Here is a 57,044-nt window from a genome sequence, read left to right as displayed (position 1 = left end):
TGAAAGTGGGTTGCTTGAATTGTCGAGCTGTAACTGCTGCGGTGGGAACTTTATTACCCATGCGCATCAGCCCGTGGGCAGCTTTGCGTGTAGTTTATGCCAGCCGCCATCCCGCGCAGTAAAAAGACGTAAACTTTCCCAAGATGCTGCCGATATTATTCCACAACTGCTGGATGAACAGATCGAACAGGCTGTTTAACCGAAACGGTGTGGACAAACACTCCAGCAGCGGTAAGTCGTTACCGCTGCTTTTTTTTGCCTTGCCTTCGCGTTAATCGCCCGACTGCGCATCCTGTCATAGTCAACAGCGGAAGGATGATGTCGTGCTTATCTTATTAGGTTACCTGGTGGTTATCGGTACAGTTTTCGGCGGTTATGTCATGACCGGCGGACACCTTGGGGCACTCTATCAACCCGCTGAACTGGTCATCATTGGCGGCGCGGGGATAGGGGCGTTCATTGTCGGCAACAACGGGAAGGCCATCAAAGGCACGATGAAAGCGATCCCGTTGTTATTTCGTCGTTCGAAATACACAAAATCTATGTACATGGATTTGCTGGCGTTGCTCTATCGCCTGATGGCCAAATCACGCCAGCAGGGGATGTTCTCCCTTGAACGCGATATTGAAAATCCGAAAGAGAGTGAAATCTTCGCCAGTTATCCGCGTATTCTGGCCGATGCGGTAATGCTTGATTTTATTGTCGATTATCTGCGCCTGATCATCAGCGGCAACATGAATACGTTCGAAATTGAAGCGTTGATGGATGAAGAGATTGAAACCCATGAAAGCGAGGCGGAAGTCCCGGCCAACAGTCTGGCGATGGTGGGGGATTCGCTGCCTGCCTTTGGTATCGTCGCGGCGGTAATGGGGGTGGTTCACGCTCTGGCTTCTGCCGATCGCCCGGCAGCGGAGTTAGGGGCGCTGATTGCCCATGCCATGGTAGGTACGTTCCTCGGTATTTTACTGGCTTATGGATTCATTTCACCGTTAGCGACCGTTTTGCGCCAGAAGAGCGCCGAAACCACCAAGATGATGCAGTGCGTAAAAATTACACTGCTGTCTAATCTGAACGGCTATGCGCCGCCGATTGCCGTGGAATTTGGACGTAAAACGCTTTATTCCAGTGAGCGTCCATCATTTATTGAGTTGGAAGAACACGTTCGCGCAGTGAGAAATCCAAACCAGCAGCAGACGACTGAGGAAGCATGAAAAATCAGGCTCATCCCATTGTCGTCGTAAAACGCCGCAGGCACAAACCGCACGGCGGCGGGGCGCACGGCTCCTGGAAAATTGCCTATGCCGATTTTATGACGGCGATGATGGCTTTTTTTCTGGTGATGTGGCTGATTTCCATCTCCAGCCCTAAAGAATTAATTCAGATTGCCGAATATTTTCGTACGCCGTTGGCCACCGCGGTAACGGGGGGGAACCGGATTGCCAATAGCGAGAGCCCGATACCAGGCGGCGGCGATGATTACACCCAACAGCAGGGTGAAGTGGAAAAGCAGCCGAATATCGACGAGCTGAAAAAACGGATGGAGCAGAGTCGCTTAAACAAACTGCGTGGCGATCTGGATCAACTGATCGAATCCGATCCCAAACTGCGCGCGTTACGTCCGCATCTGAAAATTGATTTAGTTCAGGAGGGGTTGCGCATCCAGATTATCGACAGCCAGAACCGCCCGATGTTTAAAACCGGCAGCGCCGAAGTTGAGCCGTATATGCGCGATATCTTGCGTGCGATTGCGCCAGTGTTAAACGGTATACCTAATCGCATTAGCCTGGCCGGCCATACCGATGACTTTCCCTACGCGAACGGCGAAAAAGGCTATAGCAACTGGGAGTTATCCGCCGATCGCGCCAATGCCTCGCGTCGCGAACTGGTCGCTGGCGGGCTGGATAACGGAAAAGTATTACGAGTGGTTGGCATGGCTGCCACGATGCGGCTGAGCGATCGCGGTCCTGATGACGCCATCAACCGCCGTATAAGCCTGCTGGTGTTAAACAAACAGGCGGAACAGGCCATTTTGCATGAAAACGCTGAAAGCCAGAATGAGCCGGTAAGTGTATTACAACAGCCTGCGGCAGCCCCGCCGGCAAGCGTACCCACATCGCCAAAAGCGGAACCGAGGTGATAGCGTGAGCATGGATATTAGCGATTTTTATCAGACATTTTTTGATGAAGCTGACGAGCTGTTGGCTGATATGGAGCAGCATCTGCTGGATTTGGTGCCGGAAGCCCCGGACGCTGAACAACTGAACGCCATTTTTCGCGCGGCGCACTCCATTAAAGGCGGCGCGGGCACATTCGGCTTCACTATTCTGCAGGAAACCACGCATTTAATGGAAAACCTGCTGGATGAAGCCCGACGCGGTGAAATGCAGCTCAATACCGACATTATCAACCTGTTTTTGGAAACGAAAGATATTATGCAGGAACAGCTCGACGCCTATAAAAACTCCGAAGAGCCGGATGCCGCAAGCTTCGAATATATCTGCAATGCGCTACGCCAGTTGGCGCTGGAGGCGAAAGGCGAAACCACGCCGGCGGTCGTAGAAACCGCGGCACTAAGCGCGGCGATCCAGGAAGAGAGCGTAGCCGAAACCGAATCGCCTCGTGACGAGAGTAAACTGCGCATTGTACTTTCACGGTTGAAAGCCAATGAGGTCGATCTGCTTGAAGAAGAGTTGGGCAATCTGGCTACTCTGACGGATGTCGTTAAGGGGGCGGATTCACTGTCGGCAACTCTGGATGGCAGCGTCGCGGAAGATGACATTGTCGCGGTGCTCTGTTTTGTCATCGAGGCCGATCAGATCGCTTTTGAAAAAGTGGTTGCCGCGCCGGTTGAAAAAGCGCAAGAGAAAACCGAGGTAGCGCCGGTAGCACCTCCGGCAGTCGCTGCGCCAGCCGCCAAAAGCGCGGCCCATGAACATCATGCGGGGCGTGAAAAACCTGCGCGTGAACGCGAGTCCACCAGCATTCGCGTGGCGGTAGAGAAAGTGGATCAGCTCATAAACCTGGTCGGCGAGTTAGTGATTACCCAGTCAATGTTGGCCCAGCGTTCTAACGAGCTGGACCCGGTAAACCACGGCGATCTCATTACCAGTATGGGGCAGTTACAACGTAACGCCCGCGACTTACAAGAGTCGGTGATGTCGATTCGTATGATGCCTATGGAGTACGTCTTCAGCCGTTTCCCGCGTCTGGTACGCGATTTAGCGGGCAAACTGGGCAAGCAGGTAGAGCTGACGCTGGTGGGGAGCTCCACTGAACTTGATAAAAGCCTGATCGAACGCATTATCGACCCGCTGACGCACCTGGTGCGCAACAGTCTCGACCACGGGATTGAAATGCCGGAAAAACGCCTTGAGGCGGGGAAAAATGTTGTCGGCAACCTGATTCTTTCCGCAGAACATCAGGGCGGGAATATTTGTATTGAAGTGACCGATGACGGCGCGGGGCTTAACCGTGAGCGTATCCTGGCGAAGGCCATGTCGCAGGGGATGGCGGTGAATGAAAACATGACCGACGATGAAGTAGGCATGTTGATCTTCGCGCCGGGATTCTCAACTGCGGAACAGGTCACGGATGTCTCCGGTCGCGGCGTTGGCATGGATGTGGTGAAACGTAACATTCAGGAGATGGGCGGTCACGTTGAGATCCAGTCAAAACAAGGCTCCGGCACCACGATTCGTATTCTGCTGCCGCTGACGCTGGCCATCCTTGATGGGATGTCGGTTCGCGTGGCGGGGGAAGTTTTTATCCTGCCGTTAAATGCGGTGATGGAGTCGCTGCAACCGCGTGAAGAGGATCTTCATCCGCTGGCGGGCGGCGAACGGGTTCTGGAAGTTCGCGGCGAGTATTTGCCGCTGGTCGAATTGTGGAAAGTGTTTGACGTGGACGGGGCGAAAACCGAAGCCACGCAGGGCATTGTTGTGATTCTGCAAAGCGCGGGACGCCGTTACGCGCTGCTGGTCGATCAGCTCATCGGTCAGCACCAGGTGGTGGTCAAAAATCTGGAAAGCAATTATCGCAAGGTACCGGGTATTTCCGCCGCGACGATCCTGGGCGACGGCAGCGTCGCGCTGATTGTTGATGTTTCCGCATTGCAGGGTTTAAACCGCGAACAACGTATGGCGATCACAGCCGCCTGATTGAGTGAGAAGGGAATAATATGACCGGTATGAGTAATGTAAGCAAACTGGCCGGCGAGCCGTCAGGTCAGGAATTCCTGGTGTTTACACTGGGAAATGAAGAGTACGGCATCGATATCCTGAAAGTACAGGAGATCCGTGGCTATGACCAGGTGACGCGCATCGCCAATACACCGGCCTTTATAAAAGGGGTGACTAACCTGCGCGGCGTGATTGTACCCATTGTCGATCTGCGCGTGAAATTCTGCGAAGGCGACGTTGAGTATGATGACAATACGGTAGTGATCGTACTGAATCTGGGGCAACGCGTCGTCGGGATAGTGGTAGACGGCGTGTCTGACGTACTGTCGTTAACGGCGGAACAGATCCGTCCGGCGCCAGAATTTGCCGTGACCTTGTCAACAGAATATTTGACGGGATTAGGCGCGCTCGGCGAGCGTATGCTGATTCTGGTGAATATCGAAAAACTGCTTAACAGCGAAGAGATGGCGCTGCTGGATATCGCAGCATCACACGTCGCGTAATAACGTTGCCGGATGGCGTCGCGCCATCCGGCAATCCTAACCGTTATGCTTCCGCCAGCGGTGAGAGTGCCTCTTCATCGCCCGCGCCCAGCCCCTGCATTTTGCGCTGGCATCGCCGCTGCGACACTATTATTGTCAATATCGTCTTCCGGAACAGCGTATTTCCTTTTTGCAAAAGTAAAGTTATCACCGCAGGTGCCGATAACGTTGATAACTCGTTATCAGGAAGGTGCCTTATGTTTAACCGTATCCGCGTTGTCACAATGCTGATGATGGTGCTGGGGGTTTTCGCACTGCTACAGCTTGTTTCCGGTGGTTTGCTGTTTTCTTCATTACAGCATAACCAGCAAGGTTTTGTTATTTCTAACGAATTACGCCAGCAACAAAGCGAACTCACGTCGACATGGGACTTAATGCTGCAAACGCGCATTAACCTGAGCCGCTCCGCCGCACGCATGATGATGGACGCTTCTAACCAGCAGAGCAGCGCCAAAACGGATTTACTCCAGAATGCAAAAACGACCCTCGCACAGGCGGTGGCGCACTACGCCAATTTCAAAAACATGACGCCATTGCCAGCGATGGCGGAGGCCAGCGCGAACGTCGATGAAAAATATCAGCGCTATCAGGCCGCATTAGCCGAACTTATTCAGTTTCTGGACAATGGCAATATGGATGCCTACTTCGCCCAGCCAACCCAGGGAATGCAAAACGCGTTGGGCGAGGCGCTGGGCAATTACGCCCGGGTGAGCGAAAACCTGTACCGCCAGACATTTGATCAAAGCGCTCATGACTACCGTTTTGCGCAATGGCAACTGGGGGTTCTTGCGGTCGTGCTGGTGCTGATTTTGATGGTGGTTTGGTTCGGCATTCGTCATGCCCTGCTTAACCCATTAGCGCGAGTGATTACTCATATCCGTGAAATTGCCAGCGGCGATCTGACGAAAACGCTCACCGTCTCAGGGCGTAATGAAATTGGCGAACTGGCGGGAACAGTTGAACATATGCAACGCTCGCTGATTGACACCGTGACGCAGGTTCGCGAAGGTTCGGATGCGATTTATTCCGGCACCAGTGAAATTGCCGCCGGTAATACCGACCTCTCTTCCCGTACCGAACAGCAGGCCTCCGCTCTGGAGGAGACGGCTGCCAGCATGGAACAACTGACGGCCACCGTGAAGCAAAACGCCGATAACGCCCGTCAGGCTTCGCAACTGGCGCAAAGCGCCTCCGAGACCGCGCGTCATGGCGGCAAAGTGGTTGACGGCGTGGTAAACACCATGCACGAAATTGCCGACAGTTCGAAAAAAATCGCTGACATTATCAGCGTTATCGACGGTATTGCCTTCCAGACTAACATTCTGGCGCTGAACGCGGCGGTAGAAGCGGCGCGCGCGGGAGAGCAGGGGCGCGGTTTTGCGGTCGTGGCAGGCGAGGTGCGTAATCTGGCCAGCCGCAGCGCCCAGGCGGCGAAAGAAATAAAAGCGTTGATTGAAGATTCCGTCTCGCGTGTCGATACCGGTTCTGTGCTGGTGGAAAGCGCCGGGGAAACCATGACTGACATCGTCAATGCCGTTACGCGCGTCACGGATATCATGGGCGAAATCGCCTCCGCCTCGGATGAGCAAAGCCGGGGTATCGATCAGGTCGCTTTGGCCGTTTCCGAAATGGATCGCGTAACGCAACAGAACGCCTCGCTGGTTCAGGAATCCGCAGCGGCCGCTGCCGCGCTGGAAGAGCAGGCCAGCCGTCTGACCCAGGCGGTATCGGCTTTCCGCCTGGCATCGCGACCGCTGGCGGTAAATAAACCTGAGATGCGTTTGTCAGCGGACGCTCAGTCCGGCAATACGCCGCGGCCATTAGCCGCCGGGGATGATGCGAACTGGGAAACCTTTTGATCGACGTGTGCTGTCGGTTATCGATTAATTTGCGAACCTGCCGATCCCTTTCGACTGGTTCGCGATAGATAAAAGTAAAAAATGTGTAATACGGGAAGCATGGCGCTGCCGCAGGGCGCGCCCGTTGTATTTTGAATGTGATTAAGAAGGCGCTATGACATCATCTCTGCCCTCCGGGCAAACGTCAGTATTGTTACAGATGACACAGCGCCTCGCGCTGTCCGACGCGCATTTTCGTCGGATATGTCAATTAATCTACCAGCGCGCAGGGATCGTGCTGGCCGACCATAAGCGGGATATGGTTTATAACCGCCTGGTCCGCCGGCTGCGTACCCTGGGACTGGATGATTTTGGCCGTTATCTCAGTATGCTGGAGGCTAACCAAAACAGCGCTGAGTGGCAGGCTTTTATCAACGCTCTGACCACCAACCTGACCGCCTTTTTTCGCGAGGCGCACCATTTTCCGATCCTTGCGGAACATGCGCGTCGCCGCCACGGCGAGTACCGCGTCTGGAGTGCGGCGGCATCGACGGGAGAAGAACCTTACAGCATCGCCATTACGCTGGCGGATGCGTTGGGGATGGCTCCCGGTCGCTGGAAAGTATTCGCCAGCGATATTGATACTGAAGTGCTGGAAAAAGCGAGAAGCGGTATTTATCGCCTCAGCGAACTGAAAACGTTATCGCCGCAGCAGTTACAGCGTTACTTCATGCGCGGTACGGGGCCGCATGAAGGACTGGTGCGCGTGCGTCAGGAACTGGCCAATTATGTTGAATTTTCCTCCGTTAATTTGTTGGAAAAGCAGTACAACGTACCCGGTCCCTTTGACGCGATTTTTTGCCGTAACGTCATGATCTATTTTGATAAAACGACTCAGGAGGACATTCTGCGCCGTTTTGTTCCACTCCTTAAACCTGACGGACTGTTGTTTGCCGGTCACTCAGAAAACTTTAGCAACCTCGTGCGCGAGTTTAGCTTGCGCGGACAGACGGTGTATGCGCTAAGTAAGGATAAAACATGAGTAAAATCAGGGTATTGTCAGTTGATGATTCCGCGCTAATGCGCCAAATCATGACTGAAATTATTAATAGCCATAGCGATATGGAGATGGTGGCGACTGCGCCGGACCCGTTGGTCGCCAGGGATCTCATCAAAAAATTTAATCCGGACGTATTGACCCTGGACGTTGAGATGCCGCGTATGGACGGCCTCGATTTTCTGGAAAAACTGATGCGCCTGCGACCGATGCCGGTGGTGATGGTCTCTTCGCTGACCGGGAAAGGTTCCGAAGTGACGCTACGGGCGCTGGAGTTGGGGGCCATCGATTTTGTCACTAAACCGCAGCTTGGCATTCGTGAAGGTATGCTGGCGTATAGCGAGATGATCGCCGAAAAAGTGCGTACCGCCGCGCGGGCCCGCATCGCCGCACATAAACCGATGGCGGCCCCGACAACCTTAAAAGCGGGTCCGCTGCTCAGTTCGGAAAAACTGATTGCTATCGGCGCTTCAACGGGCGGTACTGAAGCTATCCGACATGTGCTGCAACCGCTGCCGCTTTCCAGTCCGGCAGTGATTATTACGCAGCATATGCCGCCTGGCTTTACCCGCTCGTTTGCCGAGCGTCTGAATAAACTCTGTCAAATCAGCGTGAAGGAGGCGGAGGACGGCGAACGCGTATTGCCAGGTCATGCCTACATTGCGCCCGGCGACAAGCATATGGAGCTGGCGCGTAGCGGGGCGAATTATCAAATCAAAATTCATGATGGCCCGCCGGTAAACCGGCATCGGCCTTCCGTGGATGTGCTGTTTCATTCGGTGGCGAAACACGCGGGGCGCAACGCCGTAGGCGTCATTCTTACGGGGATGGGCAACGATGGCGCCGCTGGAATGTTAGCGATGTACCAGGCTGGCGCCTGGACCATTGCGCAAAACGAAGCAAGTTGTGTGGTGTTCGGCATGCCGCGCGAGGCCATCAATATGGGTGGCGTAAGCGAAGTGGTCGATCTTAGCCAGGTAAGCCAGCAGATGTTGGCGAAAATCAGTGCCGGACAGGCGATACGTATTTGAACCAGGAGTAGTATTTTATGGCGGATAAAGAGCTTAAATTTTTGGTTGTGGATGACTTTTCGACCATGCGTCGTATCGTGCGCAACCTCTTAAAAGAGCTTGGATTTAACAATGTGGAAGAGGCCGAAGACGGCGTCGACGCACTGAACAAGCTCCAGGCGGGCGGCTTTGGTTTTATTATCTCCGACTGGAATATGCCGAACATGGATGGCCTGGAGCTGCTGAAAACCATTCGCGCCGATAGCGCCATGTCGGCGTTACCCGTGTTGATGGTCACGGCGGAAGCCAAAAAAGAGAATATTATCGCCGCCGCACAGGCTGGCGCCAGCGGTTATGTCGTAAAACCGTTCACCGCAGCGACTCTGGAAGAGAAGCTCAACAAAATCTTTGAGAAACTGGGCATGTGAGGATGCGATGATGATGCAACCATCTATCAAGCCTGCTGATGAAGGCTCAGCAGGAGACATCATTGCGCGCATCGGTAGTCTGACCCGAATGCTGCGCGACAGCCTGCGTGAACTGGGGCTGGACCAGGCGATTGCCGAAGCGGCGGAGGCGATCCCTGATGCGCGCGACCGTCTGGATTATGTCGTCCAGATGACGGCGCAGGCGGCGGAACGCGCGCTAAACAGTGTCGAAGCCTCGCAGCCGCATCAGGATGCGATGGAGAAAGAGGCGAAAGCGCTAACCCAACGTTGGGACGAGTGGTTTGACAATCCGATCGAGCTTTCCGACGCCCGTGAACTGGTGACGGATACGCGCCAGTTTCTCAGGGATGTCCCGGGCCATACCAGCTTTACTAATGCGCAACTGCTGGACATCATGATGGCGCAGGATTTCCAGGATCTGACGGGTCAGGTGATCAAACGCATGATGGACGTGATTCAGGAGATTGAACGCCAGTTGTTAATGGTGCTGCTGGAAAACATCCCGGAACAGAGCGCGCGACCAAAACGCGAGAACGAAAGCTTGCTCAACGGCCCGCAGGTGGATACCTCGAAAGCTGGCGTCGTTGCCAGTCAGGATCAGGTGGACGACCTGCTGGACAGTCTTGGCTTTTAAGCTTTTTTGACCTGATGGCGCGGCGCTTATCGGGTCCGAATCCGTCAACCCGGCCGGATACGAGACTTTCTTATCGTATCCGGCTATCTCTATTAACGCCATAAACCCCGCCTTTTTTACCGCTTACTCTGCCCATTGGCGTAAAGCGGTTCTGGCATCATTCTCGCTTATCAATCTATCCAGGGTTTGCTGCGTGGCAGAAGAGAGCGACGACGACAAAACAGAAGCCCCCACACCCCACCGACTTGAAAAAGCGCGGGAAGAAGGGCAGATCCCCCGTTCCAGAGAACTGACCTCACTGCTGATATTGCTGGTGGGCGTTTGTATTATTTGGTTCGGCGGCGAGTCGTTAGCGCGGCAGCTGGCGGGAATGCTCTCAGCAGGCCTGCACTTCGATCACCGTATGGTGAACGATCCTAACCTGATCCTGGGGCAGATAATTTTGCTGATTAAAGCGGCGATGATGGCACTGCTACCGCTCATCGCGGGCGTGGTGCTGGTGGCGCTTATCTCGCCGGTTATGCTTGGCGGCCTGATTTTTAGCGGTAAGTCGCTACAGCCAAAATTTTCTAAATTAAACCCGCTGCCGGGAATTAAGCGCATGTTTTCGGCGCAGACCGGCGCGGAACTGCTAAAAGCGGTGTTGAAATCCACGCTGGTCGGCTGCGTTACCGGCTTTTATCTCTGGCATCACTGGCCGCAAATGATGCGCCTGATGGCGGAGTCGCCGATCGTCGCAATGGGGAATGCGCTGGATCTGGTTGGACTCTGCGCGTTACTGGTGGTACTGGGCGTGATTCCAATGGTGGGATTTGACGTGTTTTTCCAGATCTTTAGCCACCTGAAAAAATTACGCATGTCGCGGCAGGACATTCGCGACGAATTTAAAGAGAGCGAAGGCGATCCGCATGTTAAGGGTAAAATTCGCCAGATGCAACGCGCCGCCGCGCAGCGCCGCATGATGGAAGATGTGCCGAAAGCGGACGTCATTGTCACCAACCCGACGCACTATTCCGTGGCGCTGCAGTATGACGAAAACAAAATGAGCGCGCCGAAAGTGGTTGCGAAGGGAGCTGGATTAATAGCGCTGCGCATTCGCGAGATCGGCGCTGAACATCGGGTTCCCACTTTAGAAGCGCCGCCGCTGGCGCGGGCACTATATCGCCACGCCGAAATCGGCCAGCAAATTCCCGGGCAGTTATATGCTGCCGTTGCGGAAGTGTTGGCCTGGGTCTGGCAGCTTAAACGCTGGCGGCTTGCGGGCGGGCAACGTCCTCCACAACCTGAGAACCTTCCGGTGCCAGAAGCGCTGGATTTTATGAACGAGAAGAATACTGATGGCTAATCTGGTCGCGATGCTGCGCCTGCCCAGCAACCTGAAATCGACGCAATGGCAAATTCTTGCCGGGCCGATCCTCATTCTGCTGATTTTGTCGATGATGGTGCTGCCGCTACCTGCTTTTATCCTCGACTTATTGTTTACCTTTAATATTGCGCTATCGATCATGGTGCTGCTGGTGGCGATGTTTACCCAGCGTACTCTGGATTTTGCCGCGTTTCCGACCATCCTGCTGTTTACCACGCTACTGCGTCTGGCGCTTAACGTGGCCTCAACGCGTATTATTTTGATGGAGGGGCATACCGGCGCGGCGGCGGCGGGAAAGGTGGTGGAGGCGTTTGGTCATTTCCTGGTCGGCGGTAACTTTGCGATCGGGATTGTGGTTTTTATCATCCTCGTCATTATCAACTTCATGGTCATCACCAAAGGCGCCGGACGTATTGCCGAAGTCGGCGCGCGCTTTGTGCTGGATGGTATGCCCGGTAAGCAAATGGCGATTGACGCCGATCTTAATGCCGGTCTGATTGGTGAAGACGAGGCCAAAAAACGGCGTTCGGAAGTCACTCAGGAAGCCGATTTCTATGGCTCGATGGACGGGGCAAGTAAATTTGTACGCGGTGACGCCATCGCCGGTATTCTCATCATGGTCATTAACGTGGTCGGCGGGCTGCTGGTCGGCGTATTGCAGCACGGAATGAGCATGGGCAGCGCGGCGGAAAGCTACACCCTGCTGACCATTGGCGACGGCCTGGTCGCCCAGATCCCGGCGCTGGTTATCTCCACGGCGGCGGGCGTCATTGTGACCCGCGTCAGTACCGATCAGGATGTAGGCGAGCAGATGGTTGGCCAACTGTTCAGCAATCCAAGGGTGATGCTGCTGGCGGCGGCGGTGCTGGGGCTGCTTGGCATGGTGCCAGGAATGCCTAACCTGGTATTTTTACTCTTTACCGCCGCTTTGCTCGGCCTGGCATGGTGGCTGCGCGGGCGCGAAGAAAAAGCGCCGGAGGAGCCGCAGCCGGTAAAAATGCCGGAAAATAACTCGGTGGTCGAAGCCACCTGGAATGACGTACAGCTTGAGGATTCACTGGGAATGGAAGTGGGCTACCGCCTGATCCCGATGGTGGATTTTCAACAGGATGGTGAATTGCTCGGACGTATTCGCAGCATTCGTAAAAAATTCGCTCAGGATATGGGGTTCCTGCCGCCGGTGGTCCATATTCGCGACAATATGGATTTACAGCCTGCGCGCTACCGTATTTTGATGAAAGGGGTAGAGATCGGCAGCGGGGACGCCTATCCGGGACGCTGGCTGGCTATTAACCCCGGCACGGCGGCGGGAACGCTACCGGGCGAGAAAACCGTCGATCCAGCTTTTGGCCTTGATGCCATCTGGATTGAAAGCGCCCTGAAAGAGCAGGCGCAAATCCAGGGTTTTACCGTCGTGGAAGCCAGTACCGTTGTGGCGACGCACCTTAACCACTTGATTGGCCAATTCTCCGCCGAACTGTTTGGCCGCCAGGAAGCGCAGCAACTGTTGGATCGTGTCTCTCAGGAGATGCCTAAACTCACGGAGGATCTGGTCCCCGGCGTCGTGACCCTCACGACTTTACACAAAGTCCTGCAAAACTTACTGGCGGAAAAAGTCCCGATTCGCGATATGCGCACTATTCTGGAAACGCTGGCGGAACATGCGCCGTTACAAAGCGATCCGCATGAATTAACCGCCGTGGTACGCGTGGCATTAGGACGAGCGATTACGCAACAGTGGTTCCCCGGTAATGAAGAAGTGCAGGTGATTGGCCTGGATACCGCGCTGGAGCGTTTGCTGCTTCAGGCATTGCAGGGCGGCGGCGGTCTTGAGCCGGGTTTGGCAGATCGCCTGCTGGCGCAGACGCAAGAGGCGCTTTCTCGCCAGGAGATGCTTGGCGCGCCGCCGGTATTACTGGTTAACCATGCGCTACGTCCATTATTGTCCCGCTTTTTGCGGCGCAGTTTACCGCAGCTAGTGGTGTTGTCGAACCTTGAGCTTTCCGATAACCGTCATATCCGCATGACGGCGACCATTGGAGGAAAATAATGCGTAAATGGCTGGCGTTGTTGCTCTTTCCCCTGACGGTTCAGGCCGCAGGCGAAGGCGCGTGGCAGGATAGCGGTATGGGCGTAACCTTAAATTACCGGGGCGTTTCCGCATCGTCTTCGCCATTGTCGGCGCGTCAGCCGGTTTCCGGTGTGATGACGCTGGTCGCCTGGCGTTATGAACTGAATGGCCCGACTCCCGCGGGATTACGGGTACGTTTATGTTCCCAGTCCCGTTGCGTAGAACTTGATGGTCAGAGTGGCACGACCCACGGTTTTGCTCATGTTCCCGCAGTCGAGCCGCTCCGCTTTGTCTGGGAGGTCCCCGGCGGCGGCCGACTTATCCCGGCGTTAAAAGTGCGGAGCAACCAGGTGATTGTGAACTACCGCTAACCGCCCCTTTCTTTGCCAGGTAGCAGACCTGACTCTCTTTTTGAATAAATAGAAACGCCGTTTTATAAAATGGTGAGATAGGTTGCCGGACTCTTTGCGTTTTTGCCATTTACGCTCTGGCAATGGCAGAAACAAAAAGGTTTCCGCCCAGCTTAGCTTTTACTGTAGCGAATCGACTGCGTTGGCGGTAAAACTGCACGCAGCACTGAATTCGACATTACACAGAGGTTAAGCAAATGATGGTTTATCCAGTCAAACACAGTCCGCTATTGCGCCAGCCTGAGCATTTTATCGCCAGAGATGAACTAAAAGCCTTGATTCAAAAGGTGACGCATAATCTGGTCAATATTAAAGATGAGACAGGCGAATTTTTATTGCGACTGGACGACGGACGCGTGATCGATACTAAAGGCTGGGCCGGATGGGAGTGGACGCACGGCGTGGGCCTGTACGGAATGTATCACTATTACCAACAGACCGGCGACCAGACGATGCGTAAGATTATTGATGACTGGTTTGCCGATCGTTTTGCGGAAGGCGCGACGACGAAAAACGTTAATACGATGGCGCCGTTTTTAACGCTGGCGTATCGCTATGAAGAGACGCGCAATCCAGCGTATTTACCGTGGCTGGAAACGTGGGCCGAATGGGCGATGAATGAAATGCCCCGTACCGATCACGGCGGTATGCAGCACATCACGCTGGCGGAGGAAAATCATCAGCAGATGTGGGACGACACGCTAATGATGACGGTGCTGCCGCTGGCGAAAATCGGTAAGCTGTTGAACCGGCCGGAATATGTGGAAGAGGCAACCTATCAGTTCCTGCTACACGTGCAGAATTTGATGGATAAAGAGACGGGGCTATGGTTCCACGGCTGGAGCTATGACGGTCATCATAACTTCGCTAACGCTCGCTGGGCGCGCGGCAACAGTTGGCTGACCATTGTGATCCCGGATTTTCTTGAACTGCTGGACTTGCCGGAAAATAATGCCGTGCGCCGTTACCTGGTCCAGGTACTGAATGCGCAGATCGCCGCGCTGGCGAAATGTCAGGATGAAAGCGGTTTGTGGCATACGCTGCTTGACGATCCGCACTCTTATCTTGAGGCGTCGGCGACGGCGGGTTTTGCCTACGGTATTCTTAAAGCGGTGCGCAAACGCTATGTCGAACGGCACTATGCGCAGGTGGCGGAAAAAGCTATTCGGGGGATAGTGAAACATATCTCGCCGGAAGGCGAACTACTGCAAACGTCATTTGGCACTGGCATGGGCCACGATCTCGATTTTTACCGTCACATTCCGTTGACCTCTATGCCTTACGGGCAGGCGATGGCAATGCTGTGTTTGACGGAATACCTGCGTAATTATTTCTGATGTATGCGGATATTCCGGGCGTATCCTTGTCTGATGGCGCTTTGCTTATTTGACTATGGCGCCTGACCCGGCTGCGTGGTATCAGCCTGTGGATCAAACAGGTGGTCAAGGATTTTTCGCATGACGGGCGCGGCGGTAACGCCGTCGCTTCCGCCGTTTTCCAGAATCAAGGCAATAGCGACCTTAGGGTTTTTATACGGTGCAAAAGCGGTATAAAACACATGATCGCGCAGGCGAATAGGGATCATTTTCGCGTTGTAGGTCTGATTTTCTTTCAGGCTAAATACCTGCGACGTGCCGCTTTTGGCCGCAATGCCGTAGGGCGCGGTGTGAAAGAACTTATAGCCCGTTCCGTTGGGTGCATTCGCCATGCCATACATCGCCTGACGTACCAGTCCCCAGTATGGCGACGCCGGATCGGCTATCTGTGACGGTGTTCCGGAAGGACGATACGGAACCACCGTTTTGCCGCTCTCTTCATTGAGTAACAGGTGAGGGGCAATCACCTTACCGTTGTTGATGAGCGCCACCATCGCTTTTACCATCTGGATGGGGGTGGCAATCCAGTAACCCTGGCCGATGCCGACAGAAATGGTATCGCCCTGATACCAGGCTTTTTTATGGACCCGCTGTTTCCATGCGCGGCTGGGAAGCAGCCCCTCATACTCTTCATTAAGGTCGATGCCCGTCGGTTTGCCATAGCCGAACTGAGACAACATCGTGTCGATACGGTCAATACCCATCATATAAGCGACCTGATAGAAAAAGGTATCCGCAGATTCCTCAATCGCTTTAGTGACATCCAGCATACCGTGTCCGGTTTTTTTCCAGTCCCGGTAATGTCGCTGCGTGCCGGGAAGCATCCAGGTTGGCGCGCCAAAGAAGGTAGTTTGCGGCGTAATAATCCCGCTTAGCAGCGCGGACATCGCCATATAGGGTTTAACCGTTGACGCCGGGGGATAAAGCCCTTGCGTCACGCGGTTGATCAGCGGCAGATTTTTATCGTGCAGCAGTTTGCCGTAATCCTGATAGCTAATGCCTTTTACAAAGGGGTTCGGGTCGTAGCTGGGCATAGATACCATCGCCAGCACTGAACCATCGTGCGGATCTTCAACCAGTACGGCAGCCCGCTGCCCAGCCAGCAAACTTTCAATGTACTCTTGTAAATGAAGATCCAACGTCAGGTGAATGTTCTTACCCGCGATGGGAGGAACGTCTTTCAGCAGGCGGACAATACGCCCGTGATTATCCACCTCGACCTCCTGATAACCGGTTTTGCCATGAAGATCGTTTTCGTAGTAACGCTCAATCCCCTGTTTACCGATGTTATGGTCCGCCGCGTAATTCTCTGCCAGCCCTTTTTTATCCAGCGCTTTAAGGTCGTTATCGTTTATCTTTGACACGTAACCGAGCACATGCGCCAGCTCCGCGCCGTAAGGATATTGCCGTTCCTGATAGCTATTGATCGTGACGCCGTTGAAATGAAACTGATTGACCGCAAAGCGTGCGATTTCAACATCCGTTAGCGCGTTTTTGAGCACCACCGGACGATAGCGGCTACTGGATTTTAGCGCATGGCGAAAGTCAGCGATATCATCGGGGGAGAGATCAACAATAGGGGTGAGCTGTTTTAGCAGCGCATCCATATCGGCAATTTTATAGGGCGTAACCGCGATATCATACCAGGTTACGTTACGCACCAGCGGAATGCCGTTGCGATCGTAAATGATGCCGCGCGTGGGCGCGACGGGCAGCATCTTGATATCGTTCTCATTCGAACGGGTAGTGTAGTAGTGGTGCTGACGGATTTGCAAGTTATAGAGGTTGAAGATCAGGATACCAAAGCAGACAACCACTACACCAAACGCCACAATCACACGTCTCAGGAAGAGTTTCTCTTCCGCATCAAAGTCTTTAAAAGTCATTACCTGTACCTGAACAATCCGCCGCCTAATGATACGGTGCGGTCAGCGCCAGCACAGGTAAAAGATGTTCCATCTCTCTATAGAAATGTGTCATTCCTTGTGATTTGTTACAGATATACCGCAGTGGCAATAAAAAGGCCTGAGTCCGTTACCCGGAGTCAGGCCTGATGATGTTAACGACGGCGCGTTTACATGCGTTCTACGGTTTCGATACCCAACGTATCCAGACCCAGTTTCAGCGTCTTCGCCGTCAGTTGCGCCAGTTTTAGGCGGCTATTGCGAACCGCGTCATTCTCAGCGCTGAGAATAGGGCAGTGCTCGTAGAAGCCGGAGAACAGCCCGGCGACGTCATACAGATACGCGCACATGACGTGCGGCGTACCTTCACGCGCGACCACCGTCAGGGTTTCTTCAAACTGCAGCAGACGGGCAGCGAGCTGCGCTTCGCGATCTTCGCTAATAATAACCGGCGCGCTCGCCAGCGCCTGCTCGTCGATGTCCGCTTTACGGAAAACAGACAGCACACGCGTATAGGCATACTGCATATAAGGTGCGGTATTACCTTCGAAAGCCAACATATTATCCCAGTCGAAGATATAGTCAGTGGTGCGGTTTTTTGACAGATCGGCGTATTTCACCGCGCCAATACCGACGGCGTTAGCCAGTTTTTCCAGCTCGTCAGCCGGCATATCCGGGTTCTTCTCCGCCACCAGACGACGCGCGCGCTCCAGCGCCTCATCCAACAGATCCGCCAGTTTCACCGTACCGCCCGCGCGAGTTTTAAACGGTTTACCGTCTTTACCCAACATCATGCCGAACATGTGGTGTTCCAGCGGAACGGAATCCGGTACATAACCGGCTTTGCGCACAATGGTCCAGGCTTGCATCAGGTGCTGGTGCTGACGGGAGTCAATATAGTAGAGCACGCGGTCGGCGTGCAGCGTTTCGTAACGGTATTTGGCGCAGGCGATATCGGTAGTGGTATACAGATAACCGCCATCTTTCTTCTGAATAATAACGCCCATCGGGTCGCCTTCCTTGTTTTTAAACTCATCAAGGAAAACCACCGTTGCGCCTTCGCTTTCAACCGCCAGGCCTTTGGCTTTCAGATCGGCGACAATGCCCGGCAGCATCGGATTATACAGACTTTCGCCCATCACATCGTCACGCGTCAAAGTGACGTTCAGGCGATCATAGGTGATCTGGTTTTGCGTCATCGTGATGTCAACCAGCTTACGCCACATCTCACGGAAATAGGTATCACCGCTCTGCAATTTGACGACGTAGTTACGCGCGCGCTCGGCAAACGCTTCATCTTCGTCATAATGCTTTTTCGCATCGCGGTAAAATCCTTCGAGATCCGCCAGCGCCATGTCGCCCGCGTTTTCCTGCTGCTGTTTTTCCAGCCAGGCGATAAGCATACCGAACTGGGTGCCCCAGTCGCCGACGTGGTTAGCGCGAATAACATGATGGCCCAGAAACTCCAGCGTGCGCACTGCCGCATCGCCGATAATCGTGGAGCGTAGATGACCAACGTGCATCTCTTTCGCGACGTTGGGCGCGGAGTAGTCGACGACAATCGTCTGACGAGTCGGCTGAGAAACGCCCAGACGTTCGGAGGCCAGCGCCTGTTGCACCTGTTCAGCGAGAAAAGCCGGTTCGAGGAAAATATTGATAAAGCCAGGGCCGGCGATTTCAACCTTGCTGGCGATGCCGCTGAGATCCAGATGAGTCAGCACCTGCTCTGCAAGTTGTCGGGGGGCCATACCCAGTTTTTTCGCAACTGCCATCATGCCGTTGGCCTGATAGTCGCCGAACTGAACTTTGGCTGACTGACGAACCTGGGGCTCGCAATCTGCAGGCGCGCCTGCAGCAATCATGGCCTGACTAACTTTTTCTGAGAGAAGAGCCTGAATATTCACCGGAATACCTTACGTTTATGAAGCGGACTGTATTGCCCGCGCCAGTTTAAGAATTAGGGCGGGAGTATACTGCAAATGCCCGTTGGCGTCAGCATTGCGCGCGCGGTGCGTCGCCTGAAATATACGCAACAATAATCTGCATAAGCATTCAATAAACGCCCAATCAAATCAAAGGTTGGTTGCCGGGGCGCAACAGCGTAAATTAGCGGTTTTCACAGCAAGAAGAGCGTCCTGATATGGCGAACTGGCAACACATTGACGAACTGCATGATATTTCCGCAGATTTACCGCGATTCACTCTGGCGTTCAGAGAACTTTCCACTCGCCTTGGTCTGCAGATTAGCGCCCTTGAGGCCGATCACATTTCATTGCGCTGTCACCAGAATACGACGGCGGAGCGTTGGCGTCGCGGTTTTGAACAATGCGGCGAGCTACTGTCGGAAAATATCATCAACGGCAGGCCGATTTGTCTGTTTAAACTGCATGAGCCGGTATGTGTGGAACACTGGCGGTTTTCTGTTATTGAATTACCGTGGCCGGGAGAAAAACGCTATCCACACGAAGGGTGGGAGCATATTGAAATCGTGCTGCCCGGCGAGCCGGAGACCTTGAACGCGAGGGCCCTGGCGTTGTTGTCGGATGAGGGGCTTAGTCAGCCGGGGATAGTGGTTAAAACCAGTTCGCCACAGGGCGAGCATGAACGTTTGCCAAACCCTACGCTGGCCGTGACCGATGGCCGCGTCACGGTAAAATTTCATCCATGGTCGATTGAAGCGATTGTCGCCAGCGAACAGGCGGCCCATTAACCTGCCGAGCGGAGTGAATATGGCGTTACTTGAGATCTGTTGTTACAGCATGGAATGCGCGCTCAGCGCACAGCGAAACGGCGCGGATCGTATCGAACTGTGCGCCGCGCCGAAAGAAGGGGGGCTTACGCCTTCGCTGGGCGTCTTACGCAGCGTGCGCGAGCATATTACGATTCCCGTACATCCGATTATTCGTCCTCGCGGCGGGGATTTTTATTACACTGACGGCGAATTTGCCGCCATGCTGGAAGATATCCGCCTCGTCAGAGAGTTGGGGTTTCCCGGGCTGGTTACTGGCGTGTTGACCGTTGATGGGGATGTCGATATGTCGCGAATGGAAAAAATAATAGCGGCGGCCGGACCGCTGGCGGTGACATTCCACCGCGCCTTCGATATGTGCGCTAATCCCTTCAATGCGCTAAAGAATCTGGCTGACGCAGGCGTAGCAAGAGTACTGACTTCCGGGCAAAAAGCCGATGCGGCGCAAGGTTTATCAATAATTATGGAACTTATTGCCCAGGGGGATGCTCCAATCATTATGGCTGGTGCGGGGGTTCGTGCAAATAACCTGCAGAATTTCCTCGATGCCGGAGTACGGGAAGTACACAGTTCCGCCGGAGTCTTACTGCCTTCGCCGATGCGCTATCGCAATCAGGGGTTATCGATGTCTGCCGATATACAGGCGGACGAGTATTCTCGCTATAGGGTAGAGGGTGCGGCGGTCGCTGAAATGAAAGGAATCATTGTTCGCCATCAGGCCAAATGATTTTTACCGTTGCATCATGTCGCCCAATATGATGCTTGCTCGTACCAGGCCCCTGCCAATTCAACAGGGGCCTTTTTTTCTCCTTCATATTTCAAGCCGCAGCAGCGTTGGCCGCCTCGCGCACCCCGGTCACGTAGCTACCTACGTTCCCGGGGATTTGCTGCGTTGCCGCCTTGCTGCAACTTGAACTATTTTGGAGAAACGGTGCTATACGTAACGGTCATTCGGCAATCCATCACGGTTTACGCGCAATCAGCACCGCGCGCTGCGGGGCGGGATAGCCTTCCACCGTCTTGCTGCGATCGTTCGGGTCGAGGAAATCGGCCAGCGACTCGGTAACCATCCATTCGGTACGGCGCTGCTCTTCGGTGGTAGTGACGCAAACGTCAGCGATATGCACATCAACAAAGCCGCATTTTTCCAGCCATTTTTTTAATGCCGGCGCGGAAGGAATAAAATAGACGTTACGCATCTGCGCGTAGCGGTCACCCGGCACCAAAACGGTATTTTCGTCGCCGTCGACGACCAGCGTTTCCAGTACCAGTTCACCCTCGTTGACCAACTGATCTTTTAACTGCCACAGATGCTCCAGCGGCGAGCGACGGTGATAAAGCACCCCCATCGAGAAGACGGTATCAAATGCTTTCAGTGCCGGGAGTTGTTCAATGCCCAACGGCAGCAGATGCGCGCGCTGATCGTTACCCAACAGTTTACGCACCGCCTCAAACTGGCAGAGGAAAAGCTGCGTAGGATCGATGCCGACCGCCAGATGTGCGCCCGCGCCAATCATCCGCCACAGGTGATAGCCGCTGCCGCAGCCGACATCAAGGATCGTCCGGCCGGTTAAATCTGACAGATGCGGCAGTACGCGATCCCACTTCCAGTTGGAGCGCCATTCGGTATCAATATCTACGCCATAAAGCGAGAACGGGCCTTTACGCCACGGCATCAGATTACGCAGCAATGTATCAATACGCTTTAGCTGACCTTCGCTGAGCGGCGTTTCGCTTTCCGCCGTGACGCTGTGCAGTAAATCCAGCCGCCAGGGCGTAATTTCCGGTAAAAATTCTACCGCGTTCGACCACTGTTTAAACAAGCCATGCTGCTGCTCGCGTTGCCAGGCGGCAATCTGCGCGGGCAATGTTTCCAGCCAGTGGGAGAGGTGATTTTTAGCAATGAGCTGATAAAAGTTACCAAACTCGATCATGCGGCAACTCCGGCTTTTAACGCGACAAGCGACCCGAAATTAAAGCACTGGAACCACAGTTCACTGTGTTCGAAACCCGCCTGACGCAGGCGCGCTTTATGTGTTTCCACCGAGTCGGTGAGCATCACGTTTTCCAGCATACTGCGCTTCTGGCTGATCTCCAGTTCGCTGTACCCATTCGCGCGTTTAAAATCGTGGTGCATGTTGAATAACAGCTCGCCCACTTTCGCATCTTCAAAGCTAAATTTTTCCGACAGTACCAGCGCGCCGCCGGGATTCAACCCCAGGTAAATCTTATCCAGCAATGCCTGGCGTTCGGCAGGTTCAAGGAATTGCAGGGTAAAATTCAGCACCACCATCGAGGCGTTTTCAATAGTGATATCGCGGATATCGCCTTCAACGACTTCAACCGGCGTAGGCGCTTTATACGCATCAATATGACGGCGGCAGCGTTCAATCATGGCCGGGGAGTTATCGACGGCGATAATGCGACAATGCTCATGGCGGATATTACGCCGAACAGACAGCGTCGCGGCGCCCAGCGAGCAGCCCAGATCGTAGACCTGCGTGTTCGGCTGCACAAAGCGTTCAGCTAACATGCCGATCATGGAGATGATGTTGGAGTAGCCTGGTACCGAACGCTGAATCATGTCGGGGAAAACTTCGGCTACTCGTTCATCAAAAGTCCAGTCGCCGAGACGGGCGATAGGCGCAGAAAAAAGCGTGTCGCGGTGAGACATAACGTATACATCCGGGAAAAATAAAGGCGCATATTGTGCGCTAATACAGGGAGAAAACCAACTCCCAGGGCATATACCACAGGTTTGCCAGCACCATCAGCAACAATGCGCACCAGGTCGCGCTCATCCCCGCCCGCCGCCAGCGGAACAGGCGGTGGTGAAAACCGTAATAATGCATCAGCCGACCGGCGATTAAAATGATGCCGCAGATATGCACCATCCACGTTTCGGCGCCGTTCATTTCCATAAACAGCAGCAGCACCAGCGCGACAGGAATATATTCCACCGCGTTGCCATGAATACGGATGGCGCTTTGCAATTCGCTAAAACCGCCGTCGCCATAGGCGACACGGTACTGCATTCGCAAGCGAACGACATTAAAAGAGAACTTCATTAATAATAACGCACCCAAAACGGCATACAGCGCGCTTACCATACAAACTCCCTTTTAAAATGGCTGATGGCACTGTCTATGATAGGGGGCATTTTCAGAAAAGAGAAGATTGCTGTGGAATGGACGGAGCAGTGCCGATTTCCGGTAAGACGCTGCGTAAATCATGCCAAAGTGTATTTACCAGTTCCGGCGCCTGCGCGATATCCGGAGTATGTAAAAACAGAAAAGGCGTGGTGGTCTGCCGCCACTGCGGGAGTTTCTGCAACCAGGCGGCGAAAAACTCACGGTTTTGCGCCATATTGTCGCTACCGATAAAACGCACCATCGGATGGCTGGCCGTCACGACCGCATGTACCGGGACTTTGGGTTTTTTTCGCTGCGCGTCGCGGACGGCCTCGCTGTGGGGATGGGCGGCATGTACCGGACGACTATCCAGGATCACGCGGTTTACGCCGCGCGCGTGTAACCCGCGATTGAGCCGCTGTTCATCCTCACCCTTGTCAAAAAAACACGGATGACGAACTTCTACGCCATAGGTAAACGTGGCGGGGAGCGCATCAAGAAACTGCCATAAGGCGGGGAGATCGCGCGGTCCAAAGGCGGCGGGCAACTGCAGCCAGTATTGGCCAATACGCGTTTCCAGCGGCGCCAGGCGGGTAAAAAACGCCTGTACCAGATCGTCGCAATGGCGCAGCGCGGCCTGGTGAGAAATGGTGGCGGGAAATTTAAAGCAAAAACGGAAATCGTCCGTAGTTTGCGCATACCAGCGATCGACAATTTCCGCTTTCGGCAGCGCGTAAAGCGTGGTGTTGCCCTCCACGCAGTTAAAGTGGCGGGCATACTCTTCCAGACTGGTGATGCCGAGCCGCGCCCATTTCGGGTGCGACCATTGCGGCAAGCCAATGTAGATCATAAGGCGTTTAAAATATCCTCTACGCTGCGTACCCGGCTAATGCGCGGGAAAATATGCGTCATACTGCTCTGATGCTGCTCACTGCTGGCGGCGCTACAGGCATCTTCGGCAATAATAAGGTTAAATCCCAACTCCCAGGCGTTACGCGCTGTGGATTCGACGCCGATATTGGTTGAGATCCCGCACAATATGATGGTGTCGATACCCCGGCGGCGAAGCTGTAATTCCAGGTCGGTGCCGTAAAACGCGCCCCACTGGCGTTTAGTCACTTCCAGATCGCTGTCCTTTTTACCCAATGCCGTAGGCCAGGTCCACCAGTTTTCCGGCAACGCGTGCGCAGGCGTTGCGGCATCCACCGGCTGTTTTAACGCTTCGGCATAATCATCAGACCATCCGACGCGTACCATAACCACGGGCGAGCCGTTGGCGCGACACTTTTCCGCCAGCCGCGCGGCGCGGGCGACCACCTCATTTGCCGTATACGGGCCGCCGGCAAACGGAAGAATTCCTTCCTGTAAATCAATAACCACCAGGGCGGTTGTGGTCGCGTTGAGTTTCAGCATGATAATCACTCTCCTAAAAATAGCGGATTTCACTACACCTTAAGCGCGATTAAAGAGGAAAGCGGCGACAAATATTGTTAATTTTTGTGAGCATACGCAATACCCGCGTGAAAAACCCGGGTACAGTCAGTATGAACCAGGCGTCGATACCGCATGAAACGGGCAAGTTATCGCTCCCATGCTGGATTGACTCTTATCGTGCGGCAGAATTTCCAGTATAATAGCCGCCTTTTTTCATCCAGTTGTGACATACAGCTAAAGCTGCGACTTCGTCGCCTGCATGGCAGGCAACAATCCGCCTGCGGCTAAGTTAAGGGATATCTCATGCGTACAGAATATTGCGGACAGCTACGTCTGTCCCACGTGGGGCAGCAGGTGACTCTGTGTGGTTGGGTCAACCGTCGTCGTGATCTTGGCAGCCTGATCTTTATCGATATGCGCGACCGCGAAGGTATTGTGCAGGTGTTCTTCGATCCGGATCGTGCGGACGCGTTAAAGCTGGCCTCTGAACTGCGTAATGAGTTCTGCATTCAGGTTACGGGCACCGTGCGTGCGCGTGACGCGAAAAACGTCAATGCGGATATGGCGACCGGCGAAATTGAAGTGCTGGCGTCCTCTCTCACTATCATCAACCGCGCAGACTCACTGCCGCTTGACGCTAACCACGTTAATACCGAAGAGGCGCGTCTCAAGTACCGCTATCTGGATTTGCGTCGTCCGGAAATGGCGCAGCGCCTGAAAACCCGCGCCAAAATTACCAGCCTGGTGCGTCGTTTTATGGACGATCACGGTTTCCTTGATATTGAAACGCCGATGCTGACCAAAGCCACGCCGGAAGGCGCGCGCGACTATCTGGTACCGTCCCGCGTACACAAAGGTAAATTCTACGCGTTGCCGCAGTCGCCGCAGCTGTTCAAACAGCTCCTGATGATGTCCGGTTTCGACCGTTACTATCAGATAGTCAAATGCTTCCGTGATGAAGACTTACGTGCTGACCGTCAGCCGGAATTTACTCAGATCGACGTCGAGACCTCCTTCATGACCGCGCCACAGGTGCGCGAAGTGATGGAAGCGCTGGTGCGCCATTTATGGCTGGAAGTGAAAGGCGTGGATCTGGGGGATTTCCCGGTCATGACGTTTGCCGAAGCGGAACGTCGTTACGGTTCCGACAAACCAGACCTGCGTAACCCGATGGAGCTGGTAGATGTCGCTGACCTGCTGAAATCGGTAGAGTTCGCGGTCTTCGCGGGCCCGGCTAACGATCCGAAAGGCCGCGTGGCAGCGCTGCGTGTGCCGGGCGGCGCACAGCTTAGCCGTAAGCAGATCGACGATTACGGTAACTTTGTTAAGATCTACGGCGCGAAAGGCCTGGCATATATCAAAGTTAACGAGCGCGCGAAAGGTCTGGACGGGATTAACAGTCCGGTGGCCAAGTTCCTGACCGCCGACATTGTCGACGCTATCCTTGAACGTACCGGCGCGCAGGACGGCGACATGATCTTCTTCGGCGCAGATAACAAAAAAGTGGTTGCCGATGCGCTGGGCGCGCTGCGTCTGAAACTGGGCAAAGACCTGAGCCTGACCGACGAAGACAAATGGGCGCCGTTGTGGGTGATTGACTTCCCGATGTTCGAAGACGACGGCGAAGGCGGTCTGACCGCGATGCACCATCCGTTCACCGCCCCGCGTGATATGACGGCGTCTGAACTGAAAACTGCGCCGGAAGAAGCCGTCGCTAATGCTTACGATATGGTGATTAACGGCTATGAAGTGGGCGGCGGTTCGGTGCGTATTCACAACGGTGAAATGCAGCAAACCGTATTTGGTATTCTCGGTATCAATGAGCAGGAGCAGCGCGAGAAGTTCGGCTTCCTGTTGGATGCGTTGAAATACGGTACGCCGCCGCACGCGGGCCTGGCGTTTGGTCTGGACCGTCTGACCATGCTGTTGACCGGCACCGACAATATTCGTGATGTTATCGCCTTCCCGAAAACGACCGCCGCCGCGTGTCTGATGACCGAAGCGCCGAGTTTCGCCAACCAGGCAGCGTTGACGGAGTTGGGGATTCAGGTTGTGCAGAAAGCCGAGAATAACTGATATGAACAATGTACACGACATCATTCGCGTGATATCGCGGCGGCCCGCAAGGGCGAGTCTCATCAATGCGCGGCGTCACCCAACAGCCAACAACGAGGTCGCGTGAAGGGTAAAGTGTACAAGCGCCCCGTTTCGGTCCTGGTGGTTATTTTCGCGCAGGATACGAAACGGGTGTTAATGTTGCAGCGACGCGACGACCCGGATTTTTGGCAGTCAGTGACTGGCAGCATAGAAGAAGGGGAGACCGCGTTGCAGGCCGCCATACGTGAAGTCAAAGAGGAGGTCACGATTGATGTTGCGGCAGAGCAACTGACCTTAATCGACTGCCAACGTACGGTGGAGTTTGAAATTTTTACACATTTACGTCATCGCTATGCGCCGGGCGTCATGCACAATACAGAATTCTGGTTCTGCCTTGCGTTACCGCATGAGCGGCAGGTGATATTCACTGAACATCTGACGTACCAGTGGCTTGATGCGCCTGACGCGGCGGCGCTTACCAAGTCCTGGAGTAACCGGCAAGCGATTGAAGAGTTTGTCATTAACGTCGCCTGAAAAGGCGCGCTTTTTTTGAGGAAATATTTATGGCAGGTCATAGTAAATGGGCCAACACCAGACATCGTAAAGCTGCGCAGGATGCCAAGCGCGGTAAAATCTTCACTAAAATTATTCGTGAACTGGTAACGGCAGCTAAATTGGGCGGCGGCGATCCGGATGCCAACCCGCGTCTGCGCGCGGCCGTAGATAAAGCGCTGGCCAACAACATGACCCGCGACACTCTGAACCGTGCCATCGCTCGCGGTGTGGGTGGTGATGAAGACTCGAACATGGAAACCATCATCTATGAAGGTTATGGTCCTGGCGGTACGGCCATTATGATTGAGTGTCTGAGTGACAACCGTAACCGTACCGTAGCGGAAGTGCGTCATGCTTTCAGCAAGTGCGGTGGTAATCTGGGTACCGATGGCTCAGTGGCGTACCTGTTCAGTAAGAAAGGGGTCATCTCCTTTGAGAAAGGCGATGAAGACACCATCATGGAAGCCGCTCTGGAAGCCGGTGCGGAAGATGTTGTGACCTATGATGATGGCGCGATTGATGTTTACACTGCCTGGGAAGAGATGGGCAAAGTGCGTGACGCGCTGGAAGCGGCGGGTCTGAAAGCGGACAGCGCCGAAGTGTCCATGATCCCGTCAACCAAAGCGGATATGGATGCGGAAACCGCGCCGAAATTGCTACGTCTGATCGATATGCTGGAAGACTGTGACGATGTTCAGGAAGTCTACCATAACGGTGAGATCTCTGATGAGGTGGCGGCGACCCTGTAATGGTGCTGTTAAACGCCGACGGGCAAGGGGTATAGCGTGTCGATTATTCTCGGTATTGACCCCGGCTCGCGCATTACCGGTTATGGCGTTATCCGCCAGGTAGGTAGACAACTGACCTATCTGGGCAGCGGATGTATTCGTACCAAAGTCGATGATTTGCCGTCTCGTTTGAAGCTCATATACGCAGGCGTGACGGAAATCATCACGCAGTTCCAGCCGGACTATTTTGCTATCGAACAGGTGTTTATGGCGAAGAACGCCGACTCAGCCCTCAAGCTGGGACAGGCGCGCGGCGTCGCGATTGTCGCCGCGGTCAATCAGGAACTGCCCGTGTTTGAATACGCGGCGCGTCAGGTGAAGCAAACCGTCGTCGGTATTGGTAGCGCGGAGAAAAGCCAGGTACAGCATATGGTGCGCACGTTGCTGAAGCTCCCCGCTAACCCGCAGGCCGATGCCGCGGATGCGCTGGCTATTGCCATTACGCATTGCCACGTCAGCCAGAACGCGATGCAAATGAGCGAGAGCCGACTCAATCTGGCGCGGGGAAGGTTGCGCTAAATCATTCTCCCTCAGCCTCGCGTTGAGGGGTTTCAATTCCACAGGCGCTAATTAATTCTAAATTGGGATGTTGCCACAGGCTGGCTGGCGTCACCGTCTTACGATCCCACGGGATTGAACCTAAAAACCAGAACTTCCAGAAGGCGAGTTTCGCATCAGGATTGCTGTGAAGTAATTCTTCGAATGTCTCAATATCGCCTACCGGAATACACAATGCTTCTTTATAGATATCAAACACAAATTTCGAGCAGAACTGGCGCGATGACTCGTATTTAAACCCCGTGTGATAAAACTTATTCAGCCGGGCGGGAACCTGTTCCATGATGGCGAGTTTCTGTTCGACCGTCAGGCCGCCGCACAGGCGACGAACCGCGTAACGTTGTCCGGCTGAACGTTGTATAAACAGTGACAGCGTGGTGACGGTTGAGAGGGGGACGCGACTTTCCGCCACCAGATAGTCATCACCATTATGACCAATAATAATCCCAACATGGTTGCTCCAGCACTGTGAAGCGGTGGATATCTGGCCGAATAGCGCGGCACCTATACAGGTAAAGACGATATCCCCGGTTTCATATTGGACAGAATAATGTTTTTTCATCTCTGCATTCCATTATTTGAAATAAATTCCTTTTATTTATTCTACAGGGTAGTTAGCATTATACCAGATAAATGACAAGCCTTAGAGCCTATCCCATTAGGGCTATTTTACTTGCCATTTTGGACCTGGGCAGTGCTCAAAATCCTCACGTACTACGTGTACGCTCCGGTTTTTGCGCGCTGTCCGTGTCCAAACTGGCTGCGCCAATAACGCTTGGTGGGATAGGCTCTTAGTGTCATCGAAATATGTATGGTGAATATTTCATTTATTGGAATTAATGTCGCAAATATATCTGGGGGGAATTAAGGTGGTAAATTTCTCATCATCTGATCTCTTATATTGACAGGGAGTATGACGTGGTTGATGATAAACCAATGAAAATAGGTTGGGTATTTTATTTTCCTTATATTTTTGTTGCTATTATCTTTCATCTATTTATTAGTTTTTGTTATTGTTTGAGTATTGATATGACAGAGGCTAATACCGTTGTTTTTTTATTAAAGCCAGGGACGATTTCATTATTATTTTTACTTCTCCCTGCCAGGCGGTTCAGAATCAGACTGTTGGCAACATTGAGTTCAGTTTTCATTACCTTAGTATTTAACCAGTGGCATTTGGTTGCCGGGAATAAAGAACTGGTTTTGTGCCTGCAGGCAGCGTGCTTTATGGCTTTCCTGGCTATGACATCGGTAAAAAAATCCGGGTGGATGATTAGCGCATCATTATTTTTGGTTTGTGCGGTCGGAACGATTCGCCAGTGCTGGCTGGAACAGTTGTTTAACGCTGCCGATATATATATTGTTGATGATGGGCGGAGCTGTGGCGCCAGCGGCCACTGCTTCCAGTATATTGCAGCAAAAGGCCGTGGGTTAGCAGCAAAACGACAGACACTTTTTAGTAGCGAAGAGTATGTGAATATTTATTATAGTTATTCAGAAGGGATACCAGCCGTGAATTTCGATGGCATGAAAAATGAGTTTGTACAATATTTATTGTGTCATGGCGAATTAAAATCTGTTGCGCGCGACGATAAAACAACATGCGATTAAATTCAGCGTTGGTGGTTAATGTTATTAAATCTATTCTCGGATCTGTTTTTTGGGGACCCGATGTTCCGCTGTTTGCATTCGTACTGGATACATTATTAGTGGTAACATTTCGTTTGGCTGATATTGATAGTCACGGCGTCCATCGTCTCTTTATCGTAGTCGGCGTTGCGGTAAGCGCTAGCATTGCGGGAGGCTTGCAAGCCCGACTGCGATATTGTATTCGCCATATCGGGTTGCGTCTGGCTCCGGTATTAGTGTTATCAGGATACTCATTATTGAAGACTACCGAACGTGCGCCACGGCATGTTGGCAAAAAGTTATTCGCGTAGGACGCAAAAAGTTGTCAATGAGTGTACGACTTATTTTGTACGCAGCGGGGAGCGTACCCGTCGTTAACCATCGCGGGTTGTCGGAGTAGAGAAATATCGGGATACGTGTTTTTCATCTGGATAAACATCCAGTCTTTTTTTATGATAGTGCATTATCTTTTCAGCCCTTTACGCAGGAGCGTCATGTGATAGGCAGACTCAGAGGCATTATTCTCGAAAAACAACCCCCGATCGTGCTGCTGGAGACAGGGGGCGTAGGCTATGAAGTACATATGCCTATGACCTGCTTTTACGAGCTGCCGGAGGCCGGGCAGGAGGCAATCGTCTTCACCCACTTTGTGGTGCGTGAAGATGCGCAGTTGCTGTACGGATTCAACAATAAGCAAGAGCGCACGCTGTTTAAAGAGCTAATTAAAACGAATGGCGTCGGGCCTAAGCTGGCGCTGGCGATCCTCTCCGGCATGTCGGCGCAGCAGTTTGTGAATGCGGTTGAGCGCGAAGAGCTTGGCGCACTGGTGAAGCTGCCGGGTATCGGCAAGAAAACCGCCGAAAGGCTGATTGTCGAAATGAAAGACCGCTTTAAAGGGCTACATGGCGATCTCTTTACGCCAGCGGTCGATCTGGTATTGACGTCGCCGGCCAGCCCAACCTCGGAAGATGCTGAGCAAGAAGCAGTTGCCGCGCTGGTGGCGCTGGGTTATAAACCGCAAGAAGCCAGTCGGATGGTAAGCAAGATCGCTCGTCCGGACGCAAGCAGTGAAACACTGATTCGCGACGCGTTACGCGCCGCGTTATGAGGTAAAGGATGATAGAAGCAGATCGCCTGATTTCAGCAGGCGCCACGATCGCAGAAGACGTCGCCGATCGCGCCATTCGCCCGAAGTTATTGGCGGAATATGTCGGCCAACCGCAGGTGCGCTCCCAGATGGAGATCTTTATTCAGGCGGCAAAACTGCGTGGCGACGCACTAGATCACTTGCTGATTTTCGGCCCGCCAGGGTTAGGTAAGACGACTCTGGCGAATATCGTTGCCAATGAAATGGGCGTCAATCTCCGAACCACGTCCGGCCCGGTGCTGGAAAAAGCAGGCGATCTGGCGGCTATGCTCACCAATCTTGAACCGCATGATGTGCTGTTTATTGATGAGATTCACCGGCTTTCACCGGTGGTGGAAGAGGTACTCTATCCGGCGATGGAAGATTACCAGCTGGATATTATGATTGGCGAAGGGCCTGCTGCACGTTCAATTAAGATCGATCTGCCGCCGTTTACGCTCATTGGCGCGACGACGCGAGCCGGTTCGCTGACCTCGCCGCTACGCGACCGTTTTGGTATTGTGCAGCGCCTGGAGTTCTACCAGGTGCCCGATCTGCAGTACATCGTCGGGCGTAGCGCAAGGCACATGGGGCTTGAGATGAGCGATGACGGCGCGCTGGAAGTGGCGCGTCGGGCGCGCGGTACGCCGCGTATAGCTAACCGTCTGCTCAGACGTGTGCGTGATTTCGCCGAGGTGAAGCATGACGGGGCTATTTCAGCGGAAATTGCCGCGCAGGCGCTGGATATGCTGAACGTCGATGCGGAAGGGTTTGATTATATGGATCGCAAGCTACTGCTGGCGGTTATTGATAAATTCTTCGGTGGTCCGGTGGGACTGGATAACCTGGCGGCAGCGATTGGCGAAGAGCGTGAAACCATTGAGGATGTGCTGGAGCCGTATCTGATTCAGCAAGGCTTTTTACAGCGTACGCCGCGTGGACGTATGGCAACGGTGCGCGCCTGGAACCATTTCGGGATCACGCCGCCAGAGATGCCTTAGCGCCTGAAGTCGCTGCGCTCATCAGACTTGGGCGATTTTGTAGGCCCGGTAAGCGCAGCGTCACCGGGCAACACACGCTTAGCTTGCCTGCTTTTTCATCATACTGAAGATAAACAGCAGCGCGGCACACAGCACTACGGATGGCCCTGCCGGGGTATCATAAAAGGCTGAGAAGGTCAGTCCGCCCGTTACGGCGAGCATTCCTGCTACCACCGCTACGCCCGCCATCTGCTCCGGCGTACGGGCAAAGCGACGCGCGGTTGCGGCGGGGATAATCAGCAGCGACGTAATGATCAGCGCTCCGACAAACTTCATCGCCACGCCAATAGTTAACGCCGTTACCAGCATCAATAGCAGCTTCACGCGCTGTAACTTCACGCCATCGACAAAGGCAAGATCCGGACTGATAGTCATTGACAGCAAGTTGCGCCACTGCCAGAAGAGAATGGCCAGCACAATAACGACCCCAATAGCGATCGAGATAAGATCTTCCGGCGTGACGGCCAGCAAATCGCCAAACAGATAAGCCATTAAATCAACGCGAACATTGGACATCAGGCTGACCACGACCAGTCCTAAAGACAAGGCGCTGTGCGCCATAATGCCCAGTAAGGTATCAATCGCGAGGTGAGGGCGTTTCTCCAGCCATACCAGACCGGCGGCCAGCAGCAGCGTAACGGCGATTACCGCATAAAAGGGGTTAACGTCCAGCAACAGGCCAAACGCCACGCCCAGAAGCGACGCGTGAGCCAGCGTATCGCCAAAATAGGACATCCGACGCCAGACCACAAATGAGCCCAACGGACCAGCGGCGCAGGCCAGCATCATCCCGGCCAGCCAGCCGGGCAGCAATAATTCAATCATGAGTGACCATTTCCCCGGCGCAGTACAATACGACCCTGTAAATCGTGGCGATGATTATGATGATGGCGATAAATCCCTAATTGCTCCGCGCCACGCGGGCCAAACATAGAGATAAATTCCGGATGCATAGACACCACTTCCGGCGTGCCGGAACAGCAAATATGATGGTTCAGGCATAACACTTCATCTGTCTTTGCCATGACCAGATGTAGATCATGCGACACCATCAGCACGGCGCAATCGAGTTCACGGCGCAGCTGATCGATAAGGTCGTATAACGCGACCTGGCCGTTGACATCCACGCCTTGCGTCGGCTCATCAAGTACCAGCAACTGCGGCCTGTTAAGCAGAGCACGCGCCAGCAGTACGCGCTGTGTCTCACCGCCGGAGAGTTTTTGCATGGGCGCGTCAATCAAATGTCCGGCCTGAACGCGTTTAAGCGCCGGGAGAATATCCGTTTTTTGCGTGCCGGGACGTAAACGTAAAAACCGGTTTACCGTCAGCGGAAGCGTGGTATCGAGATAGAGCTTTTGCGGGACATAGCCGATACGGAGTTGCCCGTTGCGCTTGATCACCCCATCATCAGGGGCTACCAGTCCTAAAACCACGCGTACAAGCGTTGACTTCCCCGCGCCGTTAGGGCCGAGAAGCGTTAAAATTTTTCCGGGGCTCAATTCAAGCGACACGTCAGAGAGGACGCGGCGTTGACCAAATGAGACCGAGACGTTTTCCAGTGAAACTAAACTTGTCATGTTAATTTTAGGCTTGCAGAAGTGATAGAATGTTATAATATCACATTTCACACATTCATTACGATGATTAGTCGCATTATGTTACAGAAAAATACGCTTCTTTTCGCAGCATTATCCGCCGCGCTTTGGGGGAGTGCAACCCAGGCTGCCGACGCCGCCGTTGTCGCTTCGCTTAAACCACTTGGGTTTATCGTTTCCGCCATTGCTGATGGCGTTACGGATACGCAAGTATTACTTCCGGATGGGGCATCCGAGCATGATTATTCATTGCGTCCATCAGACGTAAAACGCTTACAGGGCGCGGACTTAGTCGTCTGGGTTGGCCCGGAAATGGAAGCCTTTATGGAGAAGTCGGTCAGGAATATCCCTGATAATAAGCAGGTTACCATTGCGCAACTTGCCGATGTAAAACCGTTACTCATGAAGGGCGCGGATGATGATGAGGATGAACATGCGCATACGGGCGCCGATGAGGAAAAAGGTGACGTACATCACCATCATGGCGAATATAACATGCATCTTTGGCTCTCCCCAGAGATAGCGCGGGCTACAGCGGTTGCAATCCATGAAAAATTAGTGGAACTTATGCCGCAAAGTCGAGCCAAAATCGACGCCAACCTGAAGGATTTTGAGGCACAATTAGCCGCAACCGATAAACAGGTCGGTAACGAGCTCGCGCCGCTCAAGGGGAAAGGGTATTTCGTTTTTCATGACGCCTACGGTTACTACGAAAAACACTACGGACTCACCCCGCTCGGTCACTTTACCGTGAACCCTGAGATACAACCTGGCGCGCAGCGTTTACATGAAATAAGAACACAGTTGGTTGAGCAAAAAGCAACCTGCGTTTTTGCTGAGCCACAATTCAGGCCAGCGGTCGTGGAAGCCGTGGCGAGAGGGACATCTGTTCGAATGGGAACACTGGACCCCCTCGGGACGAACATTAAACTGGGTAAAACAAGCTATTCAGCGTTTTTAAGCCAATTAGCCAACCAGTATGCGAGCTGCCTGAAAGGAGATTAACGAGGAAGTGAATACGTGCAACAGATAGCCCGCTCTGTCGCCTTGGCATTTAATAATCTGCCCCGACCCCACCGCGTTATGCTGGGGTCACTTACCGTTCTGACACTGGCCGTCGCCGTATGGCGGCCCTATGTTTACCACCCAGAATCCGCACCAATCGTTAAAACTATTGAACTGGAGAAAAGCGAGATTCGTTCCCTCTTACCGGAGGCCAGCGAACCCATTGATCAGGCCGCGCAGGAAGATGAAGCTATTCCTCAGGATGAGCTGGACGATAAAACCGCAGGCGAAGTCGGCGTCCATGAATACGTCGTCTCCACAGGCGATACGTTAAGCAGCATTCTGAATCAGTACGGCATCGATATGAGCGATATTAGCCGACTTGCCGCTTCTGATAAGGAGCTGCGCAATCTGAAAATTGGCCAACAGCTTTCCTGGACACTGACCGCCGATGGCGATTTACAGCGTCTGACATGGGAAGTCTCCCGCCGTGAAACGCGTACCTACGATCGCACTGCCAACGGTTTTAAAATGAGCAGTGAAATGCAGCAGGGGGACTGGGTCAACAGTCTGCTGAAAGGTACGGTAGGGGGTAGCTTTGTCGCCAGCGCGAAAGAGGCCGGTTTAACCAGCAGCGAAATCAGCGCAGTGATAAAAGCCATGCAGTGGCAGATGGATTTTCGCAAGCTGAAAAAGGGCGATGAATTTTCGGTTCTGATGTCGCGCGAGATGCTGGATGGCAAGCGTGAACAGAGTCAGTTGTTGGGCGTGCGGATGCGTTCCGATGGTAAAGATTACTACGCCATTCGCGCCGCTGACGGTAAATTCTATGACCGTAACGGTGTTGGCCTGGCGAAAGGCTTTTTACGCTTCCCGACCGCCAAACAGTTCCGCATCTCCTCCAACTTCAATCCGCGTCGTCTGAACCCGGTTACCGGACGCGTTGCGCCGCATCGTGGCGTTGACTTTGCGATGCCGCAGGGTACGCCGGTGCTGTCGGTGGGGGATGGCGAGGTCGTGGTCGCTAAACGTAGCGGCGCTGCCGGTTACTACATTGCGATTCGTCATGGACGCACCTACACCACACGTTACATGCACTTGCGTAAGCTGCTGGTGAAACCGGGGCAAAAAGTGAAACGTGGCGATCGTATTGCGCTTTCTGGTAACACCGGGCGTTCCACAGGGCCGCATCTGCATTATGAGGTATGGATCAACCAGCAAGCCGTTAACCCTCTAACAGCAAAATTGCCGCGCACGGAAGGTCTGACGGGGTCAGATCGTCGTGAATACCTGGCACAGGTGAAAGAAGTTCTGCCACAACTGCGCTTCGATTAACAAATGCGCTGACAGAGCCGGTACGCGATGTGTGCCGGCTTTTTTGTTTTGTGTGAGACGCAGACGTCGCTACACTATTCACAATTCCTTTTCGCGTCAGCAGACCCTGGAAAAGCATGGAAACCAAAAAAAATAATAGTGAGTATATCCCTGAGTTCGAAAAATCCTTTCGCTATCCGCAGTATTGGGGCGCCTGGTTGGGCGCGGCGGCAATGGCGGGGATCGCATTAACACCGGCATCATTCCGCGACCCTTTGCTGGCGACGCTGGGGCGTTTTGCCGGACGGCTGGGGAAGAGTTCTCGTCGTCGGGCGCTAATTAATCTGTCATTGTGCTTTCCGCAGCGTAGCGAAGCTGAACGCGAAGCGATTGTCGATGAGATGTTCGCCACCGCGCCGCAGGCAATGGCGATGATGGCTGAGTTGGCGATGCGCGGTCCGAAAAAAATTCAACAGCGTGTTGACTGGGAAGGTCTGGAAATCATTGAGGAGATGCGTCGTAACGACGAAAAAGTCATTTTTCTCGTACCGCATGGCTGGGGCGTCGACATTCCAGCCATGCTGATGGCCTCTCAGGGGCAAAAAATGGCGGCGATGTTTCATAATCAGGGTAATCCGGTTTTTGATTATATCTGGAACACAGTGCGTCGGCGTTTCGGCGGACGTTTGCATGCGCGTAATGACGGGATTAAACCCTTTATTCAGTCTGTTCGTCAGGGCTACTGGGGCTACTACCTGCCGGACCAGGATCACGGCCCGGAGCATAGTGAATTCGTTGATTTCTTTGCGACATACAAAGCAACGCTGCCTGCGATTGGTCGGCTGATGAAAGTGTGCCGCGCACGCGTGATACCGCTTTTTCCGGTGTATAATGGTAAAACGCATCGACTGACTATCCAGATTCGCCCGCCAATGGACGATCTGCTCACGGCTGACGACCACACTATCGCCAGACGGATGAACGAAGAGGTCGAAATTTTTGTCGGCCCGCATCCGGAACAGTACACCTGGATCCTGAAGTTGCTCAAAACCCGCAAGCCAGGCGAGATTCAGCCGTATAAGCGTAAAGATCTTTATCCCATCAAATAAATAAAGCCTCTCGTAAGAGAGGCTTTATGCTGACAACCCCTGTACTACCTGATGAACAGGCGTGGGGGAGTTTTACTCCACGGTCAAAATACGCGTGGTATTGGTAGAACCGACGGTGCTCATGACATCGCCCTGGGTCACGATAACCAGGTCACCGGAAACCAGATACCCTTTATCGCGCAGCAGATTAACAGCTTCATGCGCCGCGACAACGCCATCAGCCGCGCTATCAAAATGCACCGGCGTTACTCCGCGGTAGAGCGCGGTCAGGTTCAGCGTGCGTTCATGGCGCGACATGGCGAAAATCGGCAGGCCGGAGCTGATACGGGAAGTCATTAGCGCGGTACGACCGGATTCCGTCATGGTGATGATCGCGGTAACGCCTTTCAGATGGTTTGCCGCATACATCGCAGACATGGCAATGGCTTCTTCAACGTTGTCGAACTGCACGTCGAGACGGTGTTTAGACACATTGATGCTGGGGATTTTTTCTGCGCCCAGGCAGACGCGCGCCATTGCGGCAACGGTTTCAGAAGGATACTGACCGGCTGCGGTTTCGGCAGACAGCATAACCGCATCCGTACCATCCAGGACGGCGTTCGCCACGTCCATCACTTCCGCACGGGTCGGCATCGGGTTGGTGATCATCGACTCCATCATCTGCGTTGCGGTGATGACTGCGCGGTTTAGCTGACGCGCACGGCGAATCAGCGCCTTCTGGATACCAACCAGCTCCGGATCGCCGATTTCAACGCCCAGATCGCCACGTGCGACCATCACAACGTCAGAGGCCAGAATGATATCGTCCATGGCGTTTTGGTCGCATACCGCTTCGGCGCGTTCGACCTTAGCCACAATTTTCGCGTCGCAGCCGGCGTCGCGCGCCAGGCGGCGTGCATAGTTCAGATCTTCGCCGCAGCGCGGGAAGGAGACGGCCAGATAGTCAACGCCTATCAGCGCAGCGGTTTGAATATCGGCTTTATCTTTTTCGGTCAGCGCTTCAGCAGAAAGCCCGCCGCCGAGCTTGTTAATGCCTTTATTGTTAGACAGCGGGCCGCCGACGGTGACCTCGGTAAAGACTTTCATGCCCTGGACTTCAAGCACTTTCAACTGCACTCGACCATCGTCAAGCAGCAGGATATCGCCAGGAACGACGTCTGCCGGCAACCCTTTGTAATCAATGCCGACTTTTTCTTTGTCGCCTTCGCCTTTACCCAGGTTAGCGTCTAACAGAAATTTGTCCCCGATATTGAGGAACACTTTGCCTTCTTTAAAAGTGGAAACGCGAATTTTTGGCCCTTGCAGGTCGCCTAAAATAGCCACATGACGCCCCAGTTTGGCGGCAATCTCACGGACTTTATCAGCACGCATTTTATGATCTTCCGGCGAGCCGTGAGAGAAGTTCATACGTACTACGTTTGCGCCCGCGGCGATAACTTTCTCAAGGTTGTTATCGCGGTCAGTTGCCGGGCCTAACGTGGTAACGATTTTGGTTCTGCGAAGCCTTCTGGACATGTAATACTCCGTTGACTAAAACAACTTGGTGTTGCGTGAACATTGATCCGGTCGTTCTGAAACCTTAACGGTATAAAATGAACGTCCCCGGATGACGAAAAGGGTAGAACATTGTTATTGCTTTTAGCGGTCATCACTCTTGATGAGTAATTCTTTATCAAAACGCGATTCCTTGAGCGCTTCCTTGACACGCTTCAAGTTATCTCTGAATTTTGCCCCGCGACGCAAAGTAAATCCCGTTGCCAGCACATCTATCACGGTCAGTTGAGCAAGTCGAGAGACCATGGGCATATAAATGTCTGTATCTTCCGGTACGTCGAGGGTAATGGCCAGCGTGGCTTCGCGCGCCAGCGGCGTTCCAGCGGAGGTCAGGGCGATCACCATCGCATCGTTTTCCCGCGCCAACTGCGCCAGTTCCACCAGGCTCTTGGTTCTGCCAGTATGCGAAATGAGCACGACGACGTCATCATCGTTACAATTCATACAGCTCATCCGTTGCAGCACGATATCGTCGGAGTAAATCACCGGCACATTGAAGCGAAAAAACTTATTCATGGCGTCATGCGCGACCGCGGCGGAGGAACCAAGACCAAAAAAGGCGATTTTTTTTGCCTGGGTCAGTAAATCGACGGCGCGGTTGACGGCCGATTTATCCAGCGACTGGCGAACATGGTCGAGACTGGCCATGGCGGACTCGAAGATTTTTCCTGTATAGGCCTCAACGCTGTCATCTTCATCCACATTGCGATTAACATAGGGGGTGCCATTTGCCAGACTTTGCGCCAGATGCAGTTTAAAATCAGGAAAGCCGCGGGTATTCATGCTGCGACAGAAACGGTTCACCGTTGGCTCGCTAACGTTAGCTTCCTGGGCCAGCATGGCAATGCTTAAGTGAATCGATCTGCCTGGGGCGGCCAGAATAACATCGGCGACTTTTCGTTCAGATTTGCTTAAATGTTCCAGTTGAGACTGGACTTTTTCCAGCATATTCATGATTAGCAAGGCTCATGGGTATTAGCGATTTCAATGATGCGCGAAACCGAGCGCGTTTTGTTAGATATTACTCCTGGCGGCTGTCAAAGGGGGCAAAATGGCTAAAAAAGGTGTCGTTTTTTTTCATTACATGACCGACGTCGGATTTTAAGTTCCAGCTTGTGTGGAAAAGCGACAATTTTATTAGGCGTTTTGCCGATTATATTGCCAATCAAACGCCGGTTCACCCATGAAAAGGCGTTTACGGTTTCCGTAATCTCGTAAAAGCAGTACAGTGCTGTGTAATAAAATTACAACGATATCCTGGCTAAAGTACCAGGAGATTAACTGAGGAGAATGACATGGCGGTAACGCAAACAGCCCAGGCATGTGACCTGGTCATTTTCGGCGCGAAAGGCGACCTGGCGCGCCGGAAACTGCTGCCTTCCCTGTATCAGCTTGAGAAAGCCGGCCAGATCCATCCGGATACCCGGATCATTGGGGTGGGGCGCGCGGACTGGGATAAAGAAGCTTATACCCACGTCGTGCGTGAGGCGCTGGAAACCTTCATGAAGGAAAAAATTGATGAAGGCTTGTGGGATACGCTGAGCGGCCGTCTGGATTTTTGTAATCTTGACGTTAACGATACGCCTGCGTTTAGTCGCCTGGGCGATATGCTGGATCAAAAAAACCGCACCACCATTAACTATTTTGCGATGCCGCCCAGCACGTTTGGCGCTATTTGCAAAGGGTTAGGGGAGGCTAAACTCAACGCCAAACCGGCGCGCGTCGTGATGGAAAAACCGTTGGGTACTTCGCTGGCGACCTCGCGTGAGATTAACGATCGGGTCGGCGAATACTTTGAAGAGTGCCAGGTGTATCGTATCGACCACTATCTGGGCAAAGAAACGGTTCTCAACCTGCTGGCGCTGCGTTTTGCCAACTCGTTATTCGTTAATAACTGGGATAACCGCACTATCGATCACGTTGAGATTACCGTAGCGGAAGAGGTGGGGATTGAAGGGCGCTGGGGATACTTTGACCAGGCCGGTCAGATGCGCGATATGATCCAGAACCACTTACTGCAAATTCTCTGCATGATTGCCATGTCACCGCCGTCTGACCTGAGCGCCGACAGTATTCGCGATGAAAAAGTCAAAGTGTTGAAATCGCTGCGCCGTATTGATCGCTCCAACGTGCGTGAAAAAACGGTTCGTGGTCAATACACCGCGGGCTTTGCGCAGGGTCAAAAGGTGCCGGGCTATCTGGAAGAAGAGGGCGCGAATAAAAGCAGCAACACCGAAACTTTCGTCGCGATCCGCGTCGACATCGATAACTGGCGTTGGGCGGGCGTGCCATTCTATCTGCGCACCGGCAAGCGTCTGCCAACCAAGTGCTCTGAAGTCGTGGTTTATTTCAAGACGCCTGAACTGAACCTCTTTAAAGAGTCCTGGCAAGACCTGCCGCAGAACAAATTGACGATTCGCCTGCAGCCGGATGAAGGCGTAGATATTCAGGTGCTTAACAAAGTACCGGGGCTGGATCATAAGCATAATCTGCAGATCACGAAGCTTGATCTGAGCTACTCCGAGACCTTTAATCAGACGCACCTGGCGGATGCATATGAGCGCCTGCTGCTGGAAACGATGCGTGGCATTCAGGCGCTGTTTGTCCGCCGTGACGAAGTGGAAGAAGCCTGGAAGTGGGTGGACTCCATTACCGAAGCATGGGCGATGGACAACGACGCGCCGAAGCCGTATCAGGCGGGCACCTGGGGACCGGTAGCGTCCGTGGCGATGATTACCCGTGACGGTCGTTCGTGGAATGAGTTTGAGTAAATTTGCCACTCACTCTTAGGTGGTATTTTACCGGTAACATGATCTAACACAGATTGTAGAATCATTTTTGCACTTTTAAGCCTCGTGTGGATTCACCTGCGAGGCTTTTTTTATTACACTGCCTGAAACGATTTTGCCCCATTATCACCGGACATCATGTATTTCACTGTCTTTCCACATTGATGAAACGCATGGTAAACCCGGTAGCCGGACAGATAAATTTCAGGAGCCTCTATGAATCCTAATTTGTTACGCGTAACACAGCGCATTGTCGAACGCTCGCAGCAGACCCGAAAAGCCTATCTTGCCCGCATTGAGCAGGCGAAAACTACCACGGTCCACCGATCTCAACTGGCCTGCGGCAACCTGGCGCATGGTTTCGCCGCCTGTCAGCCAGAGGACAAAGCCTCGCTGAAAAGTATGTTGCGCAATAATATCGCCATTATTACCTCCTACAATGACATGCTCTCTGCGCATCAACCGTATGAACATTATCCGCAGATTATTCGTCAGGCCCTGCATTCCGTGAATGCGGTAGGTCAGGTCGCAGGCGGCGTACCGGCAATGTGCGATGGCGTTACGCAAGGGCAGGATGGCATGGAGTTGTCATTACTCAGCCGCGAAGTGATAGCGATGTCGGCAGCAGTAGGCCTCTCTCACAATATGTTTGACGGCGCGTTATTCCTCGGCGTATGCGACAAAATCGTTCCGGGGCTGGCGATGGCCGCGCTCTCTTTTGGTCATTTACCCGCGATTTTTGTTCCGTCAGGCCCGATGGCGAGCGGCCTCCCGAATAAAGAAAAAGTCCGTATTCGTCAGCTATATGCGGAAGGAAAAGTGGACAGAATGGCGCTGCTGGAGTCGGAAGCCGCCTCTTACCATGCGCCGGGCACCTGTACATTTTACGGCACCGCCAACACCAACCAGATGGTGGTGGAGTTTATGGGAATGCAGTTGCCGGGTTCTTCGTTTGTGCATCCGGATGCGCCGCTGCGCGAGGCATTGACTGCCGCTGCCGCACGTCAGGTAACCCGTCTTACCGGCAACGGCAATACGTGGATGCCGCTCGGTAAAATGATCGACGAAAAAGTCGTGGTGAACGGCATTGTCGCGCTGCTGGCTACCGGCGGCTCCACCAACCACACCATGCATCTGGTTGCAATGGCGCGCGCGGCGGGCATTCTGATCAACTGGGATGACTTCTCGGATTTGTCGGAAGTGGTTCCGTTGATGGCGCGTCTGTACCCGAACGGTCCGGCGGACATTAACCACTTCCAGGCGGCGGGCGGCGTACCGGTATTGATGCGTGAGCTGCTCAATGCCGGATTGCTGCACGAAGACGTTAATACTGTCGCAGGCTTCGGCCTGAAACGCTATACGCTGGAGCCCTGGCTCAACAACGGCGAGCTGGACTGGCGTGAAGGCGCGGAAAGGTCACTGGATAACGATGTCATTGCCTCTTTTGATAAGCCGTTCTCTCCTCACGGCGGTACTAAGGTGCTAAGCGGTAATCTGGGGCGCGCAGTAATGAAGACGTCTGCGGTACCGGTTGAAAACCAGATCATTGAAGCGCCTGCCATGGTATTTGAAAGTCAGCATGATGTGCTGCCTGCGTTTGACGCGGGCCTGCTTGACCGGGATTGTGTCGTTGTCGTGCGTCATCAGGGACCAAAAGCGAATGGAATGCCAGAATTACATAAACTCATGCCGCCACTTGGTGTATTATTGGACCGCCGTTTCAAAATCGCGTTAGTTACTGATGGACGACTTTCAGGCGCTTCGGGTAAAGTGCCTTCAGCTATCCACGTAACGCCGGAAGCCTACGATGGCGGCTTACTGGCAAAAGTGCGCGATGGCGACATCATTCGCGTGAATGGGCAGACAGGTGAGTTAACTCTGCTGGTCGACGAGGCGGAACTTGCCGCTCGTCAGCCTCATATTCCGGACCTGAGCGCGTCGCGCGTCGGAACGGGGCGTGAGTTGTTTGGCGCGCTGCGCGAAAAGCTGTCGGGTGCGGAGCAGGGCGCAACCTGTATCACTTTTTAAGATGACACACTAGTAATCAGGCGAGAGAAGAATTCCGATGAAAAACTGGAAAACAAGTGCAGAAGCAATCCTGACCACCGGCCCGGTTGTCCCGGTCATTGTAGTCAATAAACTGGAGCACGCGGTGCCGATGGCTAAAGCGCTGGTGGCCGGGGGCGTTCGCGTTCTGGAAGTGACTTTACGTACGGCCTGCGCGATGGATGCTATTCGCGCTATCGCTAAAGACGTGCCGGAAGCGATTGTCGGCGCCGGAACCGTTCTCAATCCGCAGCAGTTGGCGGAGGTGACGGAAGCGGGCGCGCAGTTTGCGATTAGCCCGGGACTGACTGAGCCACTGCTGAAAGCCGCGACGGCAGGCACTATCCCATTGATTCCCGGTATTAGCACCGTTTCTGAACTGATGTTGGGCATGGACTATGGTCTGAAAGAGTTCAAATTCTTCCCGGCGGAAGCGAATGGCGGCACTAAAGCGTTGCAGGCGATTGCCGGTCCGTTCTCTCAGGTACGTTTCTGCCCAACCGGCGGCATCTCTCCGGCAAACTATCGTGACTATCTGGCGCTGAAAAGCGTGTTGTGCATCGGCGGTTCCTGGCTGGTGCCGGCCGACGCACTGGAAGCGGGTGATTACGATCGCATCACTAAACTGGCGCGCGAAGCGGTAGAAGGCGCGAAGCAGTAAGCCGTTAAATGCCCGATGGCGCTTGCTTATCGGGCTTACGAGTGGCGATCAGGCAGGTCTGATAAAAATGCGCTAACGTCGCCATCAGGCGATGGCGCATTAGCCTTTTACCATCACGCGGCTGGCGGCCTTTTTCGCTCTTATCACCGCTTCTTCAACGTTTTCACCTGTCGCTAACGCTACACCAAGACGACGGGTGCCGTCGATCTCAGGCTTACCAAACAGCCGTACCTGCACTCCGGCCCCTACCGCCGCGTGTACATTATCAAACGTCACATTTTGACTGGTAAGCTGCGGCAGAATCACGGCCGAGGCAGCGGGACCATACTGGCGAATAGCGCCTACGGGCATTCCCAGAAAGGCGCGCACATGCAGCGCAAACTCAGAGAGATCCTGAGAAATCAATGTGACCATTCCGGTATCGTGCGGGCGAGGGGAGACTTCGCTGAAAATGACTTCATCGCCACAGACGAAGAGTTCAACGCCGAACAGACCATGACCGCCTAACGCCAGTACCACATGACGGGCAATCTCTTGCGCCCGCTTCAGCGCCAGTTCGCTCATCTGCTGTGGCTGCCAGGATTCGCGATAGTCGCCATCTTGCTGACGATGACCGACCGGCGCGCAGAAATGCACGCCATCGACGGCGCTAACGGTGAGCAGCGTAATTTCAAAATCAAATTTAACCACGCCTTCCACAATCACGCGACCCGCGCCAGCGCGTCCGCCCTGTTGAGCATACTCCCATGCCTGCGCGAGCTGTTCGGCCGAGCGGATAAAGCTCTGGCCTTTGCCGGAAGAGCTCATGACCGGTTTGACGATGCAAGGAAAACCCACTGCGGCTACCGCATCATGAAAACTGGCCTCACTGTCGGCAAAGCGATACGTCGATGTCGGCAGTCCTAATTCTTCTGCGGCCAGGCGACGGATCCCTTCGCGGTTCATCGTGAGCTGCGTTGCACGAGCGCAAGGCACGACATTCAGTCCTTCTCCCTCCAGTTCACGCAGCGTATCGGTGGCGATCGCTTCTATTTCCGGCACGATATAATGCGGTTTTTCCTCTGTAATCACATGACGTAGCGCCTCGCCGTCCAGCATATTAATGACGTGTGAACGGTGAGCCACATGCATGGCGGGAGCATCAGGATAGCGATCGACGGCGATAACCTCGATCCCCAGGCGTTGGCATTCAATCGCCACCTCTTTTCCCAATTCTCCTGCCCCTAATAACATCACCCGCGTTGCTGCCGGACGCAGCGCAGTGCCTAATAGCGTCATATTTCTGTCCCCTTATTTACCTGCGCGCAGTATATACGAAAACGTTTGCGTATGTCTTTTCGAATAGATTGCTTTTCTTGCCGCCTTGCAATATACTGTATATAAATACAGGTGAATAAGAGGCTGCAAAATGGCGGTTGAAGTTAAATACGTAGTCATTCGCGAGGGTGAGGAGAAGATGTCATTTACCAGTAAAAAGGAAGCCGACGCCTGGGACAAAATGCTCGATACTGCCGATCTTCTTGATACCTGGCTTGAGCAGTCGCCAGTCGTGCTGGAAGATGGGCAGCGCGAAGCGTTGTCGCTGTGGCTGGCGGAACATAAAGAGGTGTTAAGCACTATCCTCAAAACCGGTAAGTTGCCTTCTCCGCAGGCGGTTGAAAAGGACGCCGTGAGTAAAACGAAAAAGCAAGCCGCCTGAACCCGTACTTGCGCTCCCGGCGTTTTGTACCATGCTTTTCCTGAATCATTGTGCTAAGGAGAAAAGTATGAATAAAAGAGGAGCGTTGTTGAGCCTGCTGTTGTTATCCGCCAGCGTATCGGCATTTGCGGCATCCACCGAGAGTAAATCGGTTAAGTTTCCGCAGTGCAAAGGGCTGGATGCCGCGGGGATTGCGGCAAGCGTGAAGCGCGACTACCAGCAAAATCGTATCGTGCGGTGGGCAGACGATCAAAAAAAGGTCGGGCAGGCTGACCCGGTCGCGTGGGTTAATGTGCAGGACGTTGTGGGTCAAAATGATAAATGGACAGTTCCGCTAACTGTTCGCGGTAAAAGTGCCGATATTCATTATCAGGTCATCGTTGATTGCAAAGCCGGCAAGGCGGAATATAAGCCCCGCTAGCAGCGTAATTTGCGCTTCTTTTGCCGGAACAGACAATTCCTGACATCCCCTCAGGTACTCTTGACCATTATTGGTCTGTATTTGAGGGGTACTATGGCTAACTGGTTGAACCAATTACAATCACTTCTTGGGCAAAAAGGTGCTTCCGCATCGCCTTCCGGTGAACAGGGGTTAAATAAACTGCTGGTTCCCGGCGCGCTGGGCGGTCTGGCTGGACTGTTGGTCGCCAATAAGTCTTCGCGCAAATTATTAACCAAATACGGTACTGGCGCTTTGCTGGTGGGCGGCGGCGCGGTGGCGGGTTCCGTATTGTGGAATAAGTACAAAGATAAAGTACGCGCTGCGCATCAGGGGGAGCCGCAATTCGGCAGCCAAAGTACGCCGCTGGATGTTCGCACTGAGCGACTGATCCTGGCGCTGGTTTTTGCTGCAAAAAGCGATGGGCATATTGATGCCAAAGAACGCGCGGCGATTGAGCACCAACTGCGAGAATCAGGTGTGGAAGAGCAAGGGCGTGTGTTTATCGAGAAAGCTATTGAGCAGCCGCTTGATCCACAACGTCTGGCACAGGGTGTTCGCAATGAAGAAGAAGCCCTGGAAATCTACTTCCTGAGCTGCGCCGCCATTGATATTGACCACTTTATGGAACGTAGCTATCTGAATGCGTTAGGAGACGCACTAAAAATTCCTCAGGAGGTTCGGGACGGTATCGAGCAGGACTTGCAGCAGCAAAAACAGGCGCTACCAGGCTGATAACCTGCCATTAAGTAACATGTTTCGCTTGCATCATGCGTGTCTTTTGCCACCCTTATAGGATGGATAGTTTACGTCATTCATGTTGCAGGATAGCGGCGAAGCAGTGACATCTCAGGCGCTTACCGAGGTGAGCGACCGGGACTACCATGCTACGCCGCTGTGTTTGCCGCGTGATATATAACAAATATTAACGCAAAAGAAAAAACGACATGTTGCCAAAAGCCAATCGAATTCCCTATGCCATGACCGTACATGGCGATACGCGCATTGATAATTATTACTGGCTGCGAGATGACACTCGCTCGCAGCCGGAAGTCCTTGATTACCTGCATCAGGAAAATGAGTATGGCCGGAAGGTCATGTCCTCTCAGCAGGCGTTACAGGACCGCATTCTAAAAGAAATTATCGATCGCATCCCGCCCAGAGACGTTTCCGCTCCGTATGTGAAAAACGGCTATCGCTACCGTTATATCTATGAACCCGGCTGCGAATATGCCATCTATCAACGACAATCGGCGTTAAGCGAAGAGTGGGATGTGTGGGAAACCTTGCTCGATGCGAACCAGCGGGCCGCGCACAGCGAATTTTATACGCTCGGCGGACTTGCCATTACGCCGGATAATACCATCATGGCGCTGGCGGAAGATTATTTATCCCGTCGTCAGTATGGGTTGCGTTTTCGTAACCTCGAAAGCGGTAACTGGTATCCGGAACTGCTGGATAACGTTGCGCCTGAATTTGTCTGGGCCAATGATTCCCTGACCCTTTACTATGTGCGTAAGCATAAGAAGACGCTGCTGCCCTATCAGGTTTGGCGGCACACGATTGGCACTCCGTCATCGCAAGATGAACTGGTATATGAGGAGAAAGACGATACCTTTTATGTCAGCCTGCATAAAACCACTTCGCAGCATTATGTGGTGATTCATCTTGCCAGCGCCACCACTAGCGAAGTGCTATTACTTGACGCGGAACTGGCCGATGCCGAGCCGTTTTCATTTTTACCGCGCCGCAAAGACCATGAATATAGTCTCGATCACTATCAACATAAGTTTTACCTGCGTTCTAACCGGAACGGTAAAAACTTTGGGTTGTACCGTACCCGCGTGCGCAATGAAAACGCCTGGGAAGAGCTGATCCCTCCGCGTGAGCATATTATGCTGGAAGGGTTTACCCTGTTTACCGACTGGTTAGTGGTCGAAGAGCGTCAACGGGGGCTTACCAGCCTGCGGCAAATTAACCGTAAAACCCGTGAAGTGATAGGCATTGCCTTTGACGATCCGGCTTACGTGACGTGGCTTGCCTATAATCCCGAACCTGAGACCTCCCGGCTGCGTTACGGCTATTCTTCAATGACGACGCCAGATACCTTGTTTGAACTGGATATGGATACCGGAGAGCGACGGGTACTTAAACAGACGGAAGTGCCTGGGTTTGATTCTGGCTGTTATCAGAGCGAACACCTGTGGATCACCGCACGCGACGGCGTCGAAGTGCCGGTATCGCTGGTTTATCATCAGAAGTATTTTCGTAAAGGGCAAAATCCGCTTCTGGTTTACGGCTACGGATCTTACGGTTCCAGTATTGACGCCGACTTCAGCAGCAGCCGACTGAGCTTGCTGGATCGTGGCTTTGTTTACGCAATCGTACACGTTCGCGGCGGCGGTGAGCTGGGGCAGCAGTGGTATGAAGATGGCAAATTCCTCAAAAAGCGGAATACTTTTAATGATTATCTTGATGCCTGCGATGCCTTATTAAAACTGGGTTACGGTTCGCCGTCGCTGTGTTATGGGATGGGCGGGAGCGCGGGTGGAATGCTAATGGGCGTCGCTATCAACGAACGCCCCGAGCTTTTCCACGGCGTTATTGCCCAGGTACCCTTTGTTGATGTATTAACCACGATGCTGGATGAGTCGATCCCACTAACGACAGGAGAGTTTGAAGAGTGGGGGAACCCGCAGGATATTGAGTATTATGACTATATGAAAAGCTATAGTCCTTATGACAATGTCAAAGCGCAGGACTATCCGCACCTGCTGGTGACGACAGGATTGCACGATTCCCAGGTGCAATACTGGGAACCGGCGAAGTGGGTGGCAAAATTACGCGAGCTAAAAACGGACCAACGTCTGCTGCTGTTATGTACGGATATGGACTCCGGGCACGGTGGTAAGTCGGGGCGGTTTAAATCCTACGAAGGCGTCGCGCTGGAGTTCGCCTTTTTAATCGGCCTGGCGCAGGGAACCTTACATAGCGCATAGACGCGCGAGCTCGCAACGGCTTGTGAGCGTCGCGGGTTATTGTGGTGTTCGATTGCTGCGTTGCTCGCCAGCCTGAACATCTTCCAGGTAGTGTTTAAGCGTCAGGCGAAGTTCCGGGCTCATATTATCAAGGTTATTAAAAAGCCAGCGTAAATAGCCCGGATCGCGTTTTGCGACTTCAGACACCGCCTTACCGCGGTATTTACCGAACGGGAAAGTGGTTAACAGCGCAGGACGGCCCGTGATATTGACCATTTCTTCCGCGGTCCAGCCGGTGGTTCGCATAATATCAATCAGCAAGGCGGCGGTGATATAGCAATCATAAAGCGCCCGGTGATGATGCAGCCCCGGCGGCGTTTGTACGCTTAGTTTACGCGATTTATAGAGCGCCATATTGCTGTATTTTATTCCCGGCCACAGGTGTCGCGACAACTTCATGGTACAGATCCACTCACCCGGCAATTCAGGTAATACGCGTCTGTCGAAACTGGCATTGTGAGCGACATACCACTCACTACCGTAATAAAGCGGTATGACATCTTCAATCCACGGCTTATCGGCGACCATGGCTTCGGTAATACGGTGTATCGCCATCGCCTGCGGCGTAATAGGGCGATCGGGGCGTATCAGGTGACTCATGGGATTGACAATGTTGCCATCAATGACGTCAACAGAGGCTATCTCTACGATCCCACCCTGCAGCCCGCAGGTTTCCGTGTCTATAATCCGCAACATGATTCATTCCTCACCGAAAGACCTTAGCGTAATGGAATGATATCGCCTTGCCAACCCTCCGTTGTGCGCAGACCCGTCAGTAATAGCGAACCGCAATCAGCACGAACAATAAGTTGTCCGCTTTCATCCCACAGCGCGCTACTGCCACAGGCATTGGCCATCAGTACGGCCAGCGCATATTTATGCGAAAAACGTTGTAAGCGTGAGGTAGAGGCATGGAGTTCAGGCTCGTTAAGACATTGACTGGTTGTGAATAACGTAAATGAGGGATCTATATCACCACCTTCTGGCTGCTCATCCACCACGTTGATAGCGCTACGCTGCCTGGCAATACAGGCGCCATGACTTTTGTGAAACATGAGTGGCGATGTTAGCCATGGGGCAAAAATAGCGATGCCTTTTACGAAGCGGCAGTTATGCTCAACAGGCATACCCACAATGATAGTCATATGGTGGGTATCGGCCGCATGAGTGAGCGGCTGTAAAAGCGCCTCGTCAGGCGGGGCGGGCAACGATTTATTTCTTTCGTCGCAGCCTAATAGCGACAGTGACGGAAAGACCAGCAGTTCGCACTGTTGACGAGCCGCAAGCTCAATATATTCCAGATGATGGGCGACATGCTCCGCCGGCGAGGCGTTCAGGGGCGCATACTGCGCAGCAGCAATTTTCCAGGAGGACATAATGACTTCCTTTTCATAGTCTCTACAGCCATTCTAAAAAGCATAGGTTAAGAATCGCCTTATAATGTAGTCGTCTGCATGTAAGGAAGTGTAACGTTATATAATTTTTATTTAACTTTGGGTTCGTAAGGGAGTCGGGATAGTGATACGGAAGCCAGACGATGGGCAATCAGCCGCTCGCGAAACCAGGGGCGTAGATGCTCTGGCTGCTCACGTTCGACCACCTCCGCGACAACTGGCATATTGTAGCGCTCTTTAAATGCCACCCCGGCTGCCGCCAGGTCCACATTGACTTTATCCATTTCCGCTTGTTCAAGCTGAGCCAGATTCGTTTTCATACGCGTCTCCTTTTTTGTTGCCGCCAGAAGGTACTAAGAGTCCGCGGTAATGGCAAGATGGAAATGATGATCCTCGACTCATTGATTGTTGAAGGTTATTCTTTGTAACGTAGGTATAACAAAAAGGAATAGTGAATATGGCTTCTTCTGCACCATCGCGACGTTTAGCTTTACTGCTGCTGGCATCGACATTTGCGACGCCAGCGGCCTGGGCACATGCGCACCTGACGCATCAGTATCCAGCGGCGAATGCTGCCGTTACGGCCTCGCCACAGGCGCTGACCCTGAACTTTTCTGAAGGGATTGAGCCAGGATTCAGCGGCGCAACCATTACTGGCCCTCAGCAAGAGCTCATCAAAACGCGCCCGGCAAAGCGCAATGAACAGGATAAAACGCAGTTGATTATCCCGCTTGAACAGCCGTTAAAATCTGGCGCTTACACGGTAGACTGGCACGTTGTGTCGGTGGATGGACATAAAACAAAAGGGAAATACACCTTCAGCGTGAAATAAATGATGCTGACATTCGTCTGGATAACTCTCCGATTTATTCATTTTGCTAGTTTGATGCTGGTCTACGGCTGCGCGCTTTACGGCGCCTGGCTGGCACCCGCATCAATTCGTCGTTTAATGACGCGTCGATTTTTACATCTGCAACGACATGCCGCCGCCTGGAGCGTTATCAGCGCGGCTTTTATGCTGGCGATTCAGGGCGGACTGATGGGCGGCGGCTGGCCCGATGTTTTTTCCGCCTCGGTGTGGGGCGCGGTACTGCAAACCCGCTTTGGCGCGGTCTGGATATGGCAAATTATCCTCGCGCTGGTCACGCTGGCGGTGGTAGTCATTGCGCCGGTAAAAATGCAACGACGGCTTCTTATTCTAACCGTTGCTCAGTTTATCCTGCTGGCAGGCGTTGGACATGCGACGATGCGCGATGGTGTAGCGGGAACATTACAGCAGATTAACCATGCTCTGCATTTGCTCTGTGCCGCAGCCTGGTTTGGCGGGCTGTTACCAGTGGTTTATTGTATGCGCATGGCTCAGGGACGCTGGCGTCAACATGCTATTAGCGCCATGATGCGTTTTTCTCGTTATGGTCACTTTTTTGTGGCGGGCGTATTGCTTACAGGCATTGGCAACACGCTATTTATCACGGGATTTACCGCTATCTGGCAGACCACCTATGGACAGTTGCTTTTGTTAAAATGTGCGCTGGTGGTGCTTATGGTAGCAATTGCGCTGACGAATCGGTATGTTCTCGTACCGCGTATGCGACAGGAAAATCCCCGGACTGACCTATGGTTTGTCAGGATGACGCAAATTGAATGGGGAGTTGGAGGCATAGTTCTGGCGATCGTCAGCCTGTTTGCAACCCTCGAACCTTTCTGATGGACTGGCATAACGAATGAAAAAAATACTCCTTCCGGCGCTTCTGCTGGCCACTTCGGGCGTAGCGTTGGCGGCGCCGCAGGTGATTACCGTAAGTCGTTTTGAAGTAGGAAAAGACAAGTGGGCGTTTAATCGGGAAGAGGTCATGTTGACCTGTCGGCCTGGCCAGGCGCTCTATGTGATCAACCCCAGTACGCTGGTGCAGTATCCCTTGAATGCCATTGCCGAACAGCAAGTAGCGGAGGGTAAAACGCGCGCTCAGCCTATTGCCGTCATTCAAATCGATAACCCGGCGAAGCCCGGTGAAAAAATGAGTCTGGCGCCGTTTATCGAACGTGCGGAAAAGCTTTGTGATCCATCCAATAACTGACTGATTTTTGATAAAAAACCGTAAACCTTCACGAAAAGACTTACGGTTTTTTTAGCTCTGATGACAGACAAAACGCCAGGTTTTTTCAATCACCTTCGTCACAAACTGGAAAACCTGGCGTCGTCATCTATTCTTAAAGGGCAAGGCGATTTAGCCTGCATTAATGCCAACTTTTAGCGCACGGCTCTCTCCCAAGAGCCATTTCCCTGGACCGAATACAGGAATCGTATTCGGTCTCTTTTTATTTTCATTACAAATCAAACAATTAAAAACGCTTGTCCGAAAATGTCCGAATTTCTGTATTCGCTCTTTTTTCTTTATATCACAACAAAATCTGATTTAACATTTTTAAAACAAAAAATTAGAGCATCATGTATGCCTTTTCGTCTCGCTCATCAAGGTACATTTTGTTGTGTTCTCGGAAGTATGCCCCAGGAGTTTCTGAGCAAACCCTTCCCCGTAAGCATCTTTATACAGTCGTCCGGATAAGCTGCGGATCTCGTGAAACGGCGGTGGGTTTACACTGAAATTTATTCCGGTCAATTTGAGACTGTAATTTAAATTGTGGTTTCTTGCACCGTGGCATTTTCTGCTTCGCCCTATACTATTTGCTTAGTCTTGCGGAGGTGTGAATGAAAGAAGGGTATTACTGGATTCAGCATAACGGTGTTTTCAGGTGACATACTATACGAACGACACAGTTGACGATCTGGAATCAGGACAGCTTATTGTCGGTGTCTGGCACCTGACAAGGGGCGATGATATCTGCCATAACGGCGAAGCAGAAGTGCTGTCGGGGCCGTTATCACCACCAGCTTAGATATTGAAATATGCTCAGACAAGCCCGCTACAGTCACCAGCGGGCTAAAAGCAGTTTATCAGGCTCCGACCGAAGAGGCGGCGCTGATGGCGCTGGATGCGTTCGCAGACGCGTGGGATAATAAGTATCCGCAAATCAGCAAAAGCTGACGTACGCACTGGGAAAAACTGAACACATTCTTCGGCTACCCGCCGGATATCCGCAAGGCCATCTACACCACGAATGCCATAGAATCGCTGAACAGCGTGATCCGTGCCGCGATTAAGAAACGCAAAGTGTTCCCGACGGACGACTCGGTGCGGAAGGTTATTTATCTGGCAATCAAGGAGGCGTCAAAAAAATGGAGTATGCCGATCCAGAACTGGCGGCTGGCGATGAGTCGTTTTATTATCGAGTTCAGGTGACCGCCTGAGCGCTGAGGGATCCCCATAAATCAGCGCTAATAAACCAACATCATATTCTGGTAGGTTCTGGCGAGGTGATTAAGAACGGTGCTTAGCACCGTTCAGACTGCTGACAAAGTCCGGGCTTTTCAGCCAGGACTTTATCAGTAGTCTGAGCACTATTGTGCTCAGTGTTGCCAGTAGGCTCAGTACCAGCACTCTTCCTGCCGAACGGCTGTAGCTGGCACGTAGGCCGAACCCAAAACGCTCACTTTTTTCATCCCTGAAGTTTTGCTCAATCTGCATTCGGCGACTGTATAACTTCATGATTTCTCGCGGCTTAAAGTTGTTTGTGCTACTGAATATTAACCACGGTTCTTTTGCCGCCGAGCGGGCATCTTTTATCTGTGATGGTCTGGCTATACCACAGCGAGAGCGTTTATTTTTCCGTCCTTTCGGTTCTTTTTTATGCAAATAAAAATGACCATCGCATCGGGTATATTTTGATCGGGCAAGCATTCCCGGCCCCAGATATTCCGGTTTAGTACTGGCCTGCAATTCCTGACGCCGGAACCAGTATTCCCCCTTGCTGTCCAAACGCATCCGGACATTGCCTCTGATGCGTCCGATAAAATCCCAGCCGAGAGATTTTATGTGCCGGAACCAGTCATTTTGGAACCCTGCGTCCGTGACGATGATGACCCTTGCTTTTGGGTTTACCGCCTCGAAAAGAGTATTAAGAAAAGCTTGCTGTACCTTTGCGTTTTGCTGCTTTTCCGAAGGAGCTATCCAGCTCAGCAAGGGTAGCGAACGTCCATCGCAAATCAGGCTGGCACGGAGTACGTGATACTCCTGAGAGGGATACCCGTTCCAGTCAACAGCGATGACGCACAGTGATAGTCGGTTCGTCAGCATGGAAATAATATTTCTGAAAATCAGAGGGATATCGTGATGAAGAGACACATTACCGAGCAAAGGATCAACACGTTTTGTTTTATTTTTGACCTGAGCAGTACCTGGTAAATAACGTCCGATACTGGTCAGCGTCAGAGATGCGCCATTGATAAGTGCGATGGTGGCATCCAGCAAAGCATTTTGTCGATATTTGTGAAACGGAGCTAAAGCGCCGCAGAAAAAATTTTGACATACCTGGCGAGCAGACATAGAGGTGATCTCATTGAATTGGTTACACAAATCAGTAGATCACAAAACTCTATGTCTGTCTTTTTTTACCCGCCCATTACTGGGGATTCCTCAGTGCCTGAGCGATCACCTTTAATACAGTGGCAGTTACACAGAATTACGGACAAGCTCGAACCTTGCATTTCTCCGGGCGCAATACAAACGGTGTGCTGGTTATTCGCCAGGATATACTGTGTTCTGTCATCGTTCTGTTTAATTCCAATATCGCTATCACAGTATTAAATATTAATATTTTATGCTGTGATTATTCATTGTGAATGTAAATGATTTTAAAACAACATGAATAAAATTTTGTACTTAATGGTATTTGCTCTATTTTTAGAGCATAAATTATGTAATTGTTCAGTCAATAAATAAAATTTACATGCCAAGAGTTTACATCTCTAATCGAAATTTTTTAGAGAGTTTAAATGGCTGCGGGTTTGTGTAAGTCAAGTCCGCATAAAATGGAGTTGATTTATAATGTTGCTTTAGGCTCGCTTTGTGTTGTTTTTATTTTTATCACTTGTTTCGGTTGCGTTAATAACTATATTGAAATGTAAGAAATACAATGTAAATGAACAGGCAATAAGCTATCTCTTTCAGGCAGATTTTTCTGACCAGCAGAATGTTTATGTTTCTGTGTTGGACAGATGCTACTGGTGTTCATGAACACCATAATTAACAAGAGTAATCTTAAGGAATGGCTATGAAAAAAGAAGCATTAGTACTTATCTTATCTGCAGGTATTTTTGCCATAAATACTGCACAGGCAGATACCAACTCACTTACTGCTGGGTACTCACAAGGTAAAATGAACGCTGGTGGGAATATCCGTGGAGTGAACGTTAAGTATCATTATCAGGGGGATTTTCCTGTAGGGATTATCACCTCTTTAACTTACATGTATGGCAATGACAGCTCTTCTGGAACTGATGAGGATACCGGAGAAACCTACCATAATAAGTCGAATGTAAAATATGGCTCGTTAATGGTTGGCCCGACTTATCAAGTGACTGACTCTTTTTCTTTATATGCACTGGTAGGGGCTGCAATGCTTAAAGCAAGAGATAAGGAAAACGGTACCTGGGAGGATGGTAGTCCATACGCGGTCTCAGCGTCAGCCAATGAAAAAGCGCTGGCATGGGGAGCCGGTGTACAAATGAATCCCACAAAGAATTTTGTTATTGATGTGGGATATGAAGGAAGCCGTGAGCTCTTGACAAAAATTAATGGATTTAATATCGGTGTTGGATATCGCTTCTGAACCTCATAATTTATGCGGAAGATGTGTCTTCCGCATAAATTCATTATATGGTAACTTTTTTCAGGACATAATAAGCGGAGCTGATGATGAGAAAGCGCAGCTTGATGAGTGGAAAAAGTATTGTGCTTGAGTAAACTGTGTGAAGCCATCTAACTAAACCTGCCTGACCTGAACAGCCAGCCAGGATTTTATCATTTATCAAGAAAAATCAGGCCTTATTTATAGTAAATATGATAAAGACCTATTTATCATGGCTGATTATGTTTACCGATTAGTCTATTAAACCTGGAGTCAATAACCTCTGCAGATTTTAAACCAGTCTGAAGGCATGGGTACTCCGCCAGGCCAAAGATCATGTAAATAGACCCATTTTAGTCCCATGCTTTTTTTGAGATCCCGGCCAAATAATGGTGCTGTCGGTATTCCTCCGGTGTCATATTGTTCAGTGACTCATGCGGGCGTTCACAGTTATATTCTGATAACCATTTCTCCGTGATTTCCCGCACTTCATTCAGCGTTCTGAACAGATAAAAATCGAGTATTTCTGTACGGTATGTCCGGTTAAAACGTTTAATAAAAGCGTTCTGCGTCGGCTTACCCGGCTGGATAAACTCCAGTTTTACTGCATGTCTGTCTGCCCATTCAGCCAGCGTCAGAGAGATAAATTCCGGACCATTATCCATTCGCAGCATGACCGGATAGCCACGGTTTGCCGCGATCCTGTCGAGT

General features: G+C 52.6%; 56 protein-coding genes and 4 pseudogenes (1 of these 60 running past the window's edge). 39 read left to right on the top strand and 21 right to left on the bottom strand.

Translation table 11 applies throughout. The features are described from left to right. The 14 genes from flhC to ACLD11_RS16310 all read left to right on the top strand — a co-directional run. A protein-coding gene (gene flhC / locus ACLD11_RS16375; protein ID WP_411015121.1) for a flagellar transcriptional regulator FlhC crosses the window boundary here: on the top strand, positions 1-199 show its 3' end. Its footprint begins 380 nt before the window's first position; 199 of the gene's 579 nt are visible here — the last part of the coding sequence; its start codon lies off the left edge, out of view; its stop codon occupies positions 197-199. A gap of 124 nt (positions 200-323) precedes the next feature. Beyond that, positions 324-1,211: a flagellar motor stator protein MotA gene (gene motA, locus ACLD11_RS16370; RefSeq protein WP_000906312.1), complete on the top strand. Its 888-nt coding sequence runs from the start codon at positions 324-326 to the stop codon at positions 1,209-1,211. Beyond that, a complete protein-coding gene (gene motB / locus ACLD11_RS16365) occupies positions 1,208-2,137 on the top strand; it encodes a flagellar motor protein MotB (protein ID WP_000795653.1) in 930 nt (309 codons plus the stop codon). Before motA ends, motB begins: the two co-directional genes overlap by 4 nt. Positions 2,138-2,141: 4 nt before the next feature. Next, positions 2,142-4,157: a chemotaxis protein CheA gene (gene cheA / locus ACLD11_RS16360; RefSeq protein ID WP_411015120.1), complete on the top strand. Its 2,016-nt coding sequence runs from the start codon at positions 2,142-2,144 to the stop codon at positions 4,155-4,157. Positions 4,158-4,177: 20 nt separating this feature from the next. Continuing rightward, positions 4,178-4,681, top strand: a complete 504-nt coding sequence (gene cheW, locus ACLD11_RS16355) for a chemotaxis protein CheW (RefSeq protein WP_000147295.1) — start codon at positions 4,178-4,180, stop codon at positions 4,679-4,681. A 236-nt stretch (positions 4,682-4,917) separates the two neighbouring features. Continuing rightward, a complete protein-coding gene (gene tar, locus ACLD11_RS16350; protein WP_411015119.1) occupies positions 4,918-6,579 on the top strand; it encodes a methyl-accepting chemotaxis protein II in 1,662 nt (553 codons plus the stop codon). Between the two features lie 154 nt (positions 6,580-6,733). Beyond that, positions 6,734-7,600, top strand: a complete 867-nt coding sequence (gene cheR, locus ACLD11_RS16345; RefSeq protein WP_411015118.1) for a protein-glutamate O-methyltransferase CheR — start codon at positions 6,734-6,736, stop codon at positions 7,598-7,600. After that, on the top strand, positions 7,597-8,646 hold the full coding sequence (gene cheB, locus ACLD11_RS16340; protein WP_000036392.1) for a protein-glutamate methylesterase/protein glutamine deamidase: 1,050 nt from the start codon (positions 7,597-7,599) through the stop codon (positions 8,644-8,646). Before cheR ends, cheB begins: the two co-directional genes overlap by 4 nt. 17 nt (positions 8,647-8,663) lie before the next feature. After that, positions 8,664-9,053, top strand: a complete 390-nt coding sequence (cheY, locus tag ACLD11_RS16335; RefSeq protein ID WP_000763861.1) for a chemotaxis response regulator CheY — start codon at positions 8,664-8,666, stop codon at positions 9,051-9,053. Between the two features lie 10 nt (positions 9,054-9,063). Further along, a complete protein-coding gene (cheZ, locus tag ACLD11_RS16330) occupies positions 9,064-9,708 on the top strand; it encodes a protein phosphatase CheZ (RefSeq protein ID WP_000983586.1) in 645 nt (214 codons plus the stop codon). 193 nt (positions 9,709-9,901) lie between these two features. Beyond that, positions 9,902-11,053, top strand: coding sequence for a flagellar biosynthesis protein FlhB (gene flhB, locus ACLD11_RS16325; protein ID WP_000797081.1), 1,152 nt, complete (start codon positions 9,902-9,904; stop codon positions 11,051-11,053). Next, on the top strand, positions 11,046-13,124 hold the full coding sequence (gene flhA / locus ACLD11_RS16320; RefSeq protein ID WP_000002392.1) for a flagellar biosynthesis protein FlhA: 2,079 nt from the start codon (positions 11,046-11,048) through the stop codon (positions 13,122-13,124). Before flhB ends, flhA begins: the two co-directional genes overlap by 8 nt. Then, positions 13,124-13,516: a flagellar protein FlhE gene (gene flhe / locus ACLD11_RS16315; RefSeq protein ID WP_001233619.1), complete on the top strand. Its 393-nt coding sequence runs from the start codon at positions 13,124-13,126 to the stop codon at positions 13,514-13,516. The genes flhA and flhe overlap by 1 nt, the downstream gene beginning before the upstream one ends. A 236-nt stretch (positions 13,517-13,752) precedes the next feature. Continuing rightward, complete coding sequence (locus tag ACLD11_RS16310) at positions 13,753-14,892, top strand: glycoside hydrolase family 105 protein (RefSeq protein WP_000989896.1); 1,140 nt, start codon at positions 13,753-13,755, stop codon at positions 14,890-14,892. A gap of 53 nt (positions 14,893-14,945) precedes the next feature. Here the strand turns inward: ACLD11_RS16310 and mrdA are convergent, their stop codons facing one another. Then, positions 14,946-16,817, bottom strand: coding sequence for a serine-type D-Ala-D-Ala carboxypeptidase MrdA (gene mrdA / locus ACLD11_RS16305; protein WP_411015117.1), 1,872 nt, complete (start codon positions 16,815-16,817; stop codon positions 14,946-14,948). Positions 16,818-17,005: 188 nt separating this feature from the next. After that, the gene (gene argS / locus ACLD11_RS16300; RefSeq protein ID WP_001025365.1) at positions 17,006-18,739 is read right to left on the bottom strand and encodes an arginine--tRNA ligase; all 1,734 of its coding nucleotides are present in this window, start codon (positions 18,737-18,739) and stop codon (positions 17,006-17,008) included. A 236-nt stretch (positions 18,740-18,975) separates the two neighbouring features. Here argS and ACLD11_RS16295 point away from each other — a divergent pair, with 236 nt between their 5' ends. Together ACLD11_RS16295 and cutC are read left to right on the top strand one after the other, a co-directional pair. Further along, on the top strand, positions 18,976-19,545 hold the full coding sequence (locus ACLD11_RS16295) for a VOC family protein (protein WP_000024796.1): 570 nt from the start codon (positions 18,976-18,978) through the stop codon (positions 19,543-19,545). 19 nt (positions 19,546-19,564) lie between these two features. Next, positions 19,565-20,311, top strand: a complete 747-nt coding sequence (cutC, locus tag ACLD11_RS16290; RefSeq protein WP_411015116.1) for a copper homeostasis protein CutC — start codon at positions 19,565-19,567, stop codon at positions 20,309-20,311. Between the two features lie 235 nt (positions 20,312-20,546). On the opposite strand, the gene cmoB is transcribed toward cutC, so the two are convergent. From cmoB to ACLD11_RS16265, 5 genes are read right to left on the bottom strand one after another with little or no spacing between them, the layout of a single operon-like run. After that, positions 20,547-21,518 carry a tRNA 5-methoxyuridine(34)/uridine 5-oxyacetic acid(34) synthase CmoB gene (gene cmoB / locus ACLD11_RS16285; protein WP_411015115.1) on the bottom strand — a complete coding sequence of 324 codons (972 nt, stop codon included), beginning with the start codon at positions 21,516-21,518 and terminating at the stop codon, positions 20,547-20,549. Further along, positions 21,515-22,258: a carboxy-S-adenosyl-L-methionine synthase CmoA gene (gene cmoA / locus ACLD11_RS16280; RefSeq protein ID WP_000019609.1), complete on the bottom strand. Its 744-nt coding sequence runs from the start codon at positions 22,256-22,258 to the stop codon at positions 21,515-21,517. The genes cmoB and cmoA overlap by 4 nt, the downstream gene beginning before the upstream one ends. A gap of 40 nt (positions 22,259-22,298) precedes the next feature. Beyond that, positions 22,299-22,694: an MAPEG family protein gene (locus ACLD11_RS16275; RefSeq protein ID WP_000252975.1), complete on the bottom strand. Its 396-nt coding sequence runs from the start codon at positions 22,692-22,694 to the stop codon at positions 22,299-22,301. Between the two features lie 52 nt (positions 22,695-22,746). Next, positions 22,747-23,565: a DUF72 domain-containing protein gene (locus ACLD11_RS16270; RefSeq protein ID WP_000639226.1), complete on the bottom strand. Its 819-nt coding sequence runs from the start codon at positions 23,563-23,565 to the stop codon at positions 22,747-22,749. Continuing rightward, positions 23,562-24,128 carry a hydrolase gene (locus ACLD11_RS16265; protein WP_023197261.1) on the bottom strand — a complete coding sequence of 189 codons (567 nt, stop codon included), beginning with the start codon at positions 24,126-24,128 and terminating at the stop codon, positions 23,562-23,564. Before ACLD11_RS16265 ends, ACLD11_RS16270 begins: the two co-directional genes overlap by 4 nt. Before the next feature lie 324 nt (positions 24,129-24,452). Here ACLD11_RS16265 and aspS point away from each other — a divergent pair, with 324 nt between their 5' ends. From aspS to ruvC, 4 genes are all read left to right on the top strand, one after another. After that, a complete protein-coding gene (aspS, locus tag ACLD11_RS16260) occupies positions 24,453-26,225 on the top strand; it encodes an aspartate--tRNA ligase (protein ID WP_411015114.1) in 1,773 nt (590 codons plus the stop codon). A 102-nt stretch (positions 26,226-26,327) separates the two neighbouring features. Next, a complete protein-coding gene (gene nudB, locus ACLD11_RS16255) occupies positions 26,328-26,780 on the top strand; it encodes a dihydroneopterin triphosphate diphosphatase (protein ID WP_411015113.1) in 453 nt (150 codons plus the stop codon). A gap of 29 nt (positions 26,781-26,809) precedes the next feature. Next, the gene (locus ACLD11_RS16250) at positions 26,810-27,550 is read left to right on the top strand and encodes a YebC/PmpR family DNA-binding transcriptional regulator (RefSeq protein WP_000907242.1); all 741 of its coding nucleotides are present in this window, start codon (positions 26,810-26,812) and stop codon (positions 27,548-27,550) included. 36 nt (positions 27,551-27,586) lie between these two features. Further along, positions 27,587-28,108, top strand: coding sequence for a crossover junction endodeoxyribonuclease RuvC (gene ruvC, locus ACLD11_RS16245; RefSeq protein WP_000022509.1), 522 nt, complete (start codon positions 27,587-27,589; stop codon positions 28,106-28,108). Between the two features lies 1 nt (position 28,109). Here ruvC and ACLD11_RS16240 read toward each other — a convergent pair whose 3' ends face one another. After that, complete coding sequence (locus ACLD11_RS16240) at positions 28,110-28,709, bottom strand: YebB family permuted papain-like enzyme (protein ID WP_000716750.1); 600 nt, start codon at positions 28,707-28,709, stop codon at positions 28,110-28,112. A gap of 356 nt (positions 28,710-29,065) precedes the next feature. Between ACLD11_RS16240 and ACLD11_RS16235 the strand changes: the two genes are divergently transcribed. Continuing rightward, positions 29,066-29,758 carry a hypothetical protein gene (locus tag ACLD11_RS16235; RefSeq protein ID WP_411015112.1) on the top strand — a complete coding sequence of 231 codons (693 nt, stop codon included), beginning with the start codon at positions 29,066-29,068 and terminating at the stop codon, positions 29,756-29,758. A 95-nt stretch (positions 29,759-29,853) separates the two neighbouring features. On the opposite strand, the gene ACLD11_RS16230 is transcribed toward ACLD11_RS16235, so the two are convergent. Further along, the gene (locus ACLD11_RS16230) at positions 29,854-29,985 is read right to left on the bottom strand and encodes a hypothetical protein (protein ID WP_411015111.1); all 132 of its coding nucleotides are present in this window, start codon (positions 29,983-29,985) and stop codon (positions 29,854-29,856) included. A 287-nt stretch (positions 29,986-30,272) separates the two neighbouring features. Here ACLD11_RS16230 and ruvA point away from each other — a divergent pair, with 287 nt between their 5' ends. Continuing rightward, a complete protein-coding gene (gene ruvA / locus ACLD11_RS16225; RefSeq protein ID WP_000580335.1) occupies positions 30,273-30,884 on the top strand; it encodes a Holliday junction branch migration protein RuvA in 612 nt (203 codons plus the stop codon). A gap of 8 nt (positions 30,885-30,892) precedes the next feature. Next, on the top strand, positions 30,893-31,903 hold the full coding sequence (ruvB, locus tag ACLD11_RS16220; RefSeq protein WP_080246103.1) for a Holliday junction branch migration DNA helicase RuvB: 1,011 nt from the start codon (positions 30,893-30,895) through the stop codon (positions 31,901-31,903). A 78-nt stretch (positions 31,904-31,981) separates the two neighbouring features. On the opposite strand, the gene znuB is transcribed toward ruvB, so the two are convergent. Further along, entirely contained in the window at positions 31,982-32,767 is a 786-nt protein-coding gene (gene znuB, locus ACLD11_RS16215; protein ID WP_079793188.1) for a zinc ABC transporter permease subunit ZnuB, read from the bottom strand. After that, a complete protein-coding gene (gene znuC, locus ACLD11_RS16210; RefSeq protein ID WP_411015110.1) occupies positions 32,764-33,519 on the bottom strand; it encodes a zinc ABC transporter ATP-binding protein ZnuC in 756 nt (251 codons plus the stop codon). Before znuC ends, znuB begins: the two co-directional genes overlap by 4 nt. Before the next feature lie 78 nt (positions 33,520-33,597). Here znuC and znuA point away from each other — a divergent pair, with 78 nt between their 5' ends. From znuA to lpxM, 3 genes are all read left to right on the top strand, one after another. Next, complete coding sequence (gene znuA / locus ACLD11_RS16205) at positions 33,598-34,542, top strand: zinc ABC transporter substrate-binding protein ZnuA (protein ID WP_411015109.1); 945 nt, start codon at positions 33,598-33,600, stop codon at positions 34,540-34,542. Between the two features lie 15 nt (positions 34,543-34,557). Next, the gene (mepM, locus tag ACLD11_RS16200) at positions 34,558-35,877 is read left to right on the top strand and encodes a murein DD-endopeptidase MepM (protein WP_001184028.1); all 1,320 of its coding nucleotides are present in this window, start codon (positions 34,558-34,560) and stop codon (positions 35,875-35,877) included. 116 nt (positions 35,878-35,993) lie between these two features. After that, entirely contained in the window at positions 35,994-36,965 is a 972-nt protein-coding gene (lpxM, locus tag ACLD11_RS16195; protein WP_000448401.1) for a lauroyl-Kdo(2)-lipid IV(A) myristoyltransferase, read from the top strand. Positions 36,966-37,037: 72 nt separating this feature from the next. On the opposite strand, the gene pyk is transcribed toward lpxM, so the two are convergent. Both pyk and ACLD11_RS16185 read right to left on the bottom strand, forming a co-directional pair. Further along, complete coding sequence (gene pyk / locus ACLD11_RS16190; protein WP_000091156.1) at positions 37,038-38,480, bottom strand: pyruvate kinase; 1,443 nt, start codon at positions 38,478-38,480, stop codon at positions 37,038-37,040. A 123-nt stretch (positions 38,481-38,603) separates the two neighbouring features. Further along, the gene (locus ACLD11_RS16185; RefSeq protein WP_020898861.1) at positions 38,604-39,473 is read right to left on the bottom strand and encodes a MurR/RpiR family transcriptional regulator; all 870 of its coding nucleotides are present in this window, start codon (positions 39,471-39,473) and stop codon (positions 38,604-38,606) included. A 341-nt stretch (positions 39,474-39,814) separates the two neighbouring features. On the opposite strand from ACLD11_RS16185, the gene zwf reads away from it, so the two are divergent. The 3 genes from zwf (at position 39,815) to kdgA (ending at position 44,015) form a co-directional block, all read left to right on the top strand. Beyond that, on the top strand, positions 39,815-41,290 hold the full coding sequence (gene zwf / locus ACLD11_RS16180; protein ID WP_000301711.1) for a glucose-6-phosphate dehydrogenase: 1,476 nt from the start codon (positions 39,815-39,817) through the stop codon (positions 41,288-41,290). A gap of 234 nt (positions 41,291-41,524) precedes the next feature. Then, entirely contained in the window at positions 41,525-43,336 is a 1,812-nt protein-coding gene (gene edd, locus ACLD11_RS16175; RefSeq protein ID WP_411015108.1) for a phosphogluconate dehydratase, read from the top strand. A 37-nt stretch (positions 43,337-43,373) separates the two neighbouring features. Continuing rightward, the gene (kdgA, locus tag ACLD11_RS16170) at positions 43,374-44,015 is read left to right on the top strand and encodes a bifunctional 4-hydroxy-2-oxoglutarate aldolase/2-dehydro-3-deoxy-phosphogluconate aldolase (RefSeq protein WP_000800494.1); all 642 of its coding nucleotides are present in this window, start codon (positions 43,374-43,376) and stop codon (positions 44,013-44,015) included. 99 nt (positions 44,016-44,114) lie between these two features. Here the strand turns inward: kdgA and purT are convergent, their stop codons facing one another. Continuing rightward, positions 44,115-45,293, bottom strand: coding sequence for a formate-dependent phosphoribosylglycinamide formyltransferase (gene purT, locus ACLD11_RS16165; protein WP_134944732.1), 1,179 nt, complete (start codon positions 45,291-45,293; stop codon positions 44,115-44,117). Positions 45,294-45,423: 130 nt separating this feature from the next. On the opposite strand from purT, the gene yebG reads away from it, so the two are divergent. The 4 genes from yebG to ptrB all read left to right on the top strand — a co-directional run bounded on the left by yebG (position 45,424) and on the right by ptrB (position 49,152). After that, on the top strand, positions 45,424-45,714 hold the full coding sequence (gene yebG, locus ACLD11_RS16160; RefSeq protein ID WP_000257726.1) for a DNA damage-inducible protein YebG: 291 nt from the start codon (positions 45,424-45,426) through the stop codon (positions 45,712-45,714). 67 nt (positions 45,715-45,781) lie between these two features. After that, positions 45,782-46,135 (top strand): protein YebF, encoded by a 354-nt coding sequence (gene yebF, locus ACLD11_RS16155; protein ID WP_411015107.1) that lies wholly within the window; start codon positions 45,782-45,784, stop codon positions 46,133-46,135. A 93-nt stretch (positions 46,136-46,228) separates the two neighbouring features. Further along, positions 46,229-46,888 (top strand): tellurite resistance TerB family protein, encoded by a 660-nt coding sequence (locus ACLD11_RS16150; RefSeq protein ID WP_000024707.1) that lies wholly within the window; start codon positions 46,229-46,231, stop codon positions 46,886-46,888. Between the two features lie 212 nt (positions 46,889-47,100). Then, entirely contained in the window at positions 47,101-49,152 is a 2,052-nt protein-coding gene (gene ptrB / locus ACLD11_RS16145) for an oligopeptidase B (RefSeq protein ID WP_411015106.1), read from the top strand. A 36-nt stretch (positions 49,153-49,188) separates the two neighbouring features. Here ptrB and exoX read toward each other — a convergent pair whose 3' ends face one another. The 3 genes from exoX to ACLD11_RS16130 form a co-directional block, all read right to left on the bottom strand. Next, positions 49,189-49,887 (bottom strand): exodeoxyribonuclease X, encoded by a 699-nt coding sequence (gene exoX, locus ACLD11_RS16140; protein ID WP_411015105.1) that lies wholly within the window; start codon positions 49,885-49,887, stop codon positions 49,189-49,191. Positions 49,888-49,910: 23 nt separating this feature from the next. Beyond that, positions 49,911-50,567: a carbon-nitrogen hydrolase family protein gene (locus ACLD11_RS16135; protein ID WP_000100257.1), complete on the bottom strand. Its 657-nt coding sequence runs from the start codon at positions 50,565-50,567 to the stop codon at positions 49,911-49,913. Between the two features lie 107 nt (positions 50,568-50,674). After that, entirely contained in the window at positions 50,675-50,905 is a 231-nt protein-coding gene (locus ACLD11_RS16130; protein WP_316987690.1) for a DNA polymerase III subunit theta, read from the bottom strand. Between the two features lie 137 nt (positions 50,906-51,042). On the opposite strand from ACLD11_RS16130, the gene yobA reads away from it, so the two are divergent. Genes yobA through ACLD11_RS16115 form a run of 3 tightly spaced genes read left to right on the top strand, consistent with a single transcriptional unit; the run spans position 51,043 to position 52,663 of the window. Beyond that, on the top strand, positions 51,043-51,417 hold the full coding sequence (gene yobA, locus ACLD11_RS16125) for a CopC domain-containing protein YobA (protein WP_000168393.1): 375 nt from the start codon (positions 51,043-51,045) through the stop codon (positions 51,415-51,417). After that, positions 51,418-52,293 carry a copper homeostasis membrane protein CopD gene (gene copD, locus ACLD11_RS16120; RefSeq protein ID WP_411015104.1) on the top strand — a complete coding sequence of 292 codons (876 nt, stop codon included), beginning with the start codon at positions 51,418-51,420 and terminating at the stop codon, positions 52,291-52,293. It abuts the gene before it with no gap. 16 nt (positions 52,294-52,309) lie between these two features. Next, positions 52,310-52,663, top strand: a complete 354-nt coding sequence (locus ACLD11_RS16115; protein ID WP_183059916.1) for a YebY family protein — start codon at positions 52,310-52,312, stop codon at positions 52,661-52,663. Positions 52,664-53,024: 361 nt separating this feature from the next. Here ACLD11_RS16115 and ACLD11_RS16110 read toward each other — a convergent pair. After that, positions 53,025-53,209: pseudogene (locus tag ACLD11_RS16110) on the bottom strand (integrase); the annotation flags it as partial. Positions 53,210-53,295: 86 nt separating this feature from the next. On the opposite strand from ACLD11_RS16110, the pseudogene ACLD11_RS16105 reads away from it, so the two are divergent. Beyond that, a pseudogene (locus ACLD11_RS16105) lies at positions 53,296-53,483 on the top strand (hypothetical protein). 32 nt (positions 53,484-53,515) lie between these two features. Continuing rightward, positions 53,516-53,915 (top strand): annotated as a pseudogene (locus tag ACLD11_RS16100) (transposase); the annotation flags it as partial. Between the two features lie 7 nt (positions 53,916-53,922). Here ACLD11_RS16100 and ACLD11_RS16095 read toward each other — a convergent pair. Then, positions 53,923-55,030 (bottom strand): annotated as a pseudogene (locus ACLD11_RS16095) (IS4 family transposase). Between the two features lie 727 nt (positions 55,031-55,757). Here ACLD11_RS16095 and ACLD11_RS16090 point away from each other — a divergent pair. Further along, a complete protein-coding gene (locus ACLD11_RS16090; protein WP_411012356.1) occupies positions 55,758-56,315 on the top strand; it encodes an Ail/Lom family outer membrane beta-barrel protein in 558 nt (185 codons plus the stop codon). 291 nt (positions 56,316-56,606) lie between these two features. Here the strand turns inward: ACLD11_RS16090 and ACLD11_RS16085 are convergent, their stop codons facing one another. Both ACLD11_RS16085 and ACLD11_RS16080 read right to left on the bottom strand, forming a co-directional pair. After that, positions 56,607-56,696, bottom strand: a complete 90-nt coding sequence (locus ACLD11_RS16085) for a PagK family vesicle-borne virulence factor (protein WP_183059757.1) — start codon at positions 56,694-56,696, stop codon at positions 56,607-56,609. Continuing rightward, positions 56,687-57,044, bottom strand: a 358-nt coding sequence (locus ACLD11_RS16080; RefSeq protein ID WP_411015103.1) for an integrase core domain-containing protein, incomplete at its 5' end; no start/stop codon positions are given. The genes ACLD11_RS16085 and ACLD11_RS16080, both read right to left, overlap by 10 nt.

Origin of the sequence: Salmonella sp. 741265116_PST, assembly GCF_046567715.1 — a bacterium.
Taxonomy (GTDB): domain Bacteria; phylum Pseudomonadota; class Gammaproteobacteria; order Enterobacterales; family Enterobacteriaceae; genus Salmonella; species Salmonella enterica.
The sequence above is the reverse complement of the archived record's forward strand: the minus strand, read 5'-3'. Positions and strand labels throughout refer to the sequence as shown.

Excerpts from the sequence above, each read along its gene's own strand:
- motB (WP_000795653.1), top strand. The coding sequence starts at position 1,208 with ATGAAAAATCAGGCTCATCCCATTGTCGTCGTAAAACGCCGCAGGCAC.
- cheW (WP_000147295.1), top strand. The coding sequence starts at position 4,178 with ATGACCGGTATGAGTAATGTAAGCAAACTGGCCGGCGAGCCGTCAGGT.
- tar (WP_411015119.1), top strand. The coding sequence starts at position 4,918 with ATGTTTAACCGTATCCGCGTTGTCACAATGCTGATGATGGTGCTGGGG.
- cheR (WP_411015118.1), top strand. The coding sequence starts at position 6,734 with ATGACATCATCTCTGCCCTCCGGGCAAACGTCAGTATTGTTACAGATG.
- cheB (WP_000036392.1), top strand. The coding sequence starts at position 7,597 with ATGAGTAAAATCAGGGTATTGTCAGTTGATGATTCCGCGCTAATGCGC.
- cheY (WP_000763861.1), top strand. The coding sequence starts at position 8,664 with ATGGCGGATAAAGAGCTTAAATTTTTGGTTGTGGATGACTTTTCGACC.
- cheZ (WP_000983586.1), top strand. The coding sequence starts at position 9,064 with ATGATGCAACCATCTATCAAGCCTGCTGATGAAGGCTCAGCAGGAGAC.
- flhA (WP_000002392.1), top strand. The coding sequence starts at position 11,046 with ATGGCTAATCTGGTCGCGATGCTGCGCCTGCCCAGCAACCTGAAATCG.
- flhe (WP_001233619.1), top strand. The coding sequence starts at position 13,124 with ATGCGTAAATGGCTGGCGTTGTTGCTCTTTCCCCTGACGGTTCAGGCC.
- ACLD11_RS16310 (WP_000989896.1), top strand. The coding sequence starts at position 13,753 with ATGATGGTTTATCCAGTCAAACACAGTCCGCTATTGCGCCAGCCTGAG.
- mrdA (WP_411015117.1), bottom strand. The coding sequence starts at position 16,817 with ATGACTTTTAAAGACTTTGATGCGGAAGAGAAACTCTTCCTGAGACGT.
- ACLD11_RS16295 (WP_000024796.1), top strand. The coding sequence starts at position 18,976 with ATGGCGAACTGGCAACACATTGACGAACTGCATGATATTTCCGCAGAT.
- cutC (WP_411015116.1), top strand. The coding sequence starts at position 19,565 with ATGGCGTTACTTGAGATCTGTTGTTACAGCATGGAATGCGCGCTCAGC.
- cmoB (WP_411015115.1), bottom strand. The coding sequence starts at position 21,518 with ATGATCGAGTTTGGTAACTTTTATCAGCTCATTGCTAAAAATCACCTC.
- cmoA (WP_000019609.1), bottom strand. The coding sequence starts at position 22,258 with ATGTCTCACCGCGACACGCTTTTTTCTGCGCCTATCGCCCGTCTCGGC.
- ACLD11_RS16275 (WP_000252975.1), bottom strand. The coding sequence starts at position 22,694 with ATGGTAAGCGCGCTGTATGCCGTTTTGGGTGCGTTATTATTAATGAAG.
- ACLD11_RS16270 (WP_000639226.1), bottom strand. The coding sequence starts at position 23,565 with ATGATCTACATTGGCTTGCCGCAATGGTCGCACCCGAAATGGGCGCGG.
- ACLD11_RS16265 (WP_023197261.1), bottom strand. The coding sequence starts at position 24,128 with ATGCTGAAACTCAACGCGACCACAACCGCCCTGGTGGTTATTGATTTA.
- aspS (WP_411015114.1), top strand. The coding sequence starts at position 24,453 with ATGCGTACAGAATATTGCGGACAGCTACGTCTGTCCCACGTGGGGCAG.
- ACLD11_RS16250 (WP_000907242.1), top strand. The coding sequence starts at position 26,810 with ATGGCAGGTCATAGTAAATGGGCCAACACCAGACATCGTAAAGCTGCG.
- ACLD11_RS16240 (WP_000716750.1), bottom strand. The coding sequence starts at position 28,709 with ATGAAAAAACATTATTCTGTCCAATATGAAACCGGGGATATCGTCTTT.
- ACLD11_RS16230 (WP_411015111.1), bottom strand. The coding sequence starts at position 29,985 with ATGGCGAATACAATATCGCAGTCGGGCTTGCAAGCCTCCCGCAATGCT.
- ruvB (WP_080246103.1), top strand. The coding sequence starts at position 30,893 with ATGATAGAAGCAGATCGCCTGATTTCAGCAGGCGCCACGATCGCAGAA.
- znuB (WP_079793188.1), bottom strand. The coding sequence starts at position 32,767 with ATGATTGAATTATTGCTGCCCGGCTGGCTGGCCGGGATGATGCTGGCC.
- znuC (WP_411015110.1), bottom strand. The coding sequence starts at position 33,519 with ATGACAAGTTTAGTTTCACTGGAAAACGTCTCGGTCTCATTTGGTCAA.
- znuA (WP_411015109.1), top strand. The coding sequence starts at position 33,598 with ATGTTACAGAAAAATACGCTTCTTTTCGCAGCATTATCCGCCGCGCTT.
- lpxM (WP_000448401.1), top strand. The coding sequence starts at position 35,994 with ATGGAAACCAAAAAAAATAATAGTGAGTATATCCCTGAGTTCGAAAAA.
- pyk (WP_000091156.1), bottom strand. The coding sequence starts at position 38,480 with ATGTCCAGAAGGCTTCGCAGAACCAAAATCGTTACCACGTTAGGCCCG.
- ACLD11_RS16185 (WP_020898861.1), bottom strand. The coding sequence starts at position 39,473 with ATGAATATGCTGGAAAAAGTCCAGTCTCAACTGGAACATTTAAGCAAA.
- zwf (WP_000301711.1), top strand. The coding sequence starts at position 39,815 with ATGGCGGTAACGCAAACAGCCCAGGCATGTGACCTGGTCATTTTCGGC.
- edd (WP_411015108.1), top strand. The coding sequence starts at position 41,525 with ATGAATCCTAATTTGTTACGCGTAACACAGCGCATTGTCGAACGCTCG.
- kdgA (WP_000800494.1), top strand. The coding sequence starts at position 43,374 with ATGAAAAACTGGAAAACAAGTGCAGAAGCAATCCTGACCACCGGCCCG.
- purT (WP_134944732.1), bottom strand. The coding sequence starts at position 45,293 with ATGACGCTATTAGGCACTGCGCTGCGTCCGGCAGCAACGCGGGTGATG.
- yebG (WP_000257726.1), top strand. The coding sequence starts at position 45,424 with ATGGCGGTTGAAGTTAAATACGTAGTCATTCGCGAGGGTGAGGAGAAG.
- yebF (WP_411015107.1), top strand. The coding sequence starts at position 45,782 with ATGAATAAAAGAGGAGCGTTGTTGAGCCTGCTGTTGTTATCCGCCAGC.
- ACLD11_RS16150 (WP_000024707.1), top strand. The coding sequence starts at position 46,229 with ATGGCTAACTGGTTGAACCAATTACAATCACTTCTTGGGCAAAAAGGT.
- ptrB (WP_411015106.1), top strand. The coding sequence starts at position 47,101 with ATGTTGCCAAAAGCCAATCGAATTCCCTATGCCATGACCGTACATGGC.
- exoX (WP_411015105.1), bottom strand. The coding sequence starts at position 49,887 with ATGTTGCGGATTATAGACACGGAAACCTGCGGGCTGCAGGGTGGGATC.
- ACLD11_RS16135 (WP_000100257.1), bottom strand. The coding sequence starts at position 50,567 with ATGTCCTCCTGGAAAATTGCTGCTGCGCAGTATGCGCCCCTGAACGCC.
- ACLD11_RS16130 (WP_316987690.1), bottom strand. The coding sequence starts at position 50,905 with ATGAAAACGAATCTGGCTCAGCTTGAACAAGCGGAAATGGATAAAGTC.
- yobA (WP_000168393.1), top strand. The coding sequence starts at position 51,043 with ATGGCTTCTTCTGCACCATCGCGACGTTTAGCTTTACTGCTGCTGGCA.
- copD (WP_411015104.1), top strand. The coding sequence starts at position 51,418 with ATGATGCTGACATTCGTCTGGATAACTCTCCGATTTATTCATTTTGCT.
- ACLD11_RS16115 (WP_183059916.1), top strand. The coding sequence starts at position 52,310 with ATGAAAAAAATACTCCTTCCGGCGCTTCTGCTGGCCACTTCGGGCGTA.
- ACLD11_RS16090 (WP_411012356.1), top strand. The coding sequence starts at position 55,758 with ATGAAAAAAGAAGCATTAGTACTTATCTTATCTGCAGGTATTTTTGCC.
- ACLD11_RS16085 (WP_183059757.1), bottom strand. The coding sequence starts at position 56,696 with ATGGGACTAAAATGGGTCTATTTACATGATCTTTGGCCTGGCGGAGTA.